General features: G+C 61.4%; 46 protein-coding genes and 2 pseudogenes (2 of these 48 cut by a window edge). 21 read left to right on the top strand and 27 right to left on the bottom strand.

Annotation, left to right across the window (positions count from 1 at the left end; all coding sequences use genetic code 11):
* From EI969_RS06255 to EI969_RS06230, 7 genes are all read left to right on the top strand, one after another.
* Positions 1 to 1,384, top strand: partial view of an aldehyde dehydrogenase (NADP(+)) gene (locus tag EI969_RS06255; RefSeq protein ID WP_160386600.1) — the 3' portion only. It extends 197 nt beyond the left edge of the window; the window shows 1,384 of its 1,581 coding nt (coding positions 198-1,581); its start codon lies off the left edge, out of view; its stop codon occupies positions 1,382 to 1,384.
* Between the two features lie 72 nt (positions 1,385 to 1,456).
* A complete protein-coding gene (locus EI969_RS06250) occupies positions 1,457 to 1,795 on the top strand; it encodes a DUF5629 family protein (RefSeq protein ID WP_160386599.1) in 339 nt (112 codons plus the stop codon).
* A complete protein-coding gene (locus EI969_RS06245) occupies positions 1,788 to 2,957 on the top strand; it encodes a lactonase family protein (RefSeq protein WP_160386597.1) in 1,170 nt (389 codons plus the stop codon). The genes EI969_RS06250 and EI969_RS06245 overlap by 8 nt, the downstream gene beginning before the upstream one ends.
* Positions 2,958 to 3,113: 156 nt before the next feature.
* Positions 3,114 to 3,293, top strand: a complete 180-nt coding sequence (locus EI969_RS06240; RefSeq protein WP_150719150.1) for a hypothetical protein — start codon at positions 3,114 to 3,116, stop codon at positions 3,291 to 3,293.
* Between the two features lie 203 nt (positions 3,294 to 3,496).
* A complete protein-coding gene (locus EI969_RS30460; protein ID WP_256678246.1) occupies positions 3,497 to 3,622 on the top strand; it encodes a hypothetical protein in 126 nt (41 codons plus the stop codon).
* A 115-nt stretch (positions 3,623 to 3,737) separates the two neighbouring features.
* Positions 3,738 to 3,950 (top strand): hypothetical protein, encoded by a 213-nt coding sequence (locus EI969_RS06235; protein ID WP_160386595.1) that lies wholly within the window; start codon positions 3,738 to 3,740, stop codon positions 3,948 to 3,950.
* Positions 3,947 to 4,204: a hypothetical protein gene (locus EI969_RS06230; protein ID WP_160386593.1), complete on the top strand. Its 258-nt coding sequence runs from the start codon at positions 3,947 to 3,949 to the stop codon at positions 4,202 to 4,204. Before EI969_RS06235 ends, EI969_RS06230 begins: the two co-directional genes overlap by 4 nt.
* A gap of 113 nt (positions 4,205 to 4,317) precedes the next feature.
* Here EI969_RS06230 and EI969_RS06225 read toward each other — a convergent pair whose 3' ends face one another.
* The 3 genes from EI969_RS06225 to EI969_RS06215 are packed head-to-tail and all read right to left on the bottom strand — an operon-like array spanning position 4,318 to position 9,793.
* On the bottom strand, positions 4,318 to 4,914 hold the full coding sequence (locus EI969_RS06225) for a glutathione S-transferase (protein ID WP_160386591.1): 597 nt from the start codon (positions 4,912 to 4,914) through the stop codon (positions 4,318 to 4,320).
* Positions 4,911 to 8,552, bottom strand: a complete 3,642-nt coding sequence (locus EI969_RS06220; RefSeq protein WP_160386589.1) for an AAA family ATPase — start codon at positions 8,550 to 8,552, stop codon at positions 4,911 to 4,913. Before EI969_RS06220 ends, EI969_RS06225 begins: the two co-directional genes overlap by 4 nt.
* Positions 8,549 to 9,793 (bottom strand): exonuclease SbcCD subunit D C-terminal domain-containing protein, encoded by a 1,245-nt coding sequence (locus EI969_RS06215; RefSeq protein WP_160386587.1) that lies wholly within the window; start codon positions 9,791 to 9,793, stop codon positions 8,549 to 8,551. The genes EI969_RS06220 and EI969_RS06215 overlap by 4 nt, the downstream gene beginning before the upstream one ends.
* Positions 9,794 to 10,077: 284 nt before the next feature.
* Between EI969_RS06215 and EI969_RS06210 the strand changes: the two are divergent.
* A pseudogene (locus EI969_RS06210) lies at positions 10,078 to 10,620 on the top strand (ATP-binding cassette domain-containing protein); the annotation flags it as partial.
* Positions 10,621 to 11,140: 520 nt separating this feature from the next.
* Complete coding sequence (locus tag EI969_RS06205) at positions 11,141 to 12,496, top strand: lytic polysaccharide monooxygenase (protein WP_160386585.1); 1,356 nt, start codon at positions 11,141 to 11,143, stop codon at positions 12,494 to 12,496.
* A gap of 84 nt (positions 12,497 to 12,580) precedes the next feature.
* Here EI969_RS06205 and EI969_RS06200 read toward each other — a convergent pair whose 3' ends face one another.
* The 7 genes from EI969_RS06200 to EI969_RS06170 all read right to left on the bottom strand — a co-directional run bounded on the left by EI969_RS06200 (position 12,581) and on the right by EI969_RS06170 (position 20,071).
* Positions 12,581 to 14,230 (bottom strand): BatD family protein, encoded by a 1,650-nt coding sequence (locus EI969_RS06200; protein ID WP_160386583.1) that lies wholly within the window; start codon positions 14,228 to 14,230, stop codon positions 12,581 to 12,583.
* Positions 14,227 to 15,954: a VWA domain-containing protein gene (locus tag EI969_RS06195; RefSeq protein ID WP_160386581.1), complete on the bottom strand. Its 1,728-nt coding sequence runs from the start codon at positions 15,952 to 15,954 to the stop codon at positions 14,227 to 14,229. The genes EI969_RS06200 and EI969_RS06195 overlap by 4 nt, the downstream gene beginning before the upstream one ends.
* Positions 15,951 to 17,033 carry a VWA domain-containing protein gene (locus EI969_RS06190; RefSeq protein ID WP_160386580.1) on the bottom strand — a complete coding sequence of 361 codons (1,083 nt, stop codon included), beginning with the start codon at positions 17,031 to 17,033 and terminating at the stop codon, positions 15,951 to 15,953. The genes EI969_RS06195 and EI969_RS06190 overlap by 4 nt, the downstream gene beginning before the upstream one ends.
* Positions 17,026 to 17,520, bottom strand: coding sequence for a DUF4381 domain-containing protein (locus EI969_RS06185; protein ID WP_160386578.1), 495 nt, complete (start codon positions 17,518 to 17,520; stop codon positions 17,026 to 17,028). Before EI969_RS06185 ends, EI969_RS06190 begins: the two co-directional genes overlap by 8 nt.
* Positions 17,517 to 18,461, bottom strand: a complete 945-nt coding sequence (locus tag EI969_RS06180) for a DUF58 domain-containing protein (protein ID WP_160386576.1) — start codon at positions 18,459 to 18,461, stop codon at positions 17,517 to 17,519. The genes EI969_RS06185 and EI969_RS06180 overlap by 4 nt, the downstream gene beginning before the upstream one ends.
* A gap of 5 nt (positions 18,462 to 18,466) precedes the next feature.
* Entirely contained in the window at positions 18,467 to 19,426 is a 960-nt protein-coding gene (locus EI969_RS06175) for a MoxR family ATPase (protein ID WP_110659607.1), read from the bottom strand.
* 291 nt (positions 19,427 to 19,717) lie between these two features.
* Entirely contained in the window at positions 19,718 to 20,071 is a 354-nt protein-coding gene (locus tag EI969_RS06170) for a hypothetical protein (protein ID WP_160386574.1), read from the bottom strand.
* Positions 20,072 to 20,585: 514 nt separating this feature from the next.
* On the opposite strand from EI969_RS06170, the gene EI969_RS06165 reads away from it, so the two are divergent.
* Positions 20,586 to 25,481 (top strand): NAD-glutamate dehydrogenase, encoded by a 4,896-nt coding sequence (locus EI969_RS06165; RefSeq protein WP_160386572.1) that lies wholly within the window; start codon positions 20,586 to 20,588, stop codon positions 25,479 to 25,481.
* A gap of 185 nt (positions 25,482 to 25,666) precedes the next feature.
* On the opposite strand, the gene EI969_RS06160 is transcribed toward EI969_RS06165, so the two are convergent.
* The 4 genes from EI969_RS06160 to EI969_RS06145 all read right to left on the bottom strand — a co-directional run bounded on the left by EI969_RS06160 (position 25,667) and on the right by EI969_RS06145 (position 29,034).
* Positions 25,667 to 26,377 carry an ATPase gene (locus EI969_RS06160; protein WP_160386570.1) on the bottom strand — a complete coding sequence of 237 codons (711 nt, stop codon included), beginning with the start codon at positions 26,375 to 26,377 and terminating at the stop codon, positions 25,667 to 25,669.
* Between the two features lie 228 nt (positions 26,378 to 26,605).
* Positions 26,606 to 27,016, bottom strand: a complete 411-nt coding sequence (locus tag EI969_RS06155) for a cupin domain-containing protein (RefSeq protein ID WP_160386568.1) — start codon at positions 27,014 to 27,016, stop codon at positions 26,606 to 26,608.
* Positions 27,017 to 27,183: 167 nt separating this feature from the next.
* The gene (locus tag EI969_RS06150; RefSeq protein ID WP_160386566.1) at positions 27,184 to 27,477 is read right to left on the bottom strand and encodes an antibiotic biosynthesis monooxygenase family protein; all 294 of its coding nucleotides are present in this window, start codon (positions 27,475 to 27,477) and stop codon (positions 27,184 to 27,186) included.
* A gap of 123 nt (positions 27,478 to 27,600) precedes the next feature.
* Positions 27,601 to 29,034, bottom strand: coding sequence for a PLP-dependent aminotransferase family protein (locus EI969_RS06145; RefSeq protein WP_160386564.1), 1,434 nt, complete (start codon positions 29,032 to 29,034; stop codon positions 27,601 to 27,603).
* An 82-nt stretch (positions 29,035 to 29,116) separates the two neighbouring features.
* Here EI969_RS06145 and EI969_RS30455 point away from each other — a divergent pair, with 82 nt between their 5' ends.
* The 5 genes and pseudogenes from EI969_RS30455 (at position 29,117) to EI969_RS06125 (ending at position 32,005) form a co-directional block, all read left to right on the top strand.
* On the top strand, positions 29,117 to 29,242 hold the full coding sequence (locus EI969_RS30455; RefSeq protein ID WP_256678244.1) for a hypothetical protein: 126 nt from the start codon (positions 29,117 to 29,119) through the stop codon (positions 29,240 to 29,242).
* On the top strand, positions 29,239 to 29,682 hold the full coding sequence (locus tag EI969_RS06140; RefSeq protein WP_160386562.1) for a carboxymuconolactone decarboxylase family protein: 444 nt from the start codon (positions 29,239 to 29,241) through the stop codon (positions 29,680 to 29,682). Before EI969_RS30455 ends, EI969_RS06140 begins: the two co-directional genes overlap by 4 nt.
* A gap of 69 nt (positions 29,683 to 29,751) precedes the next feature.
* A pseudogene (locus EI969_RS06135) lies at positions 29,752 to 30,731 on the top strand (LysR substrate-binding domain-containing protein).
* 173 nt (positions 30,732 to 30,904) lie between these two features.
* Positions 30,905 to 31,417, top strand: coding sequence for a GNAT family N-acetyltransferase (locus EI969_RS06130; RefSeq protein ID WP_160386561.1), 513 nt, complete (start codon positions 30,905 to 30,907; stop codon positions 31,415 to 31,417).
* Positions 31,418 to 31,510: 93 nt separating this feature from the next.
* On the top strand, positions 31,511 to 32,005 hold the full coding sequence (locus tag EI969_RS06125; RefSeq protein ID WP_160386559.1) for a hypothetical protein: 495 nt from the start codon (positions 31,511 to 31,513) through the stop codon (positions 32,003 to 32,005).
* Positions 32,006 to 32,120: 115 nt separating this feature from the next.
* On the opposite strand, the gene EI969_RS06120 is transcribed toward EI969_RS06125, so the two are convergent.
* The 12 genes from EI969_RS06120 to EI969_RS30925 all read right to left on the bottom strand — a co-directional run bounded on the left by EI969_RS06120 (position 32,121) and on the right by EI969_RS30925 (position 47,863).
* Positions 32,121 to 34,481, bottom strand: a complete 2,361-nt coding sequence (locus EI969_RS06120) for a tetratricopeptide repeat protein (protein ID WP_160386557.1) — start codon at positions 34,479 to 34,481, stop codon at positions 32,121 to 32,123.
* 225 nt (positions 34,482 to 34,706) lie between these two features.
* On the bottom strand, positions 34,707 to 37,220 hold the full coding sequence (locus EI969_RS06115; RefSeq protein ID WP_160386555.1) for a fused MFS/spermidine synthase: 2,514 nt from the start codon (positions 37,218 to 37,220) through the stop codon (positions 34,707 to 34,709).
* A 206-nt stretch (positions 37,221 to 37,426) separates the two neighbouring features.
* Positions 37,427 to 39,007: an arylsulfatase gene (locus EI969_RS06110; protein ID WP_160386553.1), complete on the bottom strand. Its 1,581-nt coding sequence runs from the start codon at positions 39,005 to 39,007 to the stop codon at positions 37,427 to 37,429.
* A gap of 72 nt (positions 39,008 to 39,079) precedes the next feature.
* The gene (locus EI969_RS06105; protein ID WP_160386551.1) at positions 39,080 to 40,108 is read right to left on the bottom strand and encodes an HAD family phosphatase; all 1,029 of its coding nucleotides are present in this window, start codon (positions 40,106 to 40,108) and stop codon (positions 39,080 to 39,082) included.
* Entirely contained in the window at positions 40,105 to 41,550 is a 1,446-nt protein-coding gene (locus EI969_RS06100; protein WP_160386549.1) for a BatD family protein, read from the bottom strand. Before EI969_RS06100 ends, EI969_RS06105 begins: the two co-directional genes overlap by 4 nt.
* Entirely contained in the window at positions 41,547 to 43,127 is a 1,581-nt protein-coding gene (locus EI969_RS06095; protein WP_160386547.1) for a VWA domain-containing protein, read from the bottom strand. Before EI969_RS06095 ends, EI969_RS06100 begins: the two co-directional genes overlap by 4 nt.
* Before the next feature lies 1 nt (position 43,128).
* Positions 43,129 to 44,121, bottom strand: coding sequence for a VWA domain-containing protein (locus EI969_RS06090; protein WP_160386545.1), 993 nt, complete (start codon positions 44,119 to 44,121; stop codon positions 43,129 to 43,131).
* Positions 44,108 to 44,698: a DUF4381 domain-containing protein gene (locus EI969_RS06085; protein ID WP_160386543.1), complete on the bottom strand. Its 591-nt coding sequence runs from the start codon at positions 44,696 to 44,698 to the stop codon at positions 44,108 to 44,110. The genes EI969_RS06090 and EI969_RS06085 overlap by 14 nt, the downstream gene beginning before the upstream one ends.
* On the bottom strand, positions 44,695 to 45,633 hold the full coding sequence (locus EI969_RS06080; protein WP_160386542.1) for a DUF58 domain-containing protein: 939 nt from the start codon (positions 45,631 to 45,633) through the stop codon (positions 44,695 to 44,697). The genes EI969_RS06085 and EI969_RS06080 overlap by 4 nt, the downstream gene beginning before the upstream one ends.
* Positions 45,633 to 46,613: a MoxR family ATPase gene (locus EI969_RS06075; protein WP_160386540.1), complete on the bottom strand. Its 981-nt coding sequence runs from the start codon at positions 46,611 to 46,613 to the stop codon at positions 45,633 to 45,635. Before EI969_RS06075 ends, EI969_RS06080 begins: the two co-directional genes overlap by 1 nt.
* Positions 46,614 to 46,621: 8 nt before the next feature.
* Entirely contained in the window at positions 46,622 to 47,569 is a 948-nt protein-coding gene (locus tag EI969_RS06070) for a transporter (protein WP_160386538.1), read from the bottom strand.
* A gap of 12 nt (positions 47,570 to 47,581) precedes the next feature.
* The gene (locus tag EI969_RS30925) at positions 47,582 to 47,863 is read right to left on the bottom strand and encodes a hypothetical protein (RefSeq protein ID WP_178120569.1); all 282 of its coding nucleotides are present in this window, start codon (positions 47,861 to 47,863) and stop codon (positions 47,582 to 47,584) included.
* A gap of 338 nt (positions 47,864 to 48,201) precedes the next feature.
* Here EI969_RS30925 and EI969_RS06065 point away from each other — a divergent pair, with 338 nt between their 5' ends.
* From EI969_RS06065 to EI969_RS06055, 3 genes are all read left to right on the top strand, one after another.
* Positions 48,202 to 50,757 carry an S-type pyocin domain-containing protein gene (locus tag EI969_RS06065; protein ID WP_160386536.1) on the top strand — a complete coding sequence of 852 codons (2,556 nt, stop codon included), beginning with the start codon at positions 48,202 to 48,204 and terminating at the stop codon, positions 50,755 to 50,757.
* Complete coding sequence (locus tag EI969_RS06060) at positions 50,757 to 51,233, top strand: DUF6392 family protein (RefSeq protein ID WP_160386534.1); 477 nt, start codon at positions 50,757 to 50,759, stop codon at positions 51,231 to 51,233. The genes EI969_RS06065 and EI969_RS06060 overlap by 1 nt, the downstream gene beginning before the upstream one ends.
* Before the next feature lie 98 nt (positions 51,234 to 51,331).
* A complete protein-coding gene (locus EI969_RS06055) occupies positions 51,332 to 52,849 on the top strand; it encodes an S-type pyocin domain-containing protein (protein ID WP_160386532.1) in 1,518 nt (505 codons plus the stop codon).
* Here the strand turns inward: EI969_RS06055 and EI969_RS06050 are convergent.
* Positions 52,806 to 53,216: a YciI family protein gene (locus EI969_RS06050; RefSeq protein ID WP_160386530.1), complete on the bottom strand. Its 411-nt coding sequence runs from the start codon at positions 53,214 to 53,216 to the stop codon at positions 52,806 to 52,808. The genes EI969_RS06055 and EI969_RS06050 overlap by 44 nt on opposite strands.
* Positions 53,217 to 53,621: 405 nt before the next feature.
* Here EI969_RS06050 and tpx point away from each other — a divergent pair, with 405 nt between their 5' ends.
* The 3 genes from tpx to EI969_RS06035 all read left to right on the top strand — a co-directional run.
* Positions 53,622 to 54,122: a thiol peroxidase gene (gene tpx / locus EI969_RS06045; protein WP_103393591.1), complete on the top strand. Its 501-nt coding sequence runs from the start codon at positions 53,622 to 53,624 to the stop codon at positions 54,120 to 54,122.
* Positions 54,123 to 54,299: 177 nt separating this feature from the next.
* Positions 54,300 to 55,616 (top strand): MdtA/MuxA family multidrug efflux RND transporter periplasmic adaptor subunit, encoded by a 1,317-nt coding sequence (locus tag EI969_RS06040; RefSeq protein WP_160386528.1) that lies wholly within the window; start codon positions 54,300 to 54,302, stop codon positions 55,614 to 55,616.
* Positions 55,613 to 57,671, top strand: the 5' portion of a protein-coding gene (locus EI969_RS06035; protein WP_160386526.1) for an MdtB/MuxB family multidrug efflux RND transporter permease subunit. It continues 1,046 nt past the right edge of the window; only the first 2,059 of its 3,105 coding nucleotides appear in the window; the start codon lies at positions 55,613 to 55,615; the stop codon falls past the right edge of the window. The genes EI969_RS06040 and EI969_RS06035 overlap by 4 nt, the downstream gene beginning before the upstream one ends.

The raw sequence follows: 57,671 nt of genomic DNA, 5'->3' as shown, positions 1-57,671 counted from the left end.
GCGAGCGCAGTTTCTCGATGCGATTGCCGATGAACTGGACGCCCTCGGCGATGATTTTGTCGCACTGGTCTGCCGCGAAACCGCGTTGCCCGCAGGCCGCATTCAAGGCGAGCGTGGACGTACCAGCGGGCAGATGCGCCTGTTTGCCAAAGTGCTGCGTCGCGGTGATTTCTACGGCGCACGGATCGACCGGGCATTGCCTGAGCGTCAGCCGTTGCCGCGTCCGGACCTGCGTCAGTACCGCATCGGCCTGGGACCTGTGGCGGTGTTTGGTGCCAGCAATTTTCCGTTGGCATTTTCCACCGCCGGCGGCGATACCGCCTCAGCATTGGCGGCTGGCTGCCCGGTGGTGTTCAAGGCCCACAGCGGGCACATGGCCACGGCCGAGCAGGTGGCCGATGCGATCATTCGCGCCGCCGAGAAAACCGCGATGCCGGCCGGCGTGTTCAACATGATCTACGGCGGTGGCGTCGGCGCGGCACTGGTCAAGCATGCGGCGATTCAGGCGGTGGGTTTCACCGGTTCACTCAAGGGCGGTCGCGCCTTGTGCGACATGGCCGCGGCCCGTGCGCAACCGATTCCGGTATTCGCCGAGATGTCGAGCATCAACCCGGTGATTGTGTTGCCACAGGCATTGCAGGCGCGGGCCGACACGGTTGCCCGTGACCTTGTGGCGTCGGTGGTGCAGGGCTGCGGGCAGTTCTGCACCAATCCGGGCCTGGTCATCGGTATTCGCTCTGCGTCGTTCAGCGCCTTTGTGCAGCAAGTGGCCGGGCTGATGGCCGATCAACCGGCGCAAACCATGCTCAACGCCGGCACCCTTGGCAGCTACGGTCAAGGCTTGGAAAAACTCCTCGCGCATCCGCGCGTCAAGCACCTGGCAGGGCATCCGCAGCAGGGCAATCAGGCACAGCCGCAGTTGTTCAAGGCCGATGCCAGCCTGCTGATCGACGGCGATGAAGTGCTGCAGGAAGAGGTGTTCGGCCCGACTACAGTAGTGGTCGAAGTGGCCGACCGGGCGCAACTGATGGCCGCCTTGAACGGCCTGCACGGGCAGTTGACCGCCACCGTCATCGGCGAACCGGACGACTTCGAACAGTTCGCCGGGCTGACGGCGTTGCTGGAACAGAAGGTCGGGCGCATCCTGCTCAATGGTTATCCGACCGGTGTGGAAGTCTGCGATTCGATGGTCCACGGCGGGCCTTACCCGGCAACGTCCGATGCGCGCGGCACGTCGGTGGGGACACTGGCCATCGATCGCTTCCTGCGCCCGGTGTGCTTCCAGAACTACCCGGACAGTCTGTTGCCGGAGGCGCTGAAGAACGGCAATCCGCTGCGCATCCAGCGACTGGTGGATGGGCAGCCATCGCGCGACGGGTTGTAACAGGCAGACCCAATCCCTGTGGGAGCTGGCAAGCCAACTCCTGCAGGTATGTGTGAAACCCTGTTTGGGTGCATGAGCTATCATTGCGTTTTTCCCATCCAAAGACTGATTGCCATGACTGCCCCAACCGACACCTTGCTCAATGCCCTCGAACACTGCGGAATGGTGGAAATCGACGGACTGCATGCCTTCGAATTCTCCCTCGACGAGTTCGATAATCTACACATTGAATGCATGGATGGCCGTGCGGCCAAACACTGGGAGTTCACTCCGGCGCAGATCCAGGCCGCGACCTTCGATGCCACGCTGCAAAGCTGGGTGATCACGGGTGGCTCGGGCGAACACCGTCTGGTGTGCCTGGGCGATGTCGTCAGTGGTGACAACGAAGATGACGACCAGGACGATGCGTAACCTCTGGCCACTGTTGATGGCCGGCAGCATCGGCGCCATGGGCGTCCAGGCCGCATCCGCCGACGTCTATCAACTGCTCGTCGGCTCCTACACCGCCGGTCAAAGCCAGGGCATCTACCGCCTGGCGTTCAACAGCGGCACCGGGCAGATCGATGCCAGCCCCCTGCAAGTGATCAAGAGCGAAAACCCGTCGTGGCTGACCCTGTCGAAGGACCAGCGCCATCTGTTCGTGGTCAACGAAAACGGCCCGGGCCAGGCTGATCCGGTCGGGCGCGTCAGCAGTTTCTCGATCGATCCCAAGACCCATGCGCTGAGCCTGATCAGTCAGGTGCAAAGCCTTGGCAACGAGCCGACCCACTCCAGCCTCAGCGCCGATGGCAGCCATTTGTTTGTCAGCAATTATTCGGTGGCCGAAGACCCGGGCGGTACCCTTGCGGTCTTGCCGGTGGCGGCCGATGGCCGGCTCATGCCCGTGGTGCAGATGAGCAGCCACCCGGCGAGCCGGGTCAATCCCGAGCGCCAGGCCTCGGCCCACGTTCATTCGACCATCCCGTCGCCGGACGGCAGGTACGTGTTCTCCAACGACCTGGGCGCCGACAAGGTGTTTGCCTACCGTTTCGACCCCAAGGCAAATCCACAGCTGCCGTTGACCCCGGCCACCCCGGCATTCGTACAGCTGCCGCCCGGCAGTGGGCCGCGTCACCTGTTGTTCAGCGCCGATGGCAAACACGCCTGGCTGACCATGGAAATGAGCGCGCAAGTAGCGGTGTTCGATTACCACGACGGCAAGCTCGAGCGGACGCAAATGGTCGATCTGGCCGCCGGGCAGCCGGTTACAGACAAGGCTGCGGCGGCGTTGCATACCTCGGCTGATGGCAAGTTCCTCTACGTCAGCAACCGTGGCACGGCCAATCAACTGCTGGTGTTTGCCATCGATCCGGCCACCGGCCACCTCAAGGAACTGCAACGCCGGGCGGTGGAGGGCGATCATCCGCGGGAATTCAGCCTCGATCCGAGCGGTAAATTCCTGTTGATCGCCAACCAGAAGAGCAACCAGATTGTCGTCGTCGAACGCGATGCCAGGACCGGTCTGCTGGGCAAAACGGTACAAAAACTGCCGATGGACGCCCCGAGCGATCTGAAGTTTCTACCGCGTCAATAAGCCGCAGGCCCCGGTTGATGGGGCCTGCCTGCTTTTATCAATGACGCTGATATTTGGTACTGCTACAAAGCATTTCAAGGCACGGACCCTCGAGGCGTAAGTTTGCTTCACGGCCCCACCGGGCAAGCAAGCCAACTGAATCCGAGGAATACCGCCATGAACTTCAACATCTTCTCTGTCATCGCCGCTTCCGCCATCTCCGCCACCGTTGCGCTGCCAGCCAGTGCCAACAGCGAAATCAGCGACAGAAAAGCCCACACCCAGAGCTACACCCAGAAATACCTGCAACAAAGCGCCAACTTCTACGCCGCGCTGGATCACAAAACCCAAGCCTGAGCGGTTATCCCTGCCTTTATGCAGGAGCGAAGTCACTGATGATCGACAGCACTTGTGTTGAAAACGATCAGAGTGATGTCGCTCCTGCATAACGCATTCGCGACAGTATCAGTTTGCCATCAACGTCGCGCTTGATATCACATTGCCGCAGGTTTAAATTGACGCTGATTTTTTGACTCCTCCTCACGGCAAGGATCGGCAGCATGGTGACGCGTCTGGCATTGGTTCTTCTGTTTCTCTATTCGACCCCGATTCTGTCGGCAGCGGACGCTGTTTCCAGTGAACCTGAGGCTGCGCGCGAGCGCTTGATGAGTTTTATTGAAGACTGAAATAGTCTGGTTCAATGATCAACGAAGCTGATGGTCACTATGGATATCCCTGAGTGGTTACCCAGGCTTTTTTGATCGATTCTGTGGGCATTGAAACACGCCTGCGGAGAACATCATGGCCAGCGCAATTCTCACTTCTGCCAAACACGGCGCCTATGTGGCGATCGGTCTGTACCTTGCCATGGTGCTGGTGGTCAGCCTCTCGGCCCAATCGCAATTCACCTTCGAAGCACCGATCCAGGTCGCTCATCCCGGTATCCAGTTTGAACACCGCGCGCAAAACGCGAGCGCTGAACAGGCTGAACTCGCAGGAGTCGCCGGCGCATGAAAGGGTGCAAGCTTTTGATCATCGCCTTCCTGGCATTCATCACCAATGGCTTTTCCTTGCTGGGGATCGGGCAAGGCTCGATAGGCGGTGTGGCCCGTGCCATGGAGGCCAACCATAACATTGCACGCAATATCGAGACCGCCAAGGCCATGGGGCTGCTGGCCGGCAATCCGCCGGTCAGGAGTGAGGGTGTGGCGTTTGGTCCATTCCAGGTGGATTGCTCGGCCATCGGCATGTGTGGGGTGCTGGCCTGAATCCTCGACACACCGCTGACCCTTGTAGGAGCCGGCTTGCTGGCGATGGTGTGTCAGGCACCACAACGTCAACTGACACTCCATCGCCAGCAAGCCGGCTCCTACAGGGGGAGTTATTTCTTCATGATCGATGTGAACAGTTCCGACTCCAAAAGCCGCTGTAGCCATGCCTGCAAACGCAGGTAAGGCGTCTGCCCGAACCACTCGCGGTCCACATGCGCAAACTGCCGTACGAAGGGCATCAACGCCACGTCGGCCAGGCTTGGATGATCGGCCAGCAAGTAGTCGCGTCCCTCCAGCAACGCCTCCAGCCTTCGCAAAAACACCTCGCCCTCACCACGATAAACCTCCATCGGCTGCTCGGGATAACGCTCGGCGTACTTGTAGCGATTCAAGTGCAGCTTGAACACCTGGTCGTTCTGCTCGATCAGCGGGGCGATTTGCGCCGCTGCGTCAGGATCATCCTTGAGCAGCCAGTCCTGCGGATCATTCTGTGCCAGCGCCCAGCGCATGATGTCGAGGCTTTCGTCGATCACCCGGCCATCGGCGCTCAGCACTGGCACCGTGCCTTTGCCCGACAGCGCGAGCATCTCGGCGGGCTTGGCTTTCAGGCTGACTTCGACGATGTCCACGGCCACGCCCGAATAACGCAGGGCCATGCGTGCACGCATGGCGTATGGGCAGCGGCGGAAGGAGTACAGCGTGTTCATTTCACCTCCAGGGTGCTCAGGCCGTTGCCCTGGCGACGGACCTGGATCTGCACCGGAATCCGTTCATGCATTTCCTGTACGTGGGAAATCACCGCGACCTTGCGGCCCTGGGCCTGCAAGCCGTCGAGGGCGTCCATGGCCAGTTGCAGGGATTCCGGATCGAGGCTGCCGAAGCCTTCGTCGATGAACAGCGACTCGATTTTCAGCGTGCTCGACGCCATCGACGCCAAGCCGAGGGCCAGTGCCAGCGAGACCAGGAAGGTCTCGCCACCGGACAGCGAGTGCACCGAGCGCAGTTCGTCGCCCATCTCCGTGTCCATCACCAGCAAACCGAGCATGCTGCCGCCGCGCTTGAGGCGATAGCGGCGCACCAGCTGGCGCAGTTGCACGTTGGCGTGGTGCACCAGAAGGTCGAGGTTGTAGGCCTGGGCGATCTTGCGGAAGGTGTCGCCGGTGGCGGAGCCGATCAACGCATTCAGGCGCGCCCAGCGTTGATACTCGGTGTAGGCGTTGGCAATCTGCTGGGCCAGGGCCTGGTTGGCATTCTGCCGGCGTTGATCTTCGGTCTGTTCGGCGCGCAGTTCGGCGCAGTGTTGCTCGCTGGTGGCGGCGAGGTTTTGCAGGTCGGCCAGCGCACTGGCCAACTGCTCGGCATCGAGGTTGCCGTTGTGCTGTGCCTGATGAGCGACCAGGCGCTTGTCCCGCTCCTGCACCAATACCTTGGCCTGTTCGATGGCTTTTTCGCTGTCCTGCAATTGCTGGCGCAGTTCGCTGACCTGGGTGTCGTCGACGCGCAACAGGTCTTCGAGGCCGCCGTCATCCAGCTCGGGATGGCGGGCACGCCAGTCACCGATTTTCCCGGACAGGTCACGCTCTTCGCCTTCCAGTGCGTGCATACGCTCTTGTTGGGCCTTGAGTTCGGCGGCGATTTGCACGGACTGCGTGAGCACGCTTTGCAGCGTCTGTGCCGTACCGGTTTCGGCGCTGCGTGCCTGTTCCACAGCCTGTTCCAGTTGCTGTTGCCAGTGCTCGGCGCTGCTGTGTTCGCCGAGTAGTTGCCCGAGGGTGTGCTGGCTCGCCTGTTGCTGCTCGGCCAGCCCGGCGAATTGCTGTTCGGCGGCGTGCGACTGCTGCACGCGGCTTTGCTGGCGATCCTGCTCCTTCTCCAGATTTTGCTGGCGCTGCTGCTGCTCGGCCAGTTCTTCCTTCTGTTGCTCGAGTTGCGCCAGGCGCTCGGCGATCTGTCGGTCGAGCTGCATGAAAGTCGCGGCCGGCTCGACGCGCAGTGCTTGCAGGGTATCGGCCGGTAACAGGTTGGCGAATGCGCCGAGCTCTTCGTCCAGGCGCTGGCGATCATTGTTCAGTTCGCGCTGTTGATTGCTCAGGTGCTGGGCCGCTTGCTGGTGCGCGCTTTCGGCATGACGCAGTTGCTGGGTCAGGCGTGCGGCGTCCTGTTGCAGGGTGAGCAGCGCGCTCTGGCGTTGCTCGTCCTGGCTGATGCTCTGGTTGAGCTGACTGTTTTGCTGGATGAGCCAGGCATCGCGTTTAGCGGCATCCTGATTCAGCAGTTGGGTCGCCAGCGGATGCGCTTCCAGACTTGGGGCGATGGCTTGCTGCTGGGTCGCCAGATGCTCCTGCTGTTGCAGCAGTTCCTTTTGCTGGGCGATCAGCCCGCCGACTTCGGCGCGCAGGTCGGTGAGTTTTTCCTTGAGCAGGTCGACGGCCTTCTGCGCGTTGGCCTGCTCGCTTTCATCAAAACGGCCGAGGCTCTGCAGCAGGGCTTCTGGCTGATGATACGGATGTTCGTTGCTGCCGCAGACCGGGCATGGCTGATCGTCCTGCAGCTGCGCGCGCAGCTCTTCGACACTGGCACTGCGCGCCAGACGCTGGCGCTCCAGCAGTTCGCGCGTGACGTTGAGGGTCTGTTCGGCAACGCTCAGGTCAGCCTTGGCCTTGACCCCGTCCTGGGTCAGGCGTTCGCGCTCCTGTTGTGCGGTGAGCTGGCGCTGTTGCAACTCGGCACCGCGTTTGTCCAGGTCCTGCTGGCTGGCCCACAGGCGTGCAAGGTCTTCGACGGCGCGCAGTTGCTTGCGGTTGTCCTGCAACAGACTGCCCAGAATGCCGATCTGCTCGGCGACAGCGTCCGGTTCGGCGCCGGCCTCCTTGAACAGCACCTCCAGTTGTTGCTTCTGCGTGGTGAGCGCTTGTTCGGTGCTCGCGGCGTTTTGTTCGAGGCTGGCCAGTTCGGCCTGGCCCTGATTCAGTCGATTGCCGATCAGCATCAACTGTTGCAGGCGATCACGGTAGGCATTCCAGGCATCGCTCAACGGAGCCAGATGGGTGCTTTGCTCCAGTCCGGTGGCGATTCGCTGCAAGTCCTCAGCGCCACGGGCTTGCTGATCGAGCAAGGTCTGAATCGTGCCCTGGCCCTGGGTGCAGGCCTGTTGCGCCTGTTGCCTGGCTTCGGCACTGAGGGCGGTGTCCTTGGCAAGGCGGGCGAGGGTGCTTTGCGCTTCGAAGGCCTGGCGCAGCAACGGCGCGCTGGTGGTTTGCAGTTGTTGCGCTTCGCTCAAGGCGATCCGGGCGGCGCTGAGCTTTTGCTCAAGCTGCGCCTGACGCTCGCCGAGTTCGCCATGTTGCTGCGCATGCCGGGTAATATGCGCCGCCAAGGGTGTCAGCAGCGCGTCGACCTCGGCTTTACGGGCGAACTGGTGACGTTGCGGGGCGAGTTGTTCGAGGCGGGTGAGCCGCAAGCGCTCACTGGTCAGGGCTTGCCAGTGGCTCTGCGCCGATTGCAGTTGCTCGGTCGCGGCCAGATGCTCGTCTTGCAGGCGACGCAGGTCCTTGAGCCAGGTGTCCTGCAGTTCAAACTGCTTGAGCTGTGCTTGTTGGGTCTTGAGCTGCTGCTGCGCCTGGTTGAAACGCTCATCCAGTTCCGCACGGGCTTCGGGCGACAGCGGCGTCACTCCGCTGGCCTGATCCTGCAGCAGCTTGTGTGCCTCGCGGGCCTCCTTGGTCTTGTCGAAGGCACGACGACCGAGGCGCGTATAGAGCGCCGTGTCGGTGAGTTTTTCCAGCAGTTCGCTGCGGTCGTTGTCGTCGGCCTTGAGGAAAGCGCTGAACTCGCTTTGCGCCAGCAGCACGGCGCGGGTGAACTGTTCGAAATTCAGGCCCAGCGCGGCTTCGAGCTGAGCCTTGTATTCGCCTTTCTGGCTGGCGAGCAATTGATCCTGATCGATGTCGCGCAAGCTCTGGCGGCTGGCCTGCAGCTTGCCGCCGGCCTTTTCCCTGGCGCGATTGGCTTCCCAGCGCGCGCGGTAGCGGCGGCCGTCGACGCCGACGAAATCCACTTCGGCATAACCTTCGCCCGTGCCGCGACGCAGCAGGGTGCGCGGGTCGCCGGTGCCGATTTCACCATCGGCGTCCGGCACCTTGGCGTCGCGGCCGGTGTTGTTCAGGCGCGGTACGGCGCCAAACAGCGCCAGGCACAATGCATCGAGCAAAGTGCTTTTGCCGGCGCCGGTGGGGCCGGTAATGGCGAACAACCCGGCACTGGCCAGGGGTTCAGCGGTGAAATCGATTTCAAACGGCCCGGCCAGCGAGGCGAGGTTTTTCAGGCGGATCGCAAGGATTTTCATGGCTGTTCGCTCTCCATCTGCACGTCCTGCAACAGCTCGGCAAAGTCCTTGAGGGTCTGCTCGTCGACCTCGCTGCCGTAGTTGTCCTGCCAGGCACGGCTGAACAGTTCCTGCGGCGTGAGCTGGTCCAGTTCGATCAGCGCGCTGCCTTCGTCGGCCCCGTCCCGTCCGCCGTTGCCGGCGTACTCGGCGGCGATGCGCACCAGGCGCACGGCCTTGCCTTGCAGGGCGGTTTCAACCTGATTGCGCAGGTCGGGCTGAGGCTCGTCGAGGCGCACCCGCACCTCCAACCACGGCTGGCGCTGGATGTCGGCCAACAGGTCGATGTTCGGCAGGTCCGCCAGTTGCAGCAGGATCTCGCTCAACGGCGCTGGGCCGATGCGTTGCAGGTTGACGGCACGGGGGATCAGTTTCGGCTCGACGCTGACCAGGGTTTCGCCGTCGAGCTTGATGTCGAGGATCTGGTGCTGATAGCCGATCTCGGAGAACGACAGCGGAATCGGCGAGCCGCTGTAGCGGATGCGCTCCTCGCCGTTGACCTTCTGCGGCTTATGCAAATGACCGAGGGCGACATAGCTGATGCTCGGCCCGAACAGGCTGGCGGGCAGGGCTTCGGCGTTGCCGATGATCAGGCTGCGCTCGGAGTCTTCCGACACCGAGCCGCCGGCCATGTGCGCGTGGCTGATGGCGATCAGTGCCTGGCCTTTCTTGCGCTTGGCGTTGGCGGCCTCGATCAGCCACTCGTGGACCTGTCCAATGCCGCGCAGGTAGTTGTCACCCAGATGCGCGCCGGTGACTTCGGCAGGGCGCAGGAACGGCAACGCCAGGCACCAGGCGACCGTTTTACCCTTGGCATTGGGCAGCGGTAACAACAAGCGCTCGGCGTCCAGTTGCCCGTCATCCAGCCACAACACACGACCGAGCGCATGAGTGCGCAAGCGCCGCATCAACGGCGCCGGCAGTTCGATCCGTGAACCGGAATCGTGGTTGCCGGCGATCATCACGATGGTCAGCAAGGGCTGCTGTTCGTGGGCGCTGACGATGAAGTCGTAGAGGCGTTCCTGGGCTTTGACCGGCGGATTGACCGTGTCGAAGATATCGCCGGCGATCAACAGCACATCCGGTTGATCCAGTTTCAGCTGGCGCAACAGCCACTCAAGAAAACAACCGTGTTCGAAATCGCGATCCTGGCCGTGCAGGTTTTGCCCCAGGTGCCAGTCGGAGGTGTGAAACAAGCGCAAGGCGGACTCCGCTACAAAATAGGTGATGGCCGCGGGAAAAATGAAGGCGGCGAAAGGGGGGAGAGTTTACTGGCAAAAGGTCGGGAATGCAGAAGGCAAAAATCCGCCGGGTGCTGTTGCTCACCAACAGGGAGTGGTTCAGTGCCTATCCGGCCGAATGAAAAGGAAGTGTCATGACTCAACGGTTACTGCAACTTGATCATGTGTCGTTCAACCTGCCCGACGGGCGTGTGCTGTTCGATCACTTGAACCACACCTTTAGTACCAGGGCCACCGGCATCGTGTTCGGTTACGCGGCGCCGATCAATTTGACGCTGACGGGGCCTATGCGCATGGCAATCCTGGGCGCCAATGGCAGCGGCAAGTCGACCCTGTTGCGAGTGATCGCCGGCCAACTGCCGGTGCGCCAAGGCGAACTCATCCGCAGTTGCCATGTCGGCTGGCTGGATCAACACGCCGGATTGCAGTACCCCGAACGCACGGCGGTGCAATGGCTCTACGAGAGCAATCCTGAGTTGCCCGAAGCCGAGGCACGAACCCGTTTGGCGCAGATGGGGATTGATGCTGACCGTGCGATGCTCAAGACCTGCCGGTTGAGTGGCGGCGAACGCCTGAAAATAGCGCTCGCTGCCCAGTTGCATGCACGGCGGCCACCTCAGTTGCTGTTGCTGGACGAACCGGATAACCATTTGGATCTGCCCAGTCGAATAGCGCTGGAGCAAATGCTCAATCAGTATCAAGGGGCATTGATCGTGGTTTCTCATGATTGCGCTTTTTTACAGGCCATTCATCTGGACGCCGAGTTGCATCTCAAAAGCCAGGGTTGACCGTGTCAAAGATATCGCCGGGGATTAGTAGCACCAGGCAACTCGATGTGCCTGAAAAATAGTAGAGGAGCGCTTCGCGCCCCAACGGGGCGATGCGGCGTTCCGACAAGCCCCCTCGCCACAACAGCTCATTCATCCATCGAGCGGGACTATTTCGGATAAAGCGGCGGCAACCCACTGTCACCGACCGGATCCTGCACCCGTTCGGCCATCGGGATCGCCTTGATTACCCGCCACAACTCGTCGCCTTGCCAGTGCTGGCCGGTTTCGCTGAAAGCGCGCCGTTCAGGCCACAACGCTTTCAGTCGGCAGGAAAACTTGCGACCGTCTGTCCCTACTGTCAGATCTGTCAGTAGGCGTTCTGGCGAGCCCGGTATTTAATGGATTCGAGCATGGAGCCTTACGGTGCAATCGACAGGGTGTGCCTTTCAACAGAAGGGAGGCGAGGTAGGTCGTGCGGTGCCTGAAGTGGTTAGGGCGTTACATGTGATTATCGAAGCTACCTTAATGGAGAAACACTATGTCACAGGGTCGCCCGAACGCTATCAGTAGAAGTAACAGTCCGAAACATGGCCACGTTTTTTCCCCCTCTTCACGGGCTCATTTCGAATGGCTCGCGGGGCGACTCGACGAAGGGGCTCTGAATCAACGCGAGTCCGGCAAGTTTTTTCCTCTAACTGCCGGCGGAGTCAGGGATGTTTTTGCCATAGATGACGACGCCAACGTCCCGCCGCCTCGGGATGGAAAAATTGCCAGTGCAGATCAACTGACCGGCGCATTACTGGATGAACCAGGAAGTCACTGGCAAAAACATGATGTGAGAAGTGGCGAAACGCTGGATATTTCCTGGCATTTCAGCGCGAAGCACGCTACTCGGCGCTGGAACTATTTCATGACGAAGGCAGATTGGGATCCCGACGAGGTCTTGTCGCGCAGCCAGTTTGAAGAAGTGCCGTTTTACACAGCGCAAATCAACCTGCAACCGCATTGGGCCCATGGCGAGCAAATGTTGCCCACTTCACCCACCACGCATGCCGTCCCACTACCGAAACGGGATGGGTACCAGGTCTGTCTGGCGGTTTGGGAAGTTGCCAACACTTCGATGGCTTTTTACCAAGTGATTGATCTGAATTTTCTGCCACCGGATGGCGGGGGTGAACTCCCCGATACACCGACCGGACTGGTCGCAGTCAAGGTCACTGATAAGCAGGTACTGTTGCAATGGAATGCAGCAACCGGCCCGTTTCCGATCGCTTCCTACCGCATTTTGCGTAACGGAAGCTTTCTGGTTGATCTAGACGCTCCGAATCTTGCTTTTGCAGATAACGGCGTGGCGCCTGAAACCCAGTACAACTATGCCATCAGCGCAGTCGATGATAACGGCAATGTCTCGGCGCCGAGCCGGCTAATTCAAGTGCAGACCTTGCCAGAAGGTGGAGAGGGACCTACCGCACCGACGAACCTGCACAGCATGAGCCAGACTGCGCAAAGCATCAGCCTGATGTGGGGTGCCTCCACCGGCAGTGCGCCAATAATGGATTACCTGATCGAACGGGACGGCATTCACATCAAATCCGTGAGCGCCGCTCAGACCTCTTTTGAGGACTCTGGCCTCTCACCCGACACCCAATACCGTTACGCGGTGAAAGCCCGCGACCTGAACAACAAGCTTTCGTTGTCCAGTAACGTCCTGAGCGTCAGAACCCTGGGTGGCGGGGGCGAGTATCCGGCGTGGAAGCTGGGTACTGTGTATGCAAAAAATGACGTGGTACGCCACATAGGACAGAACTGGTCCTGCATTCAGGCACATACGGCACACGTAGAGGAGTGGGCGCCAGGAGAGGGCGACAATGTGCTTTGGAAAGAACACGCCTGATCTGTAGGCAGATTCAATGTAAATGGCTGGAGAGCCTTAAAAGATCGCAGCCTGCGGCAGCTCCCCGCAGGCTGCGATCTTTTTTTACTTCGGATACAGCGGCGGCAACCCGCTGTCACCCACCGGATCCTGCACCCGTTCGGCCATCGGGATCGCCCTGATCACCCGCCACAATTCGTCACCCTGCCAGTGCTGGCCGGTTTCGCTGTACAGCGCGCCGTTCAGGCCGTCGAGGGCGTTGGACAGCGGTACGAAGCGGGCGGCCATGTCGGCCAGGGTTTCCGGTTGTTGCCGAGCCCAGGCGTCGAGGGCCTGGCGGGTGGCGTGGGAGTCGTTGGCCTGGCAGGCGCGCTTGAGCTCGTCGAGCACGGTGCGCGGGCTTGGGCCGGTTTGAGCGACACGCGCCACCGCCGGTTGCCAGCGGCCACGCCACCAGAGGCCGAAGCCGAGCAGGGTGGTGCAGGCCAGAACCAGGGTGCTGAGCTTCCAGCGCCAGAGGGCTTCGCTGTCGGCGCTGGCGTCGACCGGCAAGGCACCGGCCGGGGTATCGACCACGAGGCTCGGGTTGGCCGCCACATGCAGCGTGCGGGCGGGCAGGCTGCTGTGTTCCAGATGGTCTTCGAAGGTGTTCCACCAGACCACGTCGACGCTGGGTAGCTCGATGGCGCCGGTCCGTGTCGGCACCAGGGCCTCGCGGTCTTCACGACTGCCGACCAGGCCGCGTTCGCCGTTCTGGTTGCCGAGCACCGGTTGATCCGGATAGCGGCGCAGGCCGCCGACATCGGTGCCGGGCAGCGGTGGCAGCTGGGTGCTGGACAAACCTTCGGCCTTCACCGTCAGGCTACGGGTCAATGAATCGCCGACCTGGGCGTGGTCCGGTTCCGGGTTCCAGCTTTCGCTCAGGGTCAGGCTGCGTGCGGGCAGCCAGGGCGCGTCCGCCGGGTAGGTGATGGGTTTGGCCTTGACCGTCAACAGCAGTTCGGCCGAGGTGACGCGCATCAGCTTGCCGGATTTCGGCCCCTGGGCGCTGTCCTGTGAGGGCTGAGCGTCGACCAGCGCAGCGTTGAAGACCTGTGCCGGAATGATCAGTTCGCCACTGTGTTGCGGGTAGATCGCGTAGCGCATTTCGATCACACCGTGGCGCAGGCCATCGATATCTTTTTCGTAGGTGCGCGAGTCGCCCAATTGTTCGATGCGAGCGTCAGGTATCTGCGGCGGCGGCAGGCTGCTGTCGTCGTACAGCGACACCGAATGGTAGATGCGCAGGGTCAGGACTGCCTGGGCCTGAACATACACACTGGTTTGATCGAGGCTGGCATCGATGAACACCGGCGCGCGTTTGTTCGGGTTGTCCGGTGTCTCGCTCTCGACCACTTGCAGAGTGATCGGCTGGCTCTGCAGTTCGCCCAGTTGCAGTGGCGGAATCACTACGCTGCCGTTCTGCCGGGGCAGCAGGGTGACGATCCAGCGCGTGGTGGCCCGGTTTTCACCGCTGAGGGTGTTCAGCTGGTTGACCTGGCGTGTGCCGCGCACTTCGAACAGTGGCTCCAGCGGTGTCAGGTCGGGTTTGCCGAACTGAGTCACGTCGGCGGATTCCAGGGTCAGCTCGACCGTCTCGCCCGAGCTCAGGCGACTGCGGTCCACACTGGCGGCCAGCTCTGCTGCCTGTGCCTGGGCAGTGCAGAACAACAGGCCATGCAGCAGCGCGAGTAATAAAACGGTGAAGCGGGTCATCGAGTGTCTTCCTGATCCTGATGTTGTTGCTGTTCGTACCAGAATTTGCGCCTGAGCAGTTCACCGGGGTCATCCGGGATCTGTCGCAACCATTGCTCCAGTGCTTGCTGCTGTTCACCTTCGATGCTGTCGGTGGCCGGGCGCAAGGGCGGCGTGGTGTGTTGCTCGTCGCCCAACTCACTGCCCGGCACTTCGTTGGCCCCGGGCTTGGGCGGCGACGTTGGCGGCGCTTTGTCAGCGCCGGTTTGTGGTTCTGGCGTCTGCGGCTCGTCGCTGTCCGAAGTCTGCGATGCGACACCGGGTGGCGTCTGTTGTTGCGTGGCCTGGGGTTCTTCGCGGTCCGGTTCCGGGGCGGGCGGTTTGTTTTTCTGCTTGAGCAGATCTTCCACCAGCGCCTTGTTGGTCAACGCCGGGCGCAAGTCCGGTTGACGTTCCAGCGCCTGTTCGTACGCATCCAGGGCGGCTTCCAGTTCACCGCTTTTAGCCAGGGCATTGCCCCTATTGTAGTGGGCATGGGCATCGTTGCCTTCAGCGAACCGCTCGGCGGCGCCGGCGTAGTCACCGGCTTCATAGAGTGCCACGCCTTGCCACTGGTGGTCCTCGAAACGCCGGGCGGCTTCGGCCGGGCGCTTTTGCTTGAGCAAGTGCAGGCCTTGTTGATCGGGACGCAACCACAGGTCGGCGAGGTCGAAGGCATAGCTCGGTTGAGGCAGCGCCAATAGCAGCGGCAGGCACAGCAGCCAGCCGCGGCGACCCGCGCAGGCCGCAAGCAGCAGGAGTGGGAGCAACAGCCAGTAACCTTGATCGGCCCAGGTGTCCAGACGCAGGGTCTGGCCGTCGTTGCGCAGGCTGCGTGGGCCGTCGAACAGGCCGAGGGCATGCAGGTCACTGTCGTCCAGGCGCGCCTGGCGATAGCGTCCGTCCAGGTCGTTGGCAAAACCTTTCAAGCCTGGCTCGTCGAGACGCGGCACGAGAATGGCGCCTTGTTCATCCTTGAGGAAACTGCCGTCCTCCTGGGTGATGGGCGAGCCTTCGGCGGTGCCGATGCCGAGCATCAGGAATTGAGTCGATTTGCCGTCGAGCGCGTGACGGATACCCAGGCGTTCCTGTTCGGTCAGGGACGAACCGATCAGCAGGATCCGGCCGTCGCCCAGAGCCGCTTGCTTGAGCAGCGCCAGGGCCTTGGTCACAGCCAGGTCGGCGCGATGGCCAGCCTCTGGCATCAACGACGGTTTGAGCGCATCCAGCAGATTGCGGCTGGTGGAAAGATCATCCGACAGTGGCACCAGCGTGTGGGCACTGCCGGCGTAGACGACGATGGCGGTTTGCGCGTCGCTGCGAATCTGCAGCAGATCGAACAGCTTGCGTCGGGCCTGTTCGAGCCGGTTGGGCATGACGTCGGTGGCGAGCATTTCCGGGGTCAGCTCGAGAATCACCACCAGCGGGTCGGCAGGCTTCTGACTGGTCTGTTCGACGCGCTGCCAGCTCGGACCCAGCAGGGCGAGCACGGTCAACAGCCACGCGAGACCGAGGGCAATCCACGGCAGTTTACTGTCACGGCCACTGCCGCCACTGAGCAGGGTCGCGTGAAAGGCCGGCGGCAGAATCATTTGCCAGCGCCCGGCGCGCTTCTTGCGGTGCCAGAGCTGCCAGAGCAACCAGCCAAGCACCGGCAGCAACAGCAGCCACCAGGGGCGGAACCAGTAAGGCCACAGCATGCTCATCGACGCCTCCGCAGGCGCAGGCGCTTGAGGCGCTGGCGCCAGTCAGGCAGCAATTGGGCCTGCAGGAACAGGTCCCTGGTAAACAGGCGTTGCAAGGGGTTGTCCGGCCAGAGTACGGGGGCCACCAGCAGCATGCTCAACCACAGCGCCAGGGCCAGCGGCCAGTGGTACAAGGCTTGAGTCGGGCGGGCCTGGGTGGGTTGCTGGGCCACGGGCTCCAGTTGGTCAAGGGTGTCCTTGATTGCCTGTAGTTCCTTGCCGTCGCGTGCCCGGAAGTACTGGCCACCGGTGGCCTCGGCGATTTCCTTGAGGGACGGCTCGTCCAGGTCCAGGCTCGGATTGACGCCGAGAAAGCCGACCGTGCCACTTTGCTCCGGATCGGCCCCGATGCCGATCGGATAGATTCTCACACCTTCCCTGGCTGCCAGGCGTGCCGCGGTGAGCGGGTCGATTTCACCGCCATTGTTGGCGCCGTCGGTTACCAGTATCAGCACGCGGCTGGTCGCCGGACGCAAACGCAGGCGCTTGAGGGCCAGGCCGATGGCGTCGCCGATGGCGGTGTTTTTCCCGGCGATGCCGATGCGTGCCTCATCGAGCCAGACGCGCACGGTGCGGCGGTCGAAGGTCAGCGGTGCCTGCAGATAGGCCTGGCTGCCGAACAGGATCAGGCCGACCCGGTCACCTTCGCGGCTTTCGAGAAAGTCGCCGAGCAGATGCTGGACCAGTGCAAGGCGACTCACCTCTTCGTCCTGCCACTGCATGTCAGGGAAATCCATGGACCCGGAAACGTCCACCGCCACCAGCAGGTCACGGCCGCTGGCGGCAATCGGCAAGGGTTCGCCGAGCCACTGCGGGCGCGCTGCCGCGACCAGCAGCAACAGCCACAGCAAAATGAACGGTGCCTGCTGACGCCATGCTGGCAGATTGGCTCGGGCGCGGCGCCCGGCGAGGCCTTCCAGATCGCTGAGGAAGCTGACCTTGAGTGCCGGTTCGCCACTGTCGGCCACCGGCAATACGATGCGCATCAGCCACGGGAGCGGCAGAAGGGCGAACATCCACGGCCAGGCGAACTCAAACATGCTTGCGAATCCATGTGTCGACGGCCTGGGTCAGGCCGGCGATGGCCTTGTCGTCGAGCTTGCACTCGGGTTTGTAGGCGCCCTCGACCAGCACCATCCAGCGGGTCAACCCCGCCGCCGGGCAACGGTTGTCGAGGAACGCCAGCCATTTGCGGCCGTTGAGGGTATGGCTCTGGCTGTAAGGGTAGTGGTTGCGGCACAGGCGCTTGAGCAGGCCGTTGAGTTGCTGCAGCCAGGCGCCGGCCGGCGCACCGTCGTAGGGCTTGGGCATCAGCGCCAGCTCCGCCAGGGCGGCAACGCGCACCGGGTCGAGCGGCTGCTCGGCACGTACCACGGGGCTTTTTCTCGGAATAAAGCGACGCAGCTTCCACAGGCCCAGACCGATCAGTGGCACCACCAGAAGCAGCAGCCACCAACCCGGTGCCGGAGGCCAGAACTCCGCCGGTGGCGGGGATATCAGCGGTTGCAGTTGATCGAGGCTGCTCATCGGCCTTTCCCCGGTTTCTGTGGGTTCAGGTATTCGCGCAATTGTTCGACCATCTCGCTTTGTGTGCTCAGGGGCATCATCAGCACCCGCAGTTTCTGTGCGAGCAGCTCCCAGCGAGCGATGCGTGCTTCGGCCTGGGCCCGGTAGGTCTGGCGCAGGTCGAAGTTCAGCGTGTCGAGTTCCAGTTGCGCACCGCGCTCGGCGAAACGTAAAAGGCCGGCGGCGGGCAGGGCATGATCCAGCGGATCGGACAACGGCAACAGCAACAGGTCGCAATGGCGCGATAGCAGGCTCAGCTGTTGCTCGGCGCTGTCGGAAAGGGCGCGTTCGTCGCAGATCACGATCACCAGGCTGCCCGGGCGCGACACTTCCCGCGCGCGGCGCAGGGCAATGCCAAAGGCGTCGCGGTCCGGCTCGCCTTCGGTGGTCAGCGACTGATTGACCCGCACCAGCCGGTTGAGCAGCTGCAGCAGGCTTTGCTTGCTGCGCCGAGGCTTGATTTCGTAGTGCTCATTGTCGCCGTAGACCAGCCCGCCGACCCGGTCGTTGTGCCCCAGGGCAGCCCAACCGATCAGGCTTGCGGCCTGGGCGGCCAGCACCGACTTGAACATCAGGCCCGAGCCGAAAAACAGCCGGCGGCTTTGTTCGACCATGATGAAGATCGGCCGCTCACGTTCTTCGTGGAACAGCTTGGTGTGAGGTTCCTGGGTACGGGCGGTCACGCGCCAGTCAATGGTGCGCACATCGTCGCCGGCCTGGTAGACCCGCACCTGATCGAAGTCGACGCCACGGCCGCGCAGTTTCGAGTGGTGCAGGCCGATCAGCGGGCTGCGCTGGCTCGGCGTGGAAAACAACTGCACTTCGCGTACGCGATGGCGCATCTCGATCAGGTCGGCGAGGCTGACACGGATGCCCGGCTCGGGCGGCAGGCTGGTGTTCATCGGGGTCAAGCGACGGCTACGACGTCGAGAATCCGCTGGACCACGCGGTCCTGATCGATGCCGGCGGCTTCGGCTTCAAAGGAAAGAATGATGCGATGGCGCAGCACGTCGAACAGCACGGCCTGGATGTCTTCCGGGCTGACGAAATCACGCCCGGCCAGCCAGGCGTGGGCGCGGGCGCAGCGGTCCAGGGCAATCGAGCCGCGCGGGCTGGCGCCGTAGGCGATCCATTCGGCCATCTCGGGGTCGAACTTGGCCGGGATGCGGGTGGCCATGACCAGTTGCACCAGGTATTCCTCCACGGCGTCGGCCATGTACAGGCCGAGGATTTCCTTGCGCGCGGCGAAGATCGTCTGTTGGGTCACCCGACGCTCAGGCTTGGCTTCGCCGTTCAGGGCTTCGCCGCGGGCCTGTTGCAGGATCTTGCGTTCAACGGTCGCGTCCGGGAAACCGATCTTCACGTGCATCAGGAAGCGGTCGAGCTGCGCTTCCGGCAGCGGGTAGGTGCCTTCCTGCTCGATCGGGTTCTGCGTGGCCATCACCAGAAACAGTGGCGACAGCTCATAGGTGCTGCGCCCGACACTGACTTGCCGCTCGCCCATGGCTTCGAGCAGCGCCGACTGCACCTTGGCCGGGGCACGGTTGATTTCGTCCGCCAGTACCAGGTTGTGGAAGATCGGGCCCTGCTGGAACACGAAACTGCCGGTTTCCGGGCGGTAGATTTCCGTGCCGGTAATGTCGGCCGGCAACAGGTCGGGGGTGAACTGGATGCGGTGGAACTGAGCTTCGATGCCTTCGGCGAGTTCTTTGATGGCCTTGGTCTTGGCCAGGCCAGGGGCGCCTTCGACCAGCATGTGGCCGTCGGCGAGCAGGGCGATGAGCAAGCGCTCAACGAGCTTTTCCTGGCCGAGAATCTGCGTTGAAAGAAAGGTTCGCAGCGCGAGCAGCGCTTCACGATGTTCCATCGATGACTGTTCCTGCAAAAGGGTGGCCGAGGACGTTCGGAATGCGCCAGGGCCGGGGGCGTTACTTTAATCCATCGCGGGGGGCGGCGACTAACGGCATTTTGCGCAAAGTGCGGGAAATGGGTGGGGCAATCACTGGATTTTTACAGCGGGGGAGTTTTGGGTCGACAGTTCAGGCCCCATCGCTGGCAAGCCAGCTCCCACAGGTTTCAGCGGTTTGAGTGCGATTTGTGCAACACATCAATCACTGTGGGAGCTGGCTTGCCAGCGATGAGGCCCATCCGAACGCCATTAGACTTCGCTAATGAAGGTGCCAGTACCCCTGAGAATGTTCTTCAAGGTCAACTCAACTTCCACCAGATCCCCGGCATCGGTGCTATGAGTGATCTCCAGCACATCATCGCCATTGAGCGCATCGGCATCCGCCGCGGCGATTTCGATCTTCAACAGGGCAGGGCTCAGGGTGACCTTCACGCCGTCGAGGGTCGAAGGCTCGCCATCGAGGGTGATTTCCAGTTCGTCCTCGTCCGGGTAACGACTCATCAGGAACATTTCGCCCTGGTCGCTGTGGCAGCAGAGCATGGCCATGTTGTCTTCCTCGTCGTCGCAAGGGTTGACGATCAAGAGGGCGGTTTTCATTTTCATGGGAAATTCCTGGCTCGACGGGCGTGGTAAACGCAACAAAGGGCGATTCTGCCAGCCTGCGCATATTTCTGCTCGTGCGAGTGTCGATGACCGGGTCGTGAACGGGCAGTGTGTTACTGGTCATTTCTGGTACGGATGTCCCGTAAAACCGGATGGATAACCGTCGTTTTCCTGTGCGAATGCTAGTGTTGTTCGATGCGCATGCCTTGAGCAGCGTACCGATGACCGAATATGTCGCAGCACCGCAAGCATGGGCCTTGCCGCACTCGTTAAGCTGCGCAACGGATGAGCACCCGTAAAGACATTGCGCCGCACCCGGCCCAGTCGTTTTTGCAGATGCCCATTCACGGAAGGTGAATGTGACCTGAGTGTCCCGTCCAGCTTCACCCACCTGTCACCCTGTTTCCTCTGCCCGAGAATCAGGAGCCGGGTGACGGCTAGCTTTGAAACGTAGCCCCGAAAGGGGTTTCACGCGACGCTTTCATCAATAACAAGCCCAAGCGGAGTACCACAGATGGCGTTCTTCACCGCAGCCAGCAAAGCCGACTTCCAGCACCAACTGCAAGCGGCACTGGCGCAGCACATCAGTGAACAGGCACTGCCACAAGTGGCGCTGTTCGCTGAACAATTCTTCGGCATCATTTCCCTTGACGAGCTGACCCAGCGTCGGTTGTCCGACCTTGCTGGCTGCACCCTTTCTGCATGGCGCCTGCTTGAGCGCTTTGATCACGCGCAGCCGCAAGTGCGCGTCTACAACCCCGATTACGAACGCCACGGCTGGCAGTCGACCCACACCGCGGTCGAAGTGCTGCACCACGACCTGCCATTCCTGGTGGACTCGGTGCGTACCGAACTGAACCGCCGTGGCTACAGCATCCATACCCTGCAAACCACCGTGCTCAGCGTGCGTCGTGGCAGCAAGGGCGAGCTGCTGGAAATCCTGCCTAAAGGCACCCAGGGCGATGACATCCAGCAAGAATCGCTGATGTACCTGGAAATCGACCGCTGCGCCAACACCGCCGAGCTCAATGTCCTGAGCAAAGAGCTGGAGCAGGTGCTCGGTGAAGTCCGCGTGGCCGTCGGCGATTTCGAGCCGATGAAGGCCAAGGTCCAGGACATCCTGAGCAAACTGGACAACAGCCAGTTCGCCGTCGATGCCGACGAAAAGAACGAAATCAAGAGTTTCCTGGAATGGCTGGTGGGTAACCACTTCACCTTCCTCGGCTACGAAGAGTTCGTGGTCAGCGATGAAGCCGATGGCGGCCACATCGTCTACGACAAGGACTCCTTCCTTGGCCTGACCAAGCTGCTGCGTGCCGGCCTGACCTACGATGACCTGCGCATCGAAGACTACGCCGTGAACTACCTGCGCGAACCGACCCTGTTGTCGTTCGCCAAGGCCGCGCACCCAAGCCGTGTGCACCGCCCGGCTTACCCGGACTACGTGTCGATCCGCGAAATCGACGCCAACGGCAAGGTCATCAAGGAATGCCGTTTCATGGGCCTGTACACCTCGTCGGTGTATGGCGAGAGCGTGCGGGTGATCCCGTACATCCGCCGCAAGGTCGAGGAAATCGAACACCGCTCCGGCTTCCAGGCCAAGGCTCACCTGGGCAAGGAACTGGCGCAGGTGCTCGAAGTGCTGCCGCGCGACGATCTGTTCCAGACCCCGGTGGACGAGCTGTTCAGCACCGTGATGTCGATCGTGCAGATCCAGGAGCGCAACAAGATTCGCGTGTTCCTGCGCAAAGACCCGTACGGTCGTTTCTGCTACTGCCTGGCCTACGTGCCCCGTGACATCTACTCCACCGAAGTGCGCCAGAAGATCCAGCAAGTGCTGATGGATCGCCTGAAAGCGAGCGACTGCGAGTTCTGGACGTTCTTCTCCGAATCCGTGCTGGCCCGCGTGCAGCTGATCCTGCGAGTCGACCCGAAAAACCGTCTCGACATCGACCCGCTGCTGCTGGAAAAAGAAGTGGTGCAGGCCTGCCGCAGCTGGCAGGACGACTACGCCGCCCTGACCGTCGAAAGCTTCGGCGAAGCCCATGGCACCAACGTGCTGGCTGACTTTCCGAAAGGCTTCCCGGCCGGTTACCGCGAGCGTTTTGCAGCCCACTCGGCTGTGGTCGACATGCAGCACCTGCTGAGCCTCAACGAAAAAAATCCGCTGGTGATGAGCTTCTACCAGCCGCTGGGCCAGGTGTCCGGCCAGCGCATGCTGCACTGCAAGCTGTACCACGCCGATACCCCGCTGGCGCTGTCCGACGTCCTGCCGATCCTGGAAAACCTCGGCCTGCGCGTGCTGGGTGAGTTCCCGTATCGCCTGCGTCACAACAACGGCCGCGAGTTCTGGATTCACGATTTCGCGTTCACCGCCGCCGAAGGCCTGGAGCTGGATATCCAGCAACTCAACGACACGCTGCAGGACGCCTTTGTCCACATCGTGCGTGGCGAAGCCGAGAACGACGCGTTCAACCGCCTGGTGCTGACCGCCGGCCTGCCATGGCGCGACGTCGCGCTGCTGCGTGCCTACGCCCGCTACATGAAGCAGATCCGTCTGGGCTTCGACCTGGGCTACATCGCCAGCACCCTGAACAACCACACCGACATCGCTCGCGAGCTGACCCGGTTGTTCAAGACCCGTTTCTACCTGGCGCGCAAGCTGTCCGGCGACGATCTGGAAGACAAGCAGCAACGCCTGGAACACGCGATTCTGGCTGCCCTGGACGACGTTGCAGTGCTGAACGAAGACCGCATCCTGCGTCGCTACCTTGACCTGATCAAGGCCACCCTGCGCACCAACTTCTATCAGACCGATGCCAACGGCCATAACAAGTCGTACTTCAGCTTCAAGTTCAACCCGCACTTGATCCCTGAACTGCCCAAGCCTGTACCGAAGTTCGAAATCTTCGTCTACTCGCCGCGCGTCGAAGGCGTGCACCTGCGCTTCGGCAACGTGGCCCGTGGCGGCCTGCGCTGGTCCGACCGTGAAGAAGACTTCCGTACCGAAGTCCTGGGCCTGGTAAAAGCCCAGCAAGTGAAGAACTCGGTGATCGTGCCGGTGGGTGCGAAGGGCGGCTTCCTGCCGCGTCGCCTGCCACTGGGCGGCAGCCGTGACGAGATCGCGGCCGAGGGCATCGCCTGCTACCGCATCTTCATTTCCGGTCTGCTGGACATCACCGACAACCTGAAGGACGGCGCCCTGGTGCCACCGGCCAACGTCGTGCGTCATGACGACGATGACCCGTACCTGGTCGTGGCCGCGGACAAGGGCACTGCAACCTTCTCCGACATCGCCAACGGCATCGCCATCGACTACGGCTTCTGGCTGGGCGACGCGTTTGCGTCCGGTGGTTCGGCCGGTTACGACCACAAGAAAATGGGCATCACCGCCAAGGGCGCGTGGGTTGGCGTACAGCGCCACTTCCGCGAGCGCGGCATCAATGTCCAGGAAGACAGCATCACCGTGGTTGGCGTCGGCGACATGGCCGGCGACGTGTTCGGCAACGGCTTGTTGATGTCCGACAAGCTGCAACTGGTCGCTGCGTTCAACCACCTGCACATCTTCATCGACCCGAACCCTGAGCCTGCGAACAGCTTCGCAGAACGTCAGCGTCTGTTCGATCTGCCACGTTCGGCCTGGTCGGACTACGACACCAGCATCATGTCCGAAGGCGGCGGCATCTTCTCGCGCAGCGCGAAGAGCATCGCGATTTCCCCGCAGATGAAAGAGCGCTTCGACATCGCGGCCGACAAGCTGACCCCGACCGAACTGCTGAACGCCTTGCTCAAAGCGCCGGTGGATCTGCTGTGGAACGGCGGTATCGGTACTTACGTCAAGGCCAGCACTGAAAGCCACGCCGATGTCGGCGACAAGGCCAACGATGCACTGCGCGTGAACGGCAACGAACTGCGCTGCAAGGTCGTGGGCGAGGGCGGCAACCTGGGCATGACCCAGCTGGGTCGCGTCGAGTTCGGCCTCAATGGCGGCGGTTCCAACACCGACTTCATCGACAACGCCGGTGGCGTGGACTGCTCCGACCACGAAGTGAACATCAAGATCCTGCTGAACGAAGTGGTTCAGGCCGGCGACATGACCGACAAGCAACGTAATGAGTTGCTGGCGAGCATGACCGACGAAGTCGGTGGTCTGGTGCTGGGCAACAACTACAAGCAGACCCAGGCCCTGTCCCTGGCGGCCCGCCGTGCATTGCCGCGGATTGCCGAATACAAGCGTCTGATGAACGACCTGGAAGGCCGCGGCAAGCTGGATCGCGCCATCGAGTTCCTGCCGGCCGAGGAAGCCATCAACGAGCGCGTCGCTGAAGGCCATGGCCTGACCCGTGCCGAGCTGTCGGTGCTGATCTCGTACAGCAAGATCGACCTCAAGGAGCAATTGCTGGGCTCCCTGGTGCCGGACGACGACTACCTGACCCGCGACATGGAAACCGCTTTCCCGCCAACCCTGGTGAGCAAGTTCTCCGCGGCCATGCGTCGTCACCGCCTGAAGCGCGAGATCGTCAGCACCCAGATCGCCAACGACCTGGTCAACCACATGGGCATCACCTTCGTTCAACGACTCAAAGAGTCGACCGGCATGAGCCCGGCGAACGTGGCCGGCGCCTACGTGATCGTGCGTGACATTTTCCACCTCCCGCACTGGTTCCGTCAGATCGAGAACCTGGACTACCAGGTTTCCGCCGACGTGCAACTGGAGCTGATGGACGAGCTGATGCGCCTGGGCCGTCGCGCCACGCGCTGGTTCCTGCGTGCCCGTCGCAACGAGCAGAACGCTGCCCGTGACGTCGCGCACTTCGGTCCGCACCTGAAGGAGTTGGGTCTCAAGCTCGACGAGTTGCTCAGTGGCGAGATCCGCGAAACCTGGCAGACCCGCTATCAGGCGTATGTCGAAGCCGGGGTGCCGGAGTTGTTGGCACGCATGGTGGCGGGTACTTCGCACCTGTACACCCTGCTGCCGATCATCGAGGCTTCCGACGTGACTGGCCAGGATCCGGCCGAAGTGGCCAAGGCCTACTTCGCCGTGGGCAGCGCGCTGGACATCACCTGGTACATGCAACAGATCAGCGCTCTGCCGGTTGAAAACAACTGGCAGGCCCTGGCCCGTGAAGCGTTCCGCGATGACGTCGACTGGCAGCAACGTGCGATCACCATCTCGGTCCTGCAACAGGGCGACGGCACCCAGGACGTGGAAACACGGCTTGCCCTGTGGATAGCGCAGCACGAGAGCATGATCGAGCGCTGGCGCGCCATGCTGGTGGAAATCCGTGCCGCGAGCGGCACCGACTACGCCATGTACGCGGTGGCCAACCGCGAACTGCTGGACCTGGCGTTGAGCGGTCAGGCGGTAGTGCCTGCCGCTGTCGCCGCCGAGCTGGAACCGGCTGCCTGATCAGGCGTTGAATGAAAAAGCCCCGCATCGAGAGATGCGGGGTTTTTTTTGGTCTGCAGGTTTTGAGGTGTCTGGGCGGGCCACATCGCCAGCAAGCCGGCTCCTACAAGTTTTGCGTCGGTCGCATATTGTATGAACAACACATCCCTGTAGGAGCCGGCTTGCTGGCGATGAGGCCATTCGTCTTAATACAACTTCTTGTCCGGCATGTTGTTTGTCATTGACACATTACTTGTCGGTCTGGTCAGTAAATTATTGAGTGACTGGTCAAAGTTTTGCAGCGCCTTTACTTGCATGTTCTGTTGTTCATTAATATCGGCAACTATGTCCTCGCTGCGTTTGAAGTCGGCCCATACCGGACTGAGTGCCTTGGCGTCATGACCTTGTGCAGTACCGATGTAGTTAAAGTTCTTGTCGTAGAAGTCCGCACTGACATCCGACTGGATATCCGAACTGCGCGATGTGATCAGTTGACTGCGGGTGTCGACCACGGCCATCACATCCGGTTTCGCCGCCCTGAGGCTCTGCATGTCCGGATACACGGTCACCGAGCCGAACTGGCGCTGCAGGGAGGCCTTGACCCAATCCACGGCCATGTCCGGCCTGGAGGTGCTCACGTAGGCGTCATGAATCGGCTGTACCAGCAGGCTCTGGCCGAAACCGGTGCCGGCGTTGGCCTGGTAGTCGCGAAGATAGGCGCGGTTGTCCTGGGTATTCTGGCTGTAGACAATGCCCAGCGAGACATCGCTGCCGTTGGTGATCAGGGTGCTGGCACTGCGACCTACCGGCTCGGTGAAAATGCCATTGAGCGAAGGCCCCCCCGTTGGCGCGGTGGGAATCGAGCAACCGGTTAAAACAACAGCCATGGTCAACGTACTGGCAAGTGCAAGTTTCATGGTGTTTCTCCAGTGAAACAATTCAGTCGAAAGTTGAAGTTACCGGTGCTGTGCCGGCGGTGACTCCAGACTAAACCCAGGATGTTTTATTTAAATAGCCAATTTCCGTGCTTATCCAGTGACCAATAGTTTTGTTCGGTTTAAACGTCTGCGGTTAATTGCCTCGGGAAATAAAAAGGCCCGAATTCGTGAATCGAGCCTTTTTATTTATGGCTGTACGTTCAGCCATCAGTGTTCCAAGGGGATCAACACTTTCTCGTCCGGGGCCAAGACCATGAACACCAGCAACTTGGCCGGCTGGGTCGCGCTGGCGTTTTTCGACACCAGGTGTTCCGACCCCGCCGGCTCGTACCAGAACTCGCCGGCCTTGTAGGTTTTCGCCGGCTCGCCTTTGACCTGGGAAACGATTGCGCCCGAAAGGACATAGGCCATGGCGGTGCCATCGTGTTTGTGGGCGATGGACGACTGACCGGGCTGGTAATCGACTTCAATCATCAGCGCTTTTTTGCCCGGGGTGTTTTTCAGCATCTCGTCCTGCAGGACGGTGACCTTTTCCGAAGGGTCGTGGGCAAAGGCCGATGCGCTGAGCATCAGGGCCAGGGCGGCAAAAGGGGCAGCACAGACGCGCAACATATTCATGGTTCTTACCTGCGGTGGGTGAGTTGTCATGAGCAACAGTAGTGCGCAAGCGCCAGCGATCAAACAGCCAATATTGGGGAAGGCGAGGGGACCAATCAAAGAAAAATGCGGGGCCAATGGCGAAAAAATTGTGGCGAGGGAGCAAGCGCCCTCGCCACAGGAATGGGTCAGACGATCGGAAAGCTGTTGAAGTCCACGGCATTGGCCAGCTGACTGTCGATCAGGCTGATAAAACCCTGGACCTGCGGGCAGTTGAAATGCGATCGCATGGCCTCTTCCGATTGCCAGCGCGCGCTGACAGTCCAGCGATTGGTGTCCTCGGGGCAGCGGTCGACCATATAAGTATCGCAGCCCGGTAGTTCACGCAGGGTTTCGACAATCTTTTGCAGTTGCCTACCCAGTTCATCCGAGCGGCCGGCGGCGGCCTGTACCTGTACGGTATTGATCACTTCTTGGGACATTGCTCACACTCCTGAATCAGGCCGGACGAATCCTGCTCATTGAGGGATAACGCCTATGCAGGATAGGCCTGCCCCCCGGGACCGCCAATAGCCAATCGCCGGATAAAGCCGCAGGCCAATCCGTCAGGCCACCTGCTGCAGGATGTCGCGCAAACGGTCCAGGGCGATGTCGATGTCGAGGGTCTCGATGGCGCCAAAACCGAAGAAAAGCCCGGCCCTGGGCGCTTGCTGATAGAAAAAGCTGTCGATGGCATAGAGCCCGACTTCGACTTTTTTCGCCAGTTCGATCACCAATGGAATATCCATCGGCACCTTGCACATCACCACCATGTGGAATCCGGCGGTGGACGGCACCGCCTCGAACCAGGGCGAAAGGTCACCGGCCATGCGCGCCAGGATCCGCTCGCGGCGCCCGGCATAGATCGTATGGCAGCGGCGGATATGCTTGAGCAGGCAGCCTTCGGCGATGAACTTGGCCAGCGCCCATTGCGGCAGGGTCGAGGTGTGCAGGTCGGTGAGCTGTTTGGCGCGCACCACGGCTTCCAGGATCGCCGGCGGCAGGATCGCATAGCCGAGCCGCAGTTCCGGCAGCAGGGTTTTGGAGAAGGTCCCGACATAAGCGACGATCCCCCGTTCATCCATGCTTTGCAGGGAATCGGTGGGGCGGCCTTCGTAGCGAAACTCGCTGTCGTAGTCATCTTCGATGATGATCGCGCCCAGTTCATGGGCCTTGGCCAGCAGTGCGACCCGGCGCGCCTGACTCATGGGCATGCCGAGGGGGAACTGGTGTGAAGGGGTGACGTAGATCAGCCGCGTGCCACGGGGAATCCTGTCGACCACGATGCCTTCGGCGTCCACCGGTACGCCCATCACCGTGGCGCCATGGGTGCCGAACAGCAGCCGCGCCGGCGGGTAGCCGGGGTCTTCCATGGCGACCAGGCTGCCCGGGCTGATCAGCACCCGGGCGATCAGGTCCAGCGCCTGCTGTGCGCCGTTGCACACCACGACATCTTCATCCTGGCAATTGACCCCGCGGGAGAACGCGATGTGCTGCGCAATGGCGTTGCGCAGGGCCGGCAAGCCCTCGGGCAGGCTGTAGTAACCCTTGGAGCCGGCGATCTGGCGCAGCGCATGGGAGGTGCAGCGTCGCCAGTCATCCTGGGGGAACTGGCCCTTGCTGGTGGCGCCGCCAATGAAGTCGTAGCGCAGCGAGCCTTCCAGGGTCGGATGACGCAGAAATACCGGCAGATTGCGCCAGGACTCGATCACGTCAAAGCCGCCAAGCTCGGTGTGGTTCTGTTTTCTCTGCACCTTCGAAGTGCGCGCATTGACGTAGGTGCCTTTGCCAACCACCCCGGTGAGGAAGTTTTCGTAGGTCAGCTGGGCGTAGGTGTCGGAAATGGTCTTGCGCGAAATGCCCAGTTGTTCGGCCAGCAAACGGCTGGGCGGCAGTTGCGTCCCGGCGCTCAGGCGACCGGACTCGATGGCGCTGCGCAGTTGGTTGTACAGCTGGCCGGCCAGGTCCTTGCGGCCGTTGATGACAACATGTAGTTCCATGCCGGCGAGGCTCCGAGGCTGTTGAGGCGCATGTGCGTCGCGCAAGATTACCCTTATCCGCTCATTTGACAGAAGTTGCGCAGTGGAAAAACCGGCAATTGGTCTGGCGGCGGTGGTCAACGGGGAAATCGCGCAATTGGATCTGTCATGCCGGCGTGCCGGCGGCTACCGTGAAAACACACCACAGCTGCACGAGATCGCTCCATGACCCTCCGCCTGGATTACTACAGCGCGTCCCCCAAAGCGATGAAGGCGATGATCGCCATGGAGGCCCTGACCAGCAGCCTGAGCATCGAGCAAGGCCTGCTGCACCTGATCAAGATTCGTGCCTCACAGCTCAATGGCTGTGCCTTTTGCACCGACATGCACTCGGTGGATGCACGGCGCCTGGGCGAAAGCGATCGGCGTCTGTATTCCATTGTGGTCTGGCGTGACAGCAACTTTTTCAATCCGCGGGAAAGGGCCGCGCTGGCCTGGACCGAGGCGGTCACCTTGCTCTCCGAAAGCCACGTGCCGGACGATGTCTACGCGCTAGCCCGGGAGCAGTTCAATGAAAGCGAGATGGTCGACCTGACCATCGCCGTCACCACCATCAACAGCTGGAATCGCCTGGCCGTGAGCTTTCGGCAAACACCGGCGGCTGAATGATTGTCACAGCAGGTTCATGAACGATGCGCAGGATGGAACTGTCAGTGTCAGATCGACAGGGAGTCCTCGATGTCATTCATGGAAACCAGCGCCCACCAAGGGCGTGCCGAGTATCGTGCAGCCGACGATAAAAACACCTCCTGGCGCCAGTTGGCAGCGGGTATCGACCCCGAACTGGCGCTGTGTTTCACCGTCAGCGCCCGTTGCGGTTGTTTCATGCAGGCCGCCCGCAGTCTCAACATCAAGGCCACCCGCCTGCGCAGGCAACTGGTGCTGTTGGAGGCGCAGCTCAAGTGTTCGCTGTTCAATCATTCGGACAATGGATTCAGCCTCAGCCGCGATGGCTTGCGCTTGCACGCACAATTGATCGCCCTGGCCCATGAACGCGATTTGCCGGTGATCGAGCAGCCGTTGATTCGTCTGGCCGTGGCCGACTCGATCCTGCACGACATACTCGGGCGTGACCTGGTGGCACTGCTGCGGCGCAACGCCAGCGTGCGCCTGGACATCATCACGCTCGACAGCGAATTGGCCTTGCAGGCGGTCAGCGCCGACGTGGTGGTGTGGCTGGGCGAGACCGGAACGCCGTTGCCGGGGCCGAGCTTTGCCACGACCGAACCTCGGCTGCTGGCGCAGCTCGAGTATTTGCCGCACATTGCCAAGCGCTACTCGCGGGTGGCTTCCAGACCGGAATGCCTGGATGACCTGGCGGACTTTCTGCTGGTGCAATGGCAGCAGGACAGCCAGGTTGAAAGCTTCAGGCCATGGAATGCCCAGGTGGAACAGCGCCTGGCCGGGTCAGTGCAACTGCAATCCTGGGAGCTGATGCTGGAGATGATCCGCTGCAGCGCCTGCATCGGCCTGCTGCCGCACTACATGAGCCACTTCGACCGCGGGCTGATTGCCTTGCCGGGCCTGTTTGGCCAGCCGATGCGGCGTCAGGTGTGGATGGCGGTGAACGCCGACGCCAGGGACGACGCGCAGGTACGGATGATCGTCGAGTTGATTGAAAGCACCTTCGCAGAGCGCCGCAATGGTTCGAAAGCTGAGCGCGTTCCAACTGTGGGAGCGAGCCTGCTCGCGAAGAGGCCAGCACCTTCAACATCAATGTCGCCTGAACTGACGCCTTCGCGAGCAGGCTCGCTCCCACATTGGTTCTCGCCACACTGGAAGGTAGCGTTATAGAGTGAACGGCCATGTCTGCTTCAAGGATGATTCACCCATGCCAGCCACCGAACCCGTTATCACCCTCGAACGCTTCAACGAATCCCACATCGAAGGCATCACGGCGCTGTACAACGATCCGGCAGTCGCCCGGCAAACCCTGCAAATGCCGTTTCAGTCCAGCGAGCTCTGGCGCAGTCGCCTGGCGCCGGATAACGAGCGTCTGGTGAAAGTGGTGGCCCTGCATCAAGGCGCGGTGATCGGCAACATTGGCCTGGAGCAATTCACACGCATTCGTCGCAGCCATGCCGGCAGTTTCGGCATGGGCGTTGCGGTGGCGTGGCAGGGCAAGGGCGTAGGCTCGAAGCTGCTGGCGACGGCACTGGATATCGCCGACAACTGGATGAACCTACAGCGCGTCGAGCTTTCGGTGTTTGCCGACAACGACGCGGCCATTTCCCTGTATTGCAAATTCGGCTTCGAAACCGAGGGCCTGTTGCGTGATTACGCCGTGCGCGACGGCGTGCTGGTGGACACCTTGAGCATGGCGCGCCTGCGTCGCCCAGGATGATCGCCTGGGCCTCGCGCTTTTAATCGCACGCTGGCAACGCGTATCTGCCATTCTGAAAGTCCGCAGTACTGCTTCAACCAAAGGAACACCGCAATGGACGACGTACAGCAACTGGGCGAAATGCTTCGCCACTACGCAGAAAGCGAAGCGCACAAGAAGCAACTGTTTGAGTCCCGGTCGGCCGAGTGGGCAGCGCGTATCGGTGAGCTGTTCGATCAGATCGGGCAATGGCTGGAGCCGGTGCAGGCGCCCGACCTGCTGGAAGTGAGACGCGAAGCGTATGTCGCCTCGGGTCCGAGCATTCCCGTCGAGACATCGCCATTCAAGACCGAGAAACTGTCCATTGTGATTGCCGGCAAACCGGTGGAGTTTGTCCCGGAAGTGATGGGCGCGGGTGGCCAGATTTCATTGGCGGTGATGGGCTTGACCGCGGCGCGTTTCGGCAGTGTCTCGCTGGTTTGCCAGCCACCGTCCACCAGTTGGCAATGGCGCAAGACCAATGGGTTGAAGGACCCGGATGTGTTCCCGTTCGAGGCGAACTTTCTCGCGCAGCAGCTGCAGGTCCTGATTCCCCGGGATCGTGCCTGACCACTGTAGGAGCGGGCTTGCCCGCGATGGCGGACTGTCAGGCGACATCGATGTTGACTGTACCGATCCTTCGCAGGCAAGCCCGCTCCTACAGGTAGTCGCTTTGAGCGCGGCATCATTTCAACGCCGGATCCCCCATGTTCATTTTCTTCCAGCCCTGCAACAGCACTTGCGCCTTGGGCTCCCGGCCGTTGTCCAGGTAGTACTGGATCAACGACAAGCGGGCATTGCGGTTGGCCGGTTGCACCTTCAACAGCCGCTCCAGCTCCTCGCACGCTTCATCAATTTTACCGCTGTCATGCAGGGCCACCGCCAGCACGTAGCCGAATTGCCCGCTCTGTGGTTCCAGTTTCGCGGCCTGGCGCAGGTACGGCATGGCTTGAGCCGCCTGGCCCGCACGAATCAGCGCGAGGCCCTGGGTGTGTTGCAGCAGGCCTGAGTCGGGGTGGTCCTTGAGGCTTTGCGCCAGCAGGGCATGGCCTTCCTGACTGCGCCCGTTGGCCTCCAGCCACTGCACCAGCGTCACTAGCGCCGGGAAGAAATCCGGGTCGCGCTGCAGGGCTGCGCGCAGGAAACCTTCGACTTCGGCATTGCGACCGCTGGCCTGATACAGCATCGCCAGGTTGAGGTTCGCTTCGGCGCGCTCGAGCAGGTTTTTCTGTACCGCCTCGTACTCGGCAATCGCGGCATTCCAGCTGTCCTGAGCCGTGCCCAGGCCGTTGCGCGCGACGCTGAGCAAATCCCTTGCGGCGGCGATGCGCACGGCCCTCACAGGGTCGTTCAACAGGGGCGTCAGCAGGGGGGCGCGTTCCGGCGGCGGCAGGAAGGCGCTGATCGCGCGAATGGCGCTCTCACGCACTTGCGGTGCCGGATTGCCGAGGTCCTTGGTGGCCAGTTTCAACGCCTGTTCGCTCGGGTACGCCGGCAGCTCGGCGAGCAGCGTCGCCCGTTGGATGGCCGGCAGATTGCTGCGTTGCAGTTGCTCGAACAAGGCCTCGGCAGCACCGGCCTGACCGTTGCGAATCAGCCACAGGCTTTCATCGTAGCGGGGCGCTTGCAGTGCACTGGCGTTGGCGCTGTTCCACAGCTTGAACTGCTCGGTGACCTTGTCGCCGGCCTTGCCCTGGTGACAGGTCAGGCAGGCGTCGGGCGTACCGAGTTTTTTTGCTCGCTCCGGGTTGGGAATGCTGAAGCTGTGGTCATGCCGGAAGTCGTTGCCCATGTAGAACTTGCCGGGCATATGGCAATCCACGCACTGCGACCCCGGTTGGCCCATGGTGTGGCGAGTGTGTTCGATGGAATCGTAGTTTTTCGCTTGCAGGCCCTTGCCGTCGACGCCTTCCACGGTGGTTTTGCCGGCAGTGTTATGGCATTGCAGGCAGACGCCGTTGCCTGGCGCCTTCAACTGCGTGCTGTGCGGGTTGTGGCAATTGCTGCAACGCACACCCTTGTCGAACATTTTGCTCTGGGCGAAGGAGCCGTGTTCGAACACTTCGTCCTTGATCTTGCCGTCCAGCGCGTACAGTTCACGGGTCAGGACGCTCGGCAGGTAGTCATCCATCAGGCGCTTGCCGACTGTGTAACCGTCGTCCAGTGGCGCGCGGCGCGAGTGGCAGCGGGCGCAGGTTTCGATTTCGGTGGTGGCGTTCTTGTCCTTGAGGTCGACGGCAAAGCCGGCATGGATCAGGTCGGTTTTCTTCGCCGTCCATTCCAGGTGACTGGACGCCGGGCCGTGACAGGCCTGACAGCCGACACCCAGGCTGTTCCATTGACTGTCGAAAGTGTTTTTCGCCGCATCGAAATTGCGCTTGAAACCGGTGGTGTGGCACTCGACGCACATGAAGTTGGCGTTCTGGCTCGGCTTGCTCCAGTGCAGCGGGTTCTTGAAGTTCACACCCTGGCCCGGATAGAGATGAAACCAGCGGTGCTTCTCGGTATCCCAGGCCACGCCGAGGGCCTGCAACCGGCCTTCGCCGACCTCGATCAGATATTGCTGCAGCGGTGCGATGCCAAAGGTGTAGGCGACCTTGAAATCGGCATTCTTGCCATCGATGCCCGGCGTGTTGACCCAGAATTCGTCGCCTTTGCGCGAGAACACCGTGGTCTCTTTTTCGGCCTTGAAGGTGACGTTGTTGAAGTCGCCGAGCAGGGTGTCGGCGCTGGCTTGCTGCATCGCCAACTGGTGATGGGAGCCTTGCCAGTCCTTGACCTGCTCGCCGTGGCAACCCTGGCATTGCTGCTCATCGACCATTTTCGCCGGTGCGACAGCGACCGGTTGCGGTTTGGCCGGTTCGGCCACAGGCGCGCTGACAGGGACAGGCTTGAGTGGCGTGGGCGTACTGCTGAGCAAAAACCAGCCGATGCCTGCCACCGCCAGCAACAAGATGCCGATGGTGACAGGGAACAGATAACGGTTGATCAGGTTCGGTGGCGAATCAGGGTTTGGGGTTGCAGCTTTATTTTTTTGGTTCGGCATTACGACTTCCATGGTCCAGGTGCGATTGCCGTGCGGCGCGCGTTGAAGCTTGGTGCAGCTTTGCCGGATGGCCGGCGTGTGTCAAATGACGGATGCTGTGAAGCGGATGGCCCCATCGCGAGCAAGCTCGCTCCCACAGGTTTCGGTGTCGATCACTACATTTGGACACGACATAAACCCTGTGGGAGCGGGCTTGCCCGCGATGGCGATCTGTCAGGCGCTGCATCACTCCCCGCCAAACCAGCGGTAATACGGATTCCCCGCATCCCCGCGCATCACTTCGCGCATGTCCCTGGCCCAGGCATCACGATCACCGTCGTAGGCATGCAGGCTGGCGCGGTAGAACTGCATCAGGCGTTGCTGCTGGGTATTCATGCGCTCGATGAACCCGGCGTCGGCGTTCACCAGCGTGGGCGATTGATGCAGGTCGAGCAGGGCGGGCAGCACTCGGGTAATTTCCTTGGCCCGCACCCACGGCGCGTATTCGATCTTCGGCTGATCATCCGTCACCGCTTGCGCGTCGCCGGCGAAGCGTTCCAGCCCCGCCCGGTCGGTGACCCAGGTCGCCAGCAATGATGCGGCCGACCCGATGCCGACATCCTGCAAGGTGCTGCGCACGCTGTCCTGCTGGAAACGTGCGTTGATCTTCGCCGCATCCAGTTCAATCGGCTCCATCGACCCCACCAGCAGCATCTCGTGGAACTCGCTGGTCCACAGGGTCGCGTAAGGGAACACATCAAGGAAGCTTTGCACCAGTGAGCGCGAATCGTCGATGTTCTGCGTCGGCAGCGGCAACCATTGCGCGACCAGGCCTTGTTTGTTTAAACGGCTGGCGGCCAGTTGGTAGAAGTCCCGGGAATACAGGTTGACCACGCCGGCAGCGGAGGGCGGTGGCGGTTCGAGGGTGATCAGGTCGTAGCGCTGCGGGTTGCGCAGCAGTTCCTGGCGACCGTCACGCAAGCGCACGTCGACACCCGGATCGGAGCCGGCATTGAAGTTGCCCTTGAACAAAGGTGCCGCCTTGACCACCGAAGGCAGCAGTTCGGCGACCACCCGCTGTTCCAGACCGGGGTAGCGGGTCAGGGCGCCAGCGGTGATGCCGGTACCGAAGCCGATCACCAGCGCCGAACGCGGTTCACCGTTGTGGATCAACAGCGGCAACAGGGCCTGGATACGCATGTAGCGCAGCGACGGCATGGCATCGCCGGTGTTGGACACGCCCTGGATATACAAGCGCTGGAAGGTGTTGCGGCCCTTGCCCTGGCTGACCACGGCGACCGTGCCGCCGCGTCCTTCCTCATAGAACGTCAACGTACCGTTGCGTGCACCGGGCAGCAGGCTGGCAAGTTTGTCGACCGGGGTGAACACAGCGAAGGCCACCGACAGCAGGCCTATGGCGACCACAGCCTGGCGCCGGCCTTTCTTGACGCCGTGACCCTTGCGAACGGCAACGTAGGCAATGGCGGCAGCGATCACGGCCAGCAAACCCAACGTGCGCACCAGCCCGAGCAGCGGGATCAGGACAAAGCCGCAGAGCATCACACCGACAATCCCGCCCAGGGTGTTGAACGCGACGACTTCGCCGACATGCCGGCCCACGTGTTCGCGACCGACACTCAAGCGCAAGGCCAGGGGAAACGCCGCGCCCAGCAGCAGGGTCGGCACAAACACGATGCACAGGGCGGCGACTGCAAAACGCGCGCTCATGCCGGTGAGCTCATTGGCACCCAGCGCCAAGACCCAGCTTTCCGCCAGGCTCTGGCCCAGCACCAGCCAGCGTCCGAGCACGGCGATTTCCAGCAGGGCGATCAGGCCGGCGCCGGCGATCAACAGGCCGAACACGCCCCAGGGATCGCGCAGGCGATCGACCCGACGGGCCAGCAACATGCTGCCCAGAAACAATCCCGTGAGGTAGGTCGCCAGCACCACGGCGAACGCGTAGGTGCGGGTACTCATGAATTGCACGATCGATTGCGACCAGACCACTTCGTAGCCCAGTGCCACGCCGCCGGCGATCGAATACAGCCACAGGGCCAAGCGATCCGGGGCTTTTTCACTGTGATGTTGCACCGGGGCATCGACGGCTGCCCCGCGCTGGCGCTGGAACCACAAGGCCCCTGCGGCCGCCAGCAGGTTGAGCATGGCGGCGGCCAGCGCGCTGCCGCGAACACCGAGGGTGGCAATCAGAACGAACGCGGCGAGCAGGGTGCCCGCGATGGCCCCGGCGGTATTCGCCGCATAAAGCTGCCCGCCGGCCTTGCCCAGATGTCGCGGATCAGAGGCCAGGGAGCGCACCAGCACCGGCAGGGTGCCGCCCATCAACAGCGCGGGAATGCCCACCAGCGCGAACGGCAGTACCCAGGCCAGCAACCCGACGTGTTCTTCCAGCCAGGCGAACGGGCTCGCCGCCAGGCTCATGGCGAAGGTCGCGCCGACACCGAGCACGGCCACCAGCACTTCCAGGCCGGCGTAGAGCAGGAACGGTTGCTGCATCCGGTCCGCCCAGCGGCCGAACAGCAAGCCACCCAGGGCCAGCCCGGCAAAAAACGCGCTGATCCCGGTGGTGATGGCATAGACCTCGACGCCCACCACCAGCGACAGCTGCTTGATCCACAGCACCTGATACACCAGCGCCGCGGCGCCGGAGACGAACAGCAACAGGGCGGGGATCAACAACGCAGGGGAGGCGACTTGAGGGGCAGGTATGGCCGACGACTTGCTGGCGACACGTGAGGTCATTGCGGATTGCCTTTGCAATTCAAGAAAACTGCGACTGTGCGGGCCTCATCGCGGGCAAGCCCGCTCCCACACTGGATCTTCGGTACGACAAAATCCCTGTGGGAGCGGCGGTGCGGCGATCCGACTTGCCCGCGATTGGGGCCAATACAGTCACAAGTCGAAAACAGTACCGCTCGCCGGTGAAGGCGAGCGGCGGTCCAGCGGTCTTACTGTGCAGCTTTCATTTTTTCAGCGATTTTGGCGTCTACCGCAGCACGGATCTGGTCGATGCTGAAGCTGGCCGGTCTCTGGCTAGGTGGATATTCGATGAAGGTCTGCAGGAACGTCGCCGATTTTTCGACGGCTACAGCCGCCAGGTAGACGTTCTTGGTTTGCCAATCGTAATACTGATCGGACACCACGTCGGCACGTTCATACGGGTCCATGCGCAGGTTGAAGATCTTCGGTACGCGCAAGCATACGAAGGGTTCGCTCCAGACCTTGAAGCCGCCCGGTGCACGCTGTTCGCAGAACACGGCTTTCCAGTTGTCGAAACGCATCGACACCAGCACGCCGTCATCGTTGAAGTAGTAGAACTCCTTGCGCTCACCCTTGGGCGCCTGGCCGGTCAGGTAGGGCAGTTGGTTGTAACCGTCCAGATGCACCTTGAAGTTGTTGCCGCCGGAAGTCGGTGCCCAACCCTTGAGCAGCTTGTTTTTCACGTCGGCATCGCCAGCGGCAGCCAGCAAGGTCGGGAACCAGTCCATGCCCGAGAACATCTCGTTGGACACTTCACCCGGCTTGATCTTGCCTGGCCAGCGGACCATTGCCGGCACGCGGTACGCGCCTTCCCAGTTGGAGTTCTTCTCGTTACGGAACGGCGTGGTTGCCGCGTCCGGCCAGGAGAACTGGTTCGGGCCGTTGTCGGTGGTGTAGACGACGATGGTGTTGTCGGTGATTTTCAGGTCATCGAGGGTTTTCAGCAGTTTGCCGACGTCGCCGTCGTGCTCGATCATGCCATCGGCGTAATCGTTGCCGGGCATGCCGCTCTGGCCCTTCATCGATTCACGCACGTGGGTGAACAAGTGCATGCGGGTGGTGTTCATCCAGACGAAGAACGGCTTGTCCGCCTTGGCCTGCTTCTCGATGAACGCTTGTGCGGCGGCGGTGGTTTCGTCGTCGATGGTTTCCATGCGCTTGGTGTTCAGCGGGCCGGTGTCTTCGATCTTGCCATCGGCGAAGCTGTGGATCACGCCACGCGGGGAGTAGGCCTTGACGAACGCAGGGTCGTCCTTGGGCCAGTACGGACGCTCGGGTTCTTCTTCGGCGTTGAGGTGATACAGGTTGCCGAAGAATTCGTCGAAACCATGGTTGGTCGGCAGGTATTCATCCTTGTCGCCCAAGTGGTTCTTACCGAACTGACCGGTGGCGTAGCCCTGGGACTTGAGTGCCTGGGCGATGGTGATGTCGCGTTTTTGCAGGCCGACCGGTGCACCCGGCATCCCGACTTTCGACAGCCCGGTACGCAGCGCCGACTGTCCGGTGATGAATGTCGATCGCCCGGCGGTGCAGCTGTTCTCCGCGTAATAGTCGGTGAACATCATGCCTTCTTTGGCGATGCGGTCGATGTTCGGAGTCTTGTACCCGACCACGCCCATGGAATAGGCGCTGATGTTGGTCTGGCCGATATCGTCGCCGAAGATCACGAGAATGTTGGGCTTTTCAGCGGCCCCGGCGGTTGCCGAAAACGCCATGACCGTAGTCGCCACCAGGGCGAGTTTCGGTATCCACTTACGTATGCGAGTCATCTGACTGGCTCCTTATGCTCACTTGCGTCGCGTACTGCGACAAACGTTTATTGCGGTCCTGCATTACGTCTTTTATTGCACTTGCTCGGTTGTGGCGGCATCGAACGGGTAGATCCGACGCCATTCGGACGCCATGTCGACGACCGTCCAGCCACGTTTGTTCGCTTCGTCCAGGGCTTTGTCCAGGCGGCCGATCTGCGACTGCCGGTCGTAGGCCCATTCGCGTTTGGCGTCGGTGTGATGCACCAGGCCCATGAAGCGTTTGCCGGGACCGGCGGCGGTCCACTGAAGCATTTGCAGGTCGCCGTCGGAGTTGCCGAAGGCGAGGATGGGCCGACGCCCGATCACCGCGTCGATGCTCACCGGTTTGCCCGGGCCATCGTCGTTGTGGGCCAGCTTCGGCGTGCGCAGGATCGAGGCCTTGCCATCCTTGTAGTCAAACGTTGTGACGAATGTGGTGCCGATGACCTGCTCGGGTGGAATGCCGTAGACCTTCTCGGCGAAGGCGCGCATGAACCCGGTGTCGCCGCCGGAAACGATGTAGGTCTTGAAGTCCTGGCCGCGCAGGTAGTCGAGCATCTCCAGCATCGGCTGGAAGATCATCTCGGTGTAGGGCTTGCCGGTTTTCGGATGGCGGGCCTGGCTCAGCCAGGTCTTGGCGTAGTCCTCGAAGGCTTCGGTGGTCATGCCGGAGTGGGTCGCAGCGACGATTTTCAGCAGGCCTTCCATGCCGGTGGCGGCCAGGGCCTTGTGATCGTTTTCCAGCACTGCCTGGAACGGTTGGGTGGTTTTCCATTCAGGGTGCTGCGGCGCGGTGCGCTTGACTTCCTCGAGAGCGAACAGCAGCTCGAAGTACATCGGCTGCTCGCTCCACAAGGTGCCGTCGTTATCGAAAACGGCAATGCGGTCCTCGGGTTTGACGAAGTCCTTGCTGTTCTGGTCGGTGACAGCCTGGACGAATTCAATGATCTGCTTTTTCGACGGGCCATCGTTCCACGAGGGCAGTGGCTCGGCGGCCTGCACCAGCAACGGCAGGCTGAGCGCCAGCGTCAGCAGGAAACTGAATGCGCGGTGATGGCGCAGCGATATCGAATTTGTCATGGGAAATCCTTCTCGTGAACGGGGTTGAGCGGATGCAGCGCTGGTGCGACAGATTCCCTGTTACGTTCGGCCTGATTATGCAGCGTAGACAAGGATTGCCTGATTTGGCGCAGCGCCTGATCTTTGGTGGGCTCACGGCCGTAGCAAGCGCGCAGGAACGTTTGCAGGCGTGGGCCGAGGTTCGTCAGTTTGAGGCCCTTGCGGCTGCGCCGGGTCCACAGGTACAAGGCGCTGAGTTGCGTCGGTTTGCCCTCGATCTGCGCCGGGATCTGCCGCCACGCGTAGTCGGCGGAATCGAGCCAGGCGGCGTGTCGGGCGCGGCGTCGAGCCTGCCAGTTGAGGTAGATGCGATGCACGAGCGGGCGACTGAACCAACCCAGTGCCACCACCGCCAACACCAGTGCCAATAGTCCGAACCAGTGCCCGGAAAGGTGCAGGCGATTCTGTTGGCCGAGTTTTTTCAGGTCTTCGGTGATGGAAAAAACCGGCTTGTAGGCTCTGTTGGCCGCCGCGTCGAAGGTCACGGCAGGCACCATGGCCGTGCGGGTTTTCTGGCTGCCGGCGTCCCACCATTTCAGTTCGACGGCTGGCAGGCTGTAGTGGCCTTGCTGGTCGATACGGTAGGTCACGCTGTCGATGCGCTGGCCACCATTGAAGTTGCCGCGACCGTCATCCAGATTGCGGATCTGCGGCGCTTTCGGATAGCGGCTCAGCCCCTTGATGGCGTCCAGCGTCGGTGTCGGCAGTGCCATGGCCAGGGCACCGTCGGCCTGCAAGGTCAGTTCCCGGGTGATGCTGTCGCCGACCTTCAGCGGCGTGGCCGAATGGATGGTCTTCTGGGTAAACCGCAGTCCTTGAGCCACCAGTACCGCCTCACCGGGCTGGAACCCCGGTGGTTGCGCGGCGTTGAAATGCAAGGGCTGGCTCTGGGCGCTGAGTGCCTGACTGGCCTGCCCCGGTGTGGCTTGTACCGTCAGCGCCGGAATGTCGAAGCCCTGGGCCAGGTTCGGGGTGATCAGGTAGCTGTAGCGCATGCCGCTGAAGGATTGGCCGTCGAAGGTCTGGTTGATGTGCTCGGCATGGCCGTCCGGCGGCATCACCAATGCGCCGGGCAGTTTCAGGTCGGGCAGGGTGGGGGCGCTGGTGAACCAGGTGTCGGTGAAGACATCGAGTTGCAACTCGACCAGGCTGCCGACCATGACGGGGTCGGCGGGTTGCAGGGTGGCCTGGACTTTCAGTTGAGGTTCATTACCCCAGGCTGCGAGGCTGATCAGGCATAGAAGCAAGGTGCCAATTGCTGCGGTGGTTGATCTGACGCCATCGCGGGCAAGCCCGCTCCCACAGTTGATTGAAGTGATTCCCACCATTTGTGTGCGACACAAGGCCCCTGTGGGAGCGGGCTTGCCCGCGATGATGGCGACTCGGTCTTGAAGGCTGATCATGGCTTGGCCCCCGCCTGATCCTGCAGGCTGAATTTCTGCTTGAGGAATTTCGCCGGCGACGTGGTGAGGTTCTGCAACCACTGCTCATCCGATGCCGCTTGCTGGGTCTCGACCTTTTTGCTTTGGCCTTTGCCCGGGGCCTTGTCCATCTTGATGTCGTCGGGCTTGACCTCCGGCGCGTTTTTCTCGGCGCTTTCGGTGTCTTTCTCCAGGGCGATCGCCAAGGCCAGGTTGGCCGTGGCTTCGGGGAACTGTGGTTGCAACTTCAGCGCCTGCTGATAGGCCGCGATGGCCTGATCGAACTTGAATCGGCGCACGTAGATGTTGCCCAGGTAGAAATACGCCTGCGGCGTGTCGAGGCGCGCGAAGCTGGCCAGGGCCAGGTCGAAATCGGCCGCGTTGTAGGCGGCTACGCCTTTCCAGTACGGATCGACAAACAGCGCCGCCGCCTGAGGGTAGTGCTGATGTTCAAAGGCCCAGCGACCTTGCTGGTCACGGGTGAAAAAGGCATCGGTCAGCGCATTGGCCTGTGCCGGCGCCGGTTGCAGACCCAGGCCCACCGCCAGCAGCAAGCCAGCCATCCAGTTCACGCTCCAGCCCCTGCGGACGCTGAAGAAGGCGATCAACAACAGCGGCCAGCACAGCCAGTAACCGGCGTCTTTCCAGTGCAGTTCGCGCTGCTCGTCACTGGCTGACTGGAAGTGTTGCTCGGCGTGCAGTTCGATCCAGTCCAGGTCGTCATCGTTGAGGGTCAGGCTGCCCAGCGGGGCATCGACGGCCGAGGCCAACTGCTTGAGGGCGTCCTGGTCGAAACTGCCGAGTTGCGGGCGACCGTTGCTGTCGATGCGAGGCTGGCCGGCGGCATCGTGGATGATCCCGCCGTCGGTGCTGCCAGCCGCCAATATCAGCACCTGCAATGCGCTGTCCGCCAGTTGCTTGTCCAGGCCTGCCAGCGCCGAGGTGTCGGCGCCATCGGTGATCAGCAGCAGGGTGCCGGGGGTTTTTTCGGCGGCGAGCAGGCGCTTGGCCTGATCGATGACCGCGCTGACATTTTTTCCCGGTTTTCTGATCAGGTCGGTGCTCAGGGCCTGTATGAAGGTGTCGAGCAACGCCGGGTCGTCGGTGGCGGGCAACACCAGGTGCGCGCTGCCGGCATAGGCAATCAAGGCATTGCGCGAACCGGCGCGGCGCTGGATCAGGTCGTGGAGCTTGTGCTTGACCGCTTCCAGGCGACTGGGCGGAACATCGCTGGCGTCCATGGAGGGCGACAGGTCGACGGCAATAATCAGCGGCGCGCGGTTTTCCAGAAAGTCCGGCCGATCCTGTTCCCAGGTCGGCCCGGCCGCCGCAACGGAACCCAGTACCAGCAGGGCACAGAGCAGATGCACCGGACGCAGGCGTTGATGGTCCTGCGCAGTGATCAGCAGATGCGGCAGCAGGTGCGCGGCGATGTTGCTGCGCAAGCGCCGCTGCAGATCCTGATTGCGCCGCCACAGCAACGGCAGCAGCGCACCGAGGAGTGCGAGCAACAGCCACAGGGGGCGCAGGAAATGGAAGTCGCTGAGGTTGATGTCCATGTCAGGCCTCCTGCCGTTGGCGCGCGAACATCAGGCGCGGAAGGAGCAGGGCACCCAGGTGATAAATCGCCAGCAGGGCGATGGCGGCGCCCAGCGGCCACCAGAACAGATCGCGTTTGGGCTGATGGCTGAGGGTCTTGACCTCATGCGGGGTGAGTTTGTCCAGGGTGCTGTAGACCTGATCCAGGGCGGTGCGGTCTTCGGCGCGGAAGAAGCGTCCGCCCGTGGCCTGGGCAATGTCCTGCAAGCCTTGCAGGTTGACCTTGGCTTCGCCCTCGGCATTCGGGTCGCCAATGCCGATGGTGTGGATCACCACGCCTTTGGCCGCGGCCATGGCGGCGGCGTGGTCCGGGGTGATGGCGCTGCTGGTGTCGTTGCCGTCCGTGAGCAGGATCAGCACTTTTTCCTGTTCGTGGGCCTGGTCCAGCAGTTTCAGGCTCAGGCCGATGGCGTCGCCGATGGCCGTGTTGGGGCCGGCCATGCCGATGCCGGTGTCGTCCAGCAACAGTGACAGGCTGGCGTGGTCGAGGGTCAACGGCGCCTGCGGATAGGCCCCGGTGCCGAACACGATCAGACCGATTCGATCTTCTTTGCGCTTGTCGATGAACCCGTGCACCACTTCCTTGACCGCGGCCAGGCGATTGATCTTCTGGCCGTTGGCGTCGGTGAAATCGGTGGTTTCCATCGACTGGGAAATGTCGATGGCCAACATCAGGTCACGCACTGGCTGCTGGCGTTCGATGGGTTTTTCCACGAACACCGGCCGGCTCGCCGCCACCAGCAACAATGTCCAGACCAGCAGATTGAGGAACAACTGCCAGCGGTTGCTGCGGGTGCCGGCCTGGCTCGGTGCCTGGCCGACGGCACGGCTCATCGCCGCGAAAAACGGTACGCGCACGGCGCTGCGCGCTTCACGGTAATCGGGCAGGTAGCGATAGCCGAACCACGGCAGCGGCAACAGGATCAGCAACCAAGGGTAATCAAGCTGCCACATGATGACGCTCCACCCAGATTTTGCAGGTGTTGAACAGTTGCTGGCGCTGGTCGTTCGGCAGGGCCTGCAATGTTGCGTCAGGCGCATAGGCGAGCTGCGCCAACTGTTGGCTGAAGTCGGCGGGCAGCGGCTGTTTGCTGTGCCGCTGCAAAAACGCCTGCCAGTCCCCATTCCCCAATGCGGCGGGCCCCTGTAGGAGCTGGCTTGCCAGCGATGGCGGTTTGCCGGCTGATATCAATGTTGAATGTGAATGCCTTATCGCTGGCAAGCCAGCTCCCACAGGGTTTGTGTGTTGTCGGGAGGGCATCGACAGGGCCACGCGTTTGAGCAGCTCCGGAAGTTCGCGCAACGCGCTCAGGTCATTGCTGCGCTGCTGCAATTCCTCCAGCCGCAGTAACGCCTCGCGCCGATAACGATCGCGCCGCCATTGCCAGTACCGCCGTGCGCCTGTGACCACCAGTGTGATGATCAACAGTGCGAGCAACGCCCACCAACCCCAGGTTTGCGGTGCGTAACTGACCGGCGCCGGCAGGGCCATTTCCTTGAGTTGGTCGATGCTCGGGATGTCGGGATTCATCGACGCCCTCCGGCGAGTTTGCCCAGTTCGGCGCGCAGTTGTTCGTGGGCCTCTGTGGCCGTGCTGAACATCATCAACGGCACCTGGCTGCGGCGCAGCAATGTCGCGACATCCTTGAGCCGGCCGCTGAGAAAATCCCCGAGTGGCTGGTGCACCTGTTGCCGATCCACCGCCAGCTCCACCTGCAATTGCCCCTGGGTGATCAGCAAACGACCGTTTTTCGGCAGGTTCAGTGCCAGCGGGTCATAGACCTGCATGGCGATCACATCGTTATGGGCCGCCAGTTGCCGCATCAGTTGCAAGGTGCGTTCGCCGGCGCCCGCGAAGTCGCTGACGATGCAGATCAGGTGATCGTGACCGGCCACGGCCAGGCAATGTTGCAGGACCTTGTCGAGCTGGTCTTCGCCTTCGGCGTCCGGGTTGGCGGCATTCAGTTCCTGGTTCTGCCGGGCGATGCGGCTGCACAGTGCTTCGATGCGTTTGCGACTGCGCAGCGGGGCGATGCTGTCGATGCGTTGATCGTTGAACACCAGTCCGCCGACGCGGTCGCCGGCGTTGAACACCATCCACGCCGCCAGGGCGCCGAGCTCGGCGGCGACGGCGGATTTGAAGCTGCGTTGCGAGCCAAAGAACATCGACATGCGCTGGTCGACCAGGATCAGCGCCGGGCGGTCGCGCTCCTCGGTGAAGGTTCGCACCACCGGTTTGCCGGTGCGCAGGGAGGCGCGCCAGTCGAGGTGACGCAAATCGTCCCCCGGCTGATAGCGGCGCAGCTCATCGAAGTTCAGGCCCCGGCCACGCAAACGCGAAGCGTGGTTGCCGGCCAGGATGCTGCCCTGGGGCTGACGCGCCAGAAAACTCAGGTCGCGGGCCTTGAACTCCAGTGCCATCAATTGCGCCAGAGAGACATACACCAGGCCATCGACGCTGTTCATCAGGCCGGAACCGCCACTTTATCGAGCAGGCGGTCGAGCACCTGGTCGGCGCTGACGCCGTCGGCCACGGCGTCGTAACTCAGTTGCAGGCGATGGCGCAGCACCGGGTGCACCACGGCGCGGACGTTGTCCGGCGACACGAAGTCCTGCCCCTGCAACCAGGCATCGGCGCGGGCGCAGCGATCCAGTCCGATGCCGCCACGCGGGCTGGCGCCGATGTTGATCCAGCGGCCGAGGTCGGCGTCGTAGTCGGCCGGGTGGCGAGTGGCGTTGATCAGGTCGATCAGGTAGCGGTCGATGGCCGGCGATACGTGCACGGCGCTGACTTCACGGCGCGCGGCGAAGATCACGTCCTGCGACAGGGAGAAGCCCGGCACCGCAGCCGTCCTGGCGCCGAGTGCCTGTTCTTCTACACGCAGCAGACGCAGCACCTGGCTTTCGTTTTCCGCGCTTGGGTAATCGAGCAGCACCTTCATCAGGAAACGGTCCATCTGCGCTTCCGGCAGCGGATAGGTGCCTTCCTGTTCGATCGGGTTCTGGGTGGCGACCACGATGAACAGCTCGGGCAATGCGTGGCTGTTGCCGGCCACGGTGATCTGGCGTTCTTCCATGGCTTCCAGCAATGCCGCCTGGACCTTGGCCGGCGCACGGTTGATCTCGTCGGCCAGGATCAGGTTGCCGAACAGGGGACCTGGCTGGAAGCGGATTTCGTTCTTGCCTTCGACCTGATGCAGCACCTCGGCGCCGGTGATGTCCGACGGCAGCAAGTCCGGGGTGAACTGGATGCGACTCATCTTTGCGTCCAGGTGCCTGGCCAGTGACTTGACCGTGCGCGTCTTGGCCAGGCCAGGCAGGCTTTCGAGGAGCAAATGCCCGTTGGCCAGCAAGCCGACGAGCATCTGCCGGATCACCTGGTCCTGGCCGAGCACCGCTTCGGCGATGCTGGCTTGCAGGGCGTTGAGGTCGTCGAGTGCGCTCATGCGGTCTCCTAGAAAAATGCCAGGGTCATGTTGACGCTGATGCCATTGCCTTCAGGGCGGTTCTTGGTGTCGAACTCTGGCACCCAACGCAAATTGAAGTTGGCCTGGGCGTCGGCGAACTTGCCGGTCCAGCCCACGGCCGGGCCGGCACCGACGGAGCGGCCACGGAAGCCGCTGGTGGCGCCAGACCCGGAGTCATCATTGATCTGCTGGATGTATCCGGCGGCCACACCGGCGGCCCAGCCATTGCCGAAACCATGGGTCCAAAGGGCGTCGAGGGTGAACAGGTCACCGTTCTGATAATCCGTGGCGTCGTTTTCGCTGTAGAACTCAAGTCCACTGGACAGGGTGAACTCACCGCCCTTGCCGTCCAGGTGAGTGAAGGCCACGGTGGGCATGAAGGTGTAGGTGTTCTGCCCGGGGTTGGCCAGACGGTCGTCGTTATAGGCCCCGGTCGGCACGTAGATCGGCAGCGAGAACGAGATGTGGTTGAGTTCGTCGAAGTGATAGCCGGCGGCAATCGGTGTCACCAGCATGTCGGCGAACTGGGTGCCGCTGTCCGAGGTGCCCAGGGTTCTGCCGCGAGGGCCGGTGATACTCGCGGTGATGTCGGTGTACTGCACCGGAACGCCAATGGCCGAGGCGTAGTTCCAGCGACCCTTGCCGGTGTCCCAGACATGGGTGAAGTTGGCCATGGTGTAGGACACTTTCATGTCCAGCCCGTTACTTACCGCGCCAACGATCGGCACCTGGGCACTGCCCTTGAGGTCGCCGTCGTACCAGATACTGGTCAGGGACATCACCCAGCCGGGCTCCGGCGGCACGATACCGGCGTTGGAAATCACTTGTTGTCCGGTGATGGGGCGGCCGACGCCACCCTCGACCGCCAGTACCAAGGGGCTACCGCTGACCATGCACAGCGCCAACAGGGGGCGCACTACAAAAGGCCTGATCATGACTGACTCCACTTATTTTTTTGAGATGACCGGTGTCGGCAGCGCAACTTTCCATTGGCCGCTGGTGACTTCCGGTTTTGGCAGATAAAGGCGCAACACGCCGTAGAACGGACGGTTGGGTGCCGAGCGACAATTGTTCTGAAAGTCAGCCGAAGGCCTTGCGGCGGGCGACAGGGTGGACGGGCTGCGGGAGTGTGCCCGGGCATAAAAGCCGGGCGAATGCAGATTCGCCGATAGACAGGCGCGCATCTCAATATTTTTCGACATGACTCCCCCGATTCCCTGGTGGCTCATTGGGTACTCGACCTTATTTTTGGCCGTTACTCCGTAATCCTTTTCTGAACGAGCCGTAGGACGCGTCAGATAGAGTTAAGCATCTAAACATGAGTTATCCAGTCGAATGAATTAATTCTTTCGTTTTGTGTGCGGATTCTCGTTGTTTTTGTGTACTAAAAAGTTAATACGGATCAGTGTGTTGGGAGCATAAGCTAAAAGCACTGACACGTTTGAGAGGGGTTCTAATCCCTCCGATCGCTCATTGATTCCGTAAGCCAGTCGCATCCTATACATATGTACCGCACCTGACCGCTGCCCTGTAAACAAGCTGTGCCCTACAGACAAGGAGAGACTGTATGGCACAGCGAACATTGCACGATGGATCAACAGGGGATGTGGTCATCAGGTCGGGGCCACCGGCTTCCGGTGGCGGCGGGGGCGGTGGTGGTTCAGGCGGCAACCGCGTCGGCGCGTCAGGGGCCTTTGGCGGCGTCAGTCAACGTACAAAAGACGCCAGAAGACGGGTCAAGCAAGCGTTTCTTGCCGCTGAGGCTCGCAAGCGCGCCGAGGCCGCAGCCGAGGCAGAACGGGCTCGGGAACAGGCTCGCGTGCAAACGCGAGAGCAATTGCTCGCAGGCTGGATACCTCGATACACCAGCGTCAGAGCAGCTATCGACCAACGCTTTTCTGCAAAAAACCTGCAACTGGCGCCCTCGCTCGAACAAGAAATCCTCGCGGCTCGACAGCACCATGACAGAGGTTCGAGCAGCGAGCGTTGGCAGCTGTATTTAATCAGCAAAGAAAAAAGCGAAATAGACGGGTTGATTACCCGCAAAACATCAGAACTGATTGAAAGGAAGGCGGCCGCCCATTCTTTCGATGGGCACGATGCGCTTTCGCGTTCGACGAATGATTACCTGGCGCGGCTGGATCAGTTTGGCGACGGGCTCGAGAGTGGTCATCAGATCTGGGAAAACGCCTACAACGCCGCCCACGAAGCGAGATTGTTGTCGGCACAAATCAATGCGCTCTCGGAAAAGTCCAGCGTTCTGTCCAGGTACCATGCTGAACAGAGCATTGTCTGGCGGGAGAGGGAAGCCCTCTGGGAGCGTCAGCGTCAGTACGCCGAGCTGCGTGAGGCGCGCGTTCGGTTCAAGCAGCAGGCTGATGCCGATGCACGGGTAGAGCGGGTCGGTCAGGCGAATACCCTGCGGTTGCCGGGTACGGCGTCGATGGCTGCTGCTTCGGTGCTGTTCAACCCCAATGGGGTATGGATTGCTGGAGCGGCTGAGGCCTTGGCACTGGCGGTAACGCGGTCAATTATTGCATTGGGCGGTGTCCTGGGGACGCTCACCGTTGGGCAAGTTGGCATATTTATCGGGGGAATGGCCTACTCGTCCGAGTTAGGGAATGGGGAGTTAACCCCCGAACAGCGAACTCGTTTGTTTCACGCCATCGCCGTTCCGGCGCAGGCTCTGGATCTGCACGACAGTCGCGAGTTGCAAGCGCTGGCTGATGCGGGCGGCTCGGTAGAGGCGGAGTTCCGGTTAAAGCCCGTACCGGTAGCGGAAGGCACCGCGGTCATCGTCGTCGGCACCGGGGGCGAGATAGATCCTCGGGTTCCCGTGGTGAATGCTGTGCTGGACCCCCTTACCGGTCACTACAGCGCTGAAATCCCCGGATCACCCACCCGGTACCTGCAGTTCGCGCCCGAGGCCATGCCCCAGGCAGCGACGGTCAATCCGGCTCGGTTGACAGTGACGGAGCCGCAGGTCCAGGACATTCCGGCGGGTGTCGATTTACGCATTCAGGATTGTATTGTCTGTGTGCCTGGCCTGGCGCCCATTTATCTGTCCTTCAGCGTGCCACCCATGGGTACGGGCGTTGTCACCGGGACAGGGCAAACGGCGGCGGTCGACTGGTGGAACGCGGCCAGCCTGGCCAACGGTGCCGGCATCCCGACACAAGTCGGCGAGCAGTTTCGCGGGCGCGAATTCAAGTCGTTCGAGGCCTTCGACGAAGCGCTGTGGCGAACGATAGGAGAGCATCACCAACTTGTCTCGCCCTTCGATGAGGTGAACCAAAAGCGCATCGAACAAGGTTTCGCCCCCTACGCGCCAAAAAGCACATGGGTGGGTGAAAACCGAGCGTTCGAACTGCGTTATCAGGAGCGGCCGGAGTTTTGGTCTGATCCATACAACCTCGACCAGATCAGCATCAAGGCACCCCGCACGGCCGAGGGCTGGCTGGGGATCGTTCCTGCGGATGTGCCCTGGCCGATCCCCCCGGCCGCAACATGGAAACCCCTGGTGCCGCCGGGCAGCGAACACCTCGGGTCGACGACGTCGCCAACCACGCCAATCGATCCCTTGGTTTATCCCGGCAACCCGGCCATCCCGGTCCTACCGCAAAACGAGACCTTTCCGGCTGTTGATGAAGGGGAGATTGGTGGGAGTATTCCCGGGTTTCCGGGGGATATGGATTTACCTTCGTCCGGACTGGTTTTCGTTGGCCCGCCGGTTGTGCCGTTGGAGGTTGGGCCGTACAACGAGCTAAGTGGTCGCAGTAGGGGAGATGGGTTGGATATTGACCATATTCCATCGCGGAGAGCGTTGGAGGAGTACCTTCTAGAAAACTTCGCCGATATGACACCGCGTGAACGTAGGGATTATGTTCAGCGAGCCCCGAGCATAGCGATACCCGCTGAAGTGCACAGAAAATTCAGTGAAACCTATGGTGGGCGTAATACCGCAATAAAACGCTCTCACGATGCATCTGATCTGAAACAAGCTGTGGATCAGAATTTTGATGCGATTAAAATCGGGTTGCTTGATTCGGGTATGGACGAAGGCAGCATCGAGATTGGGCGCGAGCAGTTGCATATTCTTCATAAACAACAGGGGTGGTATTAATGGAAGCGGCAAAGGTTGTGGAGCTTATAGAGGGGGTTGGTCACACTCAAGAATCATTGTTGGCGAACGGAGTTATTCCCGCCCAATCTCTTGCTGAGCTTTATCCCGGTTGTGACCGATTGGATCTCGAGATAGAAAATGGAATAGAGTTGACATTCTGGTATGAAACAAAAGTGTTGGATAGTTTGTTTGTAACTTTGATGAAGACAACACCTGGCACGTTGAAATATGAAGGCGAACTTCCTGAGCCTTATAAGTTGGTAATGACCCAGTCCGACGTCCACGCGCTTTTTGGCGAGCCAATGGAATCAAGAGGCCCAATCAAAATGCCTCAGCCGATGGGCCAAACAGGTGGGTGGGAGTCCTATCCACTGGATCCTGCTGTTTATCCGGGCAAAAAGGTCGTATTTCAATACACGGCTGCAATGGAAGTTAAAACGCTGGTCTTTACTTTGATCGACAAAGATCACGACTGATTGTGAATTTTGGAAAGTTTTGAACGATCCCTGCGCACCTGCTCTCAAGGATTGAGCAGGTGCCATTGCTGCGAAATACATACAAGGAAGAACCCAAGATGGAACTTAAACCAATACTCCAGGAGTACACCGCAACGGAATTCCAGGCACTGGTCGACAAGATCTGGGCCGTGGATCTACCCAAACATGCCCATAACCAGTTGATCAATCACTTTGACCGAATCGTTGGTCATCCCAAGGGGGCGGACTTGTTGTTTTATCCTGATGACGTTACCAACATCAATGATCCGGAATCGGTTGTGCATGAGGTCAGGGACTGGCACGACAGGCAGGGTATGACAGCGTTCAAGCAAGAGCCTGTGTCCATACCTGTTCCGTCGATACCCAACACTCCTGTTGCGCGCAGCCTCGCAAAAGTTCAAAAAATTGCTGCAGACGTGGTCATATCGGAAAGGGCTATTGAAACGACGTTTGATCTGCTTGGACAAGGTATCCAGCAATTGCATGATCAGTCAGGCGGCACACCTGACATTCCGGTCCTGGAGACGAACATCCTTGCACTGGAACATGTTCAGCATGAAGCGATAACCGCAGTCAGGAAGTTCGAGTCCTGGAAAATGATAGTGGAGTTCGCAAAAAACGATGCCCAGCGTAACCTCGCTTATGCTCGGTCCGAGCAAGCGCAGTGGCAGAACATCGCTCAACAGGTCAACGCATTACAGGTGCGCTACATTGGACGATTGGCAGCATTTGCCCAGCGCCACCGATCCTTGCATGACCAGGCAGAAGGGCTGTTGATACAGGCGCAGAAGCAATTGATGGGGGCTCGCAGTCTGGCTCAGGTTGGCAGCGTGATTACTGCGTCATTGGCCTCTGTTCACAAACGTCCGGATGTTTTGCTGGAGGGTGGGCCATCGGGCTTGTTGTCGAGTCAACAGATCGATTGGCTCAAGGCCATTCGTTCGGTCGTTGCCGAACTTACCTGGCGGAACACTTGCGCCGAACCGAGCGATGGAAACCTTTGTGCTGCGGTGCTGCGCTTTGAGTTTTCAAGTCGTGCGGATACTCAGATTCATGCTCACAGTGTGGCACTCGTGGAATTGATGCCGCTGGAGGGGCAGGATTGGCTGTCGTTGGCGGCGAGCCAATCGAAGATAGAGGTCCCTTTCAGAATGGGCGCGACGATAGTCCGCGCCAATCCTGGAAAGATGTTCAAGGGCTTGCGCGAGGTCAAAGCCCTGGTGCAGGTATACATTGCCCCGGTCCTTGGTATTCATGAGTCGGTCAGGGTGAGGGCGGTGCAGCATGATCCGCAACTGAACACATTCAGTTTCGCCACTGATGGCGCGATACCGATGACCATCTGCCTGACAGCCCCGACCACGCTTGAAACCAGTACGCCCGAAGCTCAAACCTCATCGCGCCGCGTGGGTTTTGTGCAATCTTCGCCGGTGCCGATACTCGAACCCATGACCGGCGAAGAGGATGTCCCCCGATTCGACGATTACATCCTGGTTTTCCCCGCCGACTCCGGACTTGACCCACTGTACGTTACGCTCAGCACTTCTTCACTTACCCGAACACTCGCTCTTCCTGCTCACGTAGCTCGGGCGTGAGTTGCGCACCGAAGTCGTCCAGTTCGAACACCTGGCGAATCTCGATCTCGGCTTCGGTGCCGGGCATCGGGTTGGGGCAGCGCTTGACCCATTCGATGGCTTCTTCCTTGGACTTCACCTGCCAAATCCAGAAGCCGGCGATCAATTCCTTGGTCTCGATGAAGGGGCCGTCGATGACGGTGCGCTTGTCACCCGCGAATCGCACGCGGGCGCCTTTGCTGCTCGGCTGCAGGCCGTCGCCGGAGAGGAGAATCCCGGCCTTGGCCAGTTCTTCGTTGTAGTTGCCCATGGCGGTCAACAGTTCCTGGCTGGGCATCACGCCGGCTTCGGAATCGGCGCTGGCCTTGATGATGATCATGAATCGCATGGTGTCGTCTCCGTTGCAGTTGAGTGGCTCGATTTATAATCGAACGACGTTGGAGCAATTCGACAGAGTATTGACAAAAGTTTTCGTCGATGACGTGTGCCTTTCGTCCTGAACCTCGGGAAGCGGCGGGTGAGGGCGTACTCTGTACTTTTGCCGAGTTGTTCGGCTGACACACGAACCCTGTGGAAGCGAGCCTGCTCGCGAAAGCGCAATGTCATCCAATATCGCTAGTGACTGATCTGACGCCATCGCGAGCAGGCTCGCTCCCACAAGTTTGTGGGTTGTATCCAGTTTTGTGCCCTGTTACATGACAATTCATGTTTGACCATAGGTCGTCGGACAATTTCGTGGTTAACTTCGGCCTCGTCAAAATTCTCCACCACAACGTTCAGAAGGACTCCGTTCATGGCTCAAGTCACTCTCAAAGGCAACCCTGTTCAAGTCAACGGCCAACTGCCACAAGCCGGTTCCAAGGCGCCAGCCTTTTCCCTGGTTGCCGGCAATCTGTCCGACGTCACCCTGAAAGACTTTGCCGGCAAGCGCAAAGTGCTGAACATCTTCCCAAGCGTCGACACCCCGACCTGCGCCACCTCCGTGCGCCAGTTCAACGCCAAGGCCAGCGACGTGGCCAACACTGTCGTGCTGTGCATCTCCGCTGACCTGCCGTTCGCCCAGGCGCGTTTCTGCGGTGCCGAAGGCCTGGAAAACGTCCAGAACCTGTCGACCCTGCGCGGCGCCGAGTTCATTCAGAACTACGGCGTGGCCATCGCTGACGGCCCGCTGAAAGGCCTGACCGCCCGTGCCGTGGTCGTGCTGGACGAAAACGACAACGTGCTGCACAGCGAGCTGGTTGGCGAAATCGCTGACGAGCCGAACTACGAAGCGGCACTTGCCGTTCTGAAATAAGTAAAGCATTACAATTGTTAACGGCCTGGCTCTGTCCAGGCCGTTTTCATTTGTGTTTCAGTGTCTTGGATAAATCTCCTGCTACGTAAGCCAAAGGTAAATTGCCGGTAAAGGCGCTTTGCTTAAGACCCGCCAGTGCTTATCGTTCAGCCTCATGTAAAAAAGCCCACGCGCCCAATGGTTGATCACTCAATGCAATCCTCCGCTTCCCGTAGTCCTCGTCGCTGGCTGTTCGGCCTGCTTGTCCTGCTGGTCATCGCCGTCCTGTGCTGGAAATTCTGGCCCGGCAGCGCTGCACCCAAAGAGGCCGCGGGGCAAAAAGCCGTCGCCGGGCATACCGGCCGGTCGGGGGGGATGCGTCCGGGGTTCGGTGGGGCGTCGGGGCCGGTACCGGTGCGCGTGGCGCCGGCAGTCACCGGCGATTTCCCGCTGTACTTCAAGGCGCTGGGCACGGTCACGGCGCTGAACACCATCAATGTGCGCAGTCGTGTCGGCGGTGAGCTGGTCAAGATCGCTTTCGAAGAAGGGCAGATGGTCAAGGCGGGCGACCTGCTGGCCGAAATCGACCCGCGCCCTTACCAGAACGCCTTGCTCCAGGCCGAAGGCACCTTGCTGCAGAATCAGGCGCAGCTGAAAAACGCCCAGGTCGACGTCGAGCGCTATCGCGGCCTGTACCGCGAAGACAGCATTGCCAAACAGACCCTGGACACCGCCGAAGCACTGGTCGGTCAGTTCCAGGGCACGGTCAAGACCAATCAGGCGGCGGTCAACGACGCCAAACTCAATCTCGAATTCACCAAGATCCGCGCACCGATCACCGGACGCGTCGGCCTGCGGCAACTCGATGTCGGCAACCTGGTAGCCGCCAACGACACCACCGCCTTGGCGATCATTACCCAGACCCAACCGATCAGCGTTGCTTTCACCCTCCCTGAAAACAGCCTCGACACCGTGCTCGCCCGTTATCGCAGCGGCGCCAAATTGCCGGCCGAAGCCTGGGATCGCGGTGACACCAAACTCCAGGCCACCGGCGTGCTGCAGAGCCTGGACAACCAGATCGACGTGACCACCGGCACCCTGAAATTCAAGGCCCGTTACGAGAACCGCGACCAGTCGCTGTTCCCCAACCAATTCGTCAACGTGCGCCTGCTCGCCGATACCCTCAAGAACGTCGTACTCGCGCCTTCCGCCGCGATCCAGTTCGGCACCAACGGCACGTTCGTCTATGCCCTGGACGGTGACAAAAAGGTCAAGATCCGGCAGTTGAAAGTCGGCGCCAGCGACGGAGTGAACACCGTGGTCACCGAAGGCCTGTCGGCGGGTGACCGGGTTGTACTGGAAGGCACCGACCGCCTGAAGGACGGCAGTGACGTGGAGGTGGTCAACGACAGCGAGGACGTGCCGGCCACGCCCACTGAACACCTGCAAGGCAAGTCGGCGGCCAACGCGGCAACGCCTGCGACCACTGACAAGGCGAAAAAGGGCGGCGCATGAATCTCTCGCGGCTGTTCATCCTTCGCCCGGTAGCCACCACGCTGAGCATGCTGGCCATTATTCTGGCCGGCGTGATCGCTTATCGGTTGCTGCCGGTGTCGGCCTTGCCCCAGGTTGATTACCCGACCATTCGCGTCATGACCCTGTACCCCGGCGCCAGCCCGGATGTCATGACCAGCGCAGTGACTGCACCGCTTGAACGCCAGTTCGGGCAAATGCCCGGCCTGACGCAAATGGCGTCCACCAGTTCCGGCGGCGCGTCGGTGCTGACCTTGCGCTTCAGCCTCGACATCAACATGGACGTGGCCGAACAACAGGTGCAGGCGGCGATCAACGCCGCGACCAACTTGCTGCCCAAGGACCTGCCGGCACCGCCGGTGTACAACAAGGTCAACCCGGCCGATACACCGGTGCTGACCCTGGCCATCACGTCCAGGACCATGCTGCTGCCCAAGCTCAACGACCTGGTCGATACGCGCATGGCGCAGAAAATCGCCCAGATCAGCGGTGTCGGCATGGTCAGCATTGCCGGCGGTCAGCGCCAGGCCGTGCGGATCAAGGTCAACCCCGAGGCCCTGGCGGCCAACGGCTTGAACCTGTCGGATGTGCGCACGCTGATCGGCGCGTCCAACGTCAACCAGCCCAAGGGCAACTTCGACGGTCCGACCCGGGTCTCGATGCTCGATGCCAACGACCAACTGACGTCGCCCAAGGACTACGCCAACCTGATTCTGGCCTACGCCAACGGCGCGCCGTTGCGACTGAAGGACGTCGCGGAAATCGTCGACGGCGCGGAAAACGAGCGCCTGGCGGCCTGGGCCAACGAGAACCAGGCCGTGCTGCTGAACATCCAGCGTCAGCCCGGCGCCAACGTGATCGAGGTGGTGGACCGGATCAAGGCCCTGCTGCCGAGCATCACCGACAACCTGCCGGCCGGCCTCGACGTGGTGGTGCTGACCGACCGCACCCAGACCATCCGCGCCTCGGTCCAGGACGTGCAGCACGAACTGCTGATCGCCATCGCCCTGGTGGTCATGGTCACCTTCCTGTTCCTGCGTCGCGCCAGTGCCACGATCATTCCGTCGGTGGCCGTACCGCTGTCGCTGATCGGTACGTTCGGCGTGATGTACCTGGCCGGATTCTCGGTCAACAACCTGACCCTGATGGCCCTGACCATCGCCACCGGTTTCGTGGTGGACGATGCGATCGTCATGCTGGAGAACATTTCGCGTTTCATCGAGGAGGGCGACAGCCCCCTGAACGCCGCGCTCAAGGGCGCCAAACAGATCGGTTTCACCCTGATTTCCCTGACGTTGTCGCTGATCGCCGTGCTGATCCCGCTGCTGTTCATGGCGGACGTGGTCGGGCGCCTGTTCCGCGAATTCGCCATCACGCTGGCGGTGGCGATCCTGATTTCCCTTGTCGTGTCCCTGACCCTGACGCCAATGATGTGTGCGCGCCTGCTCAAGCGTGAACCCAGGGAAGAGGAACAGGGGCGTTTCTATCGTGCCAGCGGTGCGTTCATCGACTGGATGATCGCCGCCTACGGACGCAAGTTGCAGTGGGTGCTCAAGCACCAGCCGCTGACCCTGATGGTGGCCATTGGCACTCTGGGGTTGACGGTGTTCCTGTACATGGTGGTGCCCAAGGGCTTCTTCCCGGTGCAGGACACCGGCGTCATCCAGGGCATTTCCGAAGCACCGCAATCGATTTCCTTCGCGGCCATGAGCGAGCGTCAGCAGGAGCTGGCCAAGGTGATTCTGGCGGACCCGGCGGTCGAGAGCCTGTCGTCCTACATTGGCGTGGACGGTGACAACTCGACCCTCAACAGCGGTCGCTTGCTGATCAACCTAAAGTCGCACAACGATCGCGACCTCAGCGCAACGCAAGTCATCGCCCGCTTGCAACCGGAGCTGGACAAACTGGTCGGCATTCGCCTGTTCATGCAACCGGTGCAGGACCTGACCATCGAAGACCGGGTCAGCCGCACGCAGTACCAGTTCAGCATGTCGTCGCCGGACTCGGAGCTGCTGAGCCTGTGGAGCGGGCGGCTGG

The sequence above is a fragment of the Pseudomonas sp. PB101 genome, assembly GCF_009764265.1.
Taxonomy (GTDB): domain Bacteria; phylum Pseudomonadota; class Gammaproteobacteria; order Pseudomonadales; family Pseudomonadaceae; genus Aquipseudomonas.
The sequence above is the reverse complement of the archived record's forward strand: the minus strand, read 5'-3'. Positions and strand labels throughout refer to the sequence as shown.

Bases quoted from the DNA above. Each gene is read 5' to 3' on its own strand.
- EI969_RS06145 (WP_160386564.1), bottom strand. From the start codon at position 29,034: ATGGAACTACATGTTGTCATCAACGGCCGCAAGGACCTGGCCGGCCAG.
- EI969_RS06190 (WP_160386580.1), bottom strand. From the start codon at position 17,033: ATGTTTGAGTTCGCCTGGCCGTGGATGTTCGCCCTTCTGCCGCTCCCG.
- EI969_RS06085 (WP_160386543.1), bottom strand. From the start codon at position 44,698: ATGAATCCCGACATCCCGAGCATCGACCAACTCAAGGAAATGGCCCTG.
- EI969_RS06055 (WP_160386532.1), top strand. From the start codon at position 51,332: ATGGAACTTAAACCAATACTCCAGGAGTACACCGCAACGGAATTCCAG.
- EI969_RS06200 (WP_160386583.1), bottom strand. From the start codon at position 14,230: ATGACCCGCTTCACCGTTTTATTACTCGCGCTGCTGCATGGCCTGTTG.
- EI969_RS06175 (WP_110659607.1), bottom strand. From the start codon at position 19,426: ATGGAACATCGTGAAGCGCTGCTCGCGCTGCGAACCTTTCTTTCAACG.
- EI969_RS06230 (WP_160386593.1), top strand. From the start codon at position 3,947: ATGAAAGGGTGCAAGCTTTTGATCATCGCCTTCCTGGCATTCATCACC.
- EI969_RS06075 (WP_160386540.1), bottom strand. From the start codon at position 46,613: ATGAGCGCACTCGACGACCTCAACGCCCTGCAAGCCAGCATCGCCGAA.
- EI969_RS06080 (WP_160386542.1), bottom strand. From the start codon at position 45,633: ATGAACAGCGTCGATGGCCTGGTGTATGTCTCTCTGGCGCAATTGATG.
- EI969_RS06065 (WP_160386536.1), top strand. From the start codon at position 48,202: ATGGCACAGCGAACATTGCACGATGGATCAACAGGGGATGTGGTCATC.
- EI969_RS06100 (WP_160386549.1), bottom strand. From the start codon at position 41,550: ATGATCAGCCTTCAAGACCGAGTCGCCATCATCGCGGGCAAGCCCGCT.
- EI969_RS06250 (WP_160386599.1), top strand. From the start codon at position 1,457: ATGAGCTATCATTGCGTTTTTCCCATCCAAAGACTGATTGCCATGACT.
- EI969_RS06225 (WP_160386591.1), bottom strand. From the start codon at position 4,914: ATGAACACGCTGTACTCCTTCCGCCGCTGCCCATACGCCATGCGTGCA.
- EI969_RS06095 (WP_160386547.1), bottom strand. From the start codon at position 43,127: ATGGACATCAACCTCAGCGACTTCCATTTCCTGCGCCCCCTGTGGCTG.
- EI969_RS06170 (WP_160386574.1), bottom strand. From the start codon at position 20,071: ATGAAAATGAAAACCGCCCTCTTGATCGTCAACCCTTGCGACGACGAG.
- EI969_RS30925 (WP_178120569.1), bottom strand. From the start codon at position 47,863: ATGAGCCACCAGGGAATCGGGGGAGTCATGTCGAAAAATATTGAGATG.
- EI969_RS06240 (WP_150719150.1), top strand. From the start codon at position 3,114: ATGAACTTCAACATCTTCTCTGTCATCGCCGCTTCCGCCATCTCCGCC.
- EI969_RS06220 (WP_160386589.1), bottom strand. From the start codon at position 8,552: ATGAAAATCCTTGCGATCCGCCTGAAAAACCTCGCCTCGCTGGCCGGG.
- EI969_RS06115 (WP_160386555.1), bottom strand. From the start codon at position 37,220: ATGACCTCACGTGTCGCCAGCAAGTCGTCGGCCATACCTGCCCCTCAA.
- EI969_RS06245 (WP_160386597.1), top strand. From the start codon at position 1,788: ATGCGTAACCTCTGGCCACTGTTGATGGCCGGCAGCATCGGCGCCATG.
- EI969_RS06235 (WP_160386595.1), top strand. From the start codon at position 3,738: ATGGCCAGCGCAATTCTCACTTCTGCCAAACACGGCGCCTATGTGGCG.
- EI969_RS06120 (WP_160386557.1), bottom strand. From the start codon at position 34,481: ATGCCGAACCAAAAAAATAAAGCTGCAACCCCAAACCCTGATTCGCCA.
- EI969_RS06090 (WP_160386545.1), bottom strand. From the start codon at position 44,121: ATGTGGCAGCTTGATTACCCTTGGTTGCTGATCCTGTTGCCGCTGCCG.
- EI969_RS06110 (WP_160386553.1), bottom strand. From the start codon at position 39,007: ATGACTCGCATACGTAAGTGGATACCGAAACTCGCCCTGGTGGCGACT.
- EI969_RS06130 (WP_160386561.1), top strand. From the start codon at position 30,905: ATGCCAGCCACCGAACCCGTTATCACCCTCGAACGCTTCAACGAATCC.
- EI969_RS06060 (WP_160386534.1), top strand. From the start codon at position 50,757: ATGGAAGCGGCAAAGGTTGTGGAGCTTATAGAGGGGGTTGGTCACACT.
- EI969_RS06125 (WP_160386559.1), top strand. From the start codon at position 31,511: ATGGACGACGTACAGCAACTGGGCGAAATGCTTCGCCACTACGCAGAA.
- EI969_RS06205 (WP_160386585.1), top strand. From the start codon at position 11,141: ATGTCACAGGGTCGCCCGAACGCTATCAGTAGAAGTAACAGTCCGAAA.
- EI969_RS06185 (WP_160386578.1), bottom strand. From the start codon at position 17,520: ATGAGCAGCCTCGATCAACTGCAACCGCTGATATCCCCGCCACCGGCG.
- EI969_RS30460 (WP_256678246.1), top strand. From the start codon at position 3,497: ATGGTGACGCGTCTGGCATTGGTTCTTCTGTTTCTCTATTCGACCCCG.
- EI969_RS06150 (WP_160386566.1), bottom strand. From the start codon at position 27,477: ATGTCCCAAGAAGTGATCAATACCGTACAGGTACAGGCCGCCGCCGGC.
- EI969_RS06050 (WP_160386530.1), bottom strand. From the start codon at position 53,216: ATGCGATTCATGATCATCATCAAGGCCAGCGCCGATTCCGAAGCCGGC.
- EI969_RS06070 (WP_160386538.1), bottom strand. From the start codon at position 47,569: ATGATCAGGCCTTTTGTAGTGCGCCCCCTGTTGGCGCTGTGCATGGTC.
- EI969_RS06040 (WP_160386528.1), top strand. From the start codon at position 54,300: ATGGTTGATCACTCAATGCAATCCTCCGCTTCCCGTAGTCCTCGTCGC.
- EI969_RS06140 (WP_160386562.1), top strand. From the start codon at position 29,239: ATGACCCTCCGCCTGGATTACTACAGCGCGTCCCCCAAAGCGATGAAG.
- EI969_RS06195 (WP_160386581.1), bottom strand. From the start codon at position 15,954: ATGAGCATGCTGTGGCCTTACTGGTTCCGCCCCTGGTGGCTGCTGTTG.
- EI969_RS06165 (WP_160386572.1), top strand. From the start codon at position 20,586: ATGGCGTTCTTCACCGCAGCCAGCAAAGCCGACTTCCAGCACCAACTG.
- EI969_RS06155 (WP_160386568.1), bottom strand. From the start codon at position 27,016: ATGAATATGTTGCGCGTCTGTGCTGCCCCTTTTGCCGCCCTGGCCCTG.
- EI969_RS06105 (WP_160386551.1), bottom strand. From the start codon at position 40,108: ATGACAAATTCGATATCGCTGCGCCATCACCGCGCATTCAGTTTCCTG.
- tpx (WP_103393591.1), top strand. From the start codon at position 53,622: ATGGCTCAAGTCACTCTCAAAGGCAACCCTGTTCAAGTCAACGGCCAA.
- EI969_RS06180 (WP_160386576.1), bottom strand. From the start codon at position 18,461: ATGAACACCAGCCTGCCGCCCGAGCCGGGCATCCGTGTCAGCCTCGCC.
- EI969_RS06160 (WP_160386570.1), bottom strand. From the start codon at position 26,377: ATGAAACTTGCACTTGCCAGTACGTTGACCATGGCTGTTGTTTTAACC.